General features: G+C 73.2%; 58 protein-coding genes, 1 pseudogene and 1 riboswitch (2 of these 60 cut by a window edge). Of the genes and pseudogenes, 32 read left to right on the forward strand and 27 right to left on the reverse strand.

Annotation, left to right across the window (positions count from 1 at the left end):
* Window positions 1–1,528, reverse strand: the 5' portion of a protein-coding gene (locus AB0D32_RS22470; protein ID WP_357093349.1) for a S8 family serine peptidase. 1,025 nt of this gene lie to the left of the window's left edge; the window shows 1,528 of its 2,553 coding nt (coding positions 1–1,528); the start codon lies at window positions 1,526–1,528; the stop codon falls past the left edge of the window.
* Between the two features lie 78 nt (window positions 1,529–1,606).
* Between AB0D32_RS22470 and AB0D32_RS22475 the strand changes: the two genes are divergently transcribed.
* Both AB0D32_RS22475 and AB0D32_RS22480 read left to right on the forward strand, forming a co-directional pair.
* Window positions 1,607–3,424 (forward strand): glycerol-3-phosphate dehydrogenase/oxidase, encoded by a 1,818-nt coding sequence (locus AB0D32_RS22475; RefSeq protein ID WP_357093511.1) that lies wholly within the window; start codon window positions 1,607–1,609, stop codon window positions 3,422–3,424.
* 113 nt (window positions 3,425–3,537) lie between these two features.
* Entirely contained in the window at window positions 3,538–3,810 is a 273-nt protein-coding gene (locus AB0D32_RS22480; protein WP_357093353.1) for a DUF4031 domain-containing protein, read from the forward strand.
* Window positions 3,811–4,093: 283 nt separating this feature from the next.
* On the opposite strand, the gene AB0D32_RS22485 is transcribed toward AB0D32_RS22480, so the two are convergent.
* Window positions 4,094–4,735 carry a metal-dependent phosphohydrolase gene (locus AB0D32_RS22485; RefSeq protein WP_357093356.1) on the reverse strand — a complete coding sequence of 214 codons (642 nt, stop codon included), beginning with the start codon at window positions 4,733–4,735 and terminating at the stop codon, window positions 4,094–4,096.
* 74 nt (window positions 4,736–4,809) lie between these two features.
* Here AB0D32_RS22485 and AB0D32_RS22490 point away from each other — a divergent pair, with 74 nt between their 5' ends.
* Window positions 4,810–6,066, forward strand: a complete 1,257-nt coding sequence (locus tag AB0D32_RS22490) for an FUSC family protein (protein ID WP_357093514.1) — start codon at window positions 4,810–4,812, stop codon at window positions 6,064–6,066.
* Window positions 6,067–6,259: 193 nt separating this feature from the next.
* Here the strand turns inward: AB0D32_RS22490 and AB0D32_RS22495 are convergent, their stop codons facing one another.
* Window positions 6,260–7,576 carry an aminotransferase class V-fold PLP-dependent enzyme gene (locus AB0D32_RS22495; RefSeq protein ID WP_357093359.1) on the reverse strand — a complete coding sequence of 439 codons (1,317 nt, stop codon included), beginning with the start codon at window positions 7,574–7,576 and terminating at the stop codon, window positions 6,260–6,262.
* 46 nt (window positions 7,577–7,622) lie between these two features.
* Window positions 7,623–7,743: riboswitch (SAM riboswitch) on the reverse strand.
* 22 nt (window positions 7,744–7,765) lie between these two features.
* On the opposite strand from AB0D32_RS22495, the gene AB0D32_RS22500 reads away from it, so the two are divergent.
* Entirely contained in the window at window positions 7,766–9,253 is a 1,488-nt protein-coding gene (locus AB0D32_RS22500; protein WP_357093361.1) for a PrsW family intramembrane metalloprotease, read from the forward strand.
* A 66-nt stretch (window positions 9,254–9,319) separates the two neighbouring features.
* On the opposite strand, the gene AB0D32_RS22505 is transcribed toward AB0D32_RS22500, so the two are convergent.
* Window positions 9,320–9,487, reverse strand: coding sequence for a hypothetical protein (locus AB0D32_RS22505; RefSeq protein ID WP_357093364.1), 168 nt, complete (start codon window positions 9,485–9,487; stop codon window positions 9,320–9,322).
* Window positions 9,488–9,585: 98 nt separating this feature from the next.
* Window positions 9,586–9,924, reverse strand: coding sequence for a co-chaperone GroES (locus tag AB0D32_RS22510; RefSeq protein WP_357093367.1), 339 nt, complete (start codon window positions 9,922–9,924; stop codon window positions 9,586–9,588).
* 158 nt (window positions 9,925–10,082) lie between these two features.
* On the opposite strand from AB0D32_RS22510, the gene AB0D32_RS22515 reads away from it, so the two are divergent.
* A complete protein-coding gene (locus tag AB0D32_RS22515; RefSeq protein WP_357093370.1) occupies window positions 10,083–11,381 on the forward strand; it encodes an AI-2E family transporter in 1,299 nt (432 codons plus the stop codon).
* Between the two features lie 87 nt (window positions 11,382–11,468).
* Here AB0D32_RS22515 and AB0D32_RS22520 read toward each other — a convergent pair whose 3' ends face one another.
* Window positions 11,469–13,517, reverse strand: a complete 2,049-nt coding sequence (locus AB0D32_RS22520; protein ID WP_357093517.1) for an ATP-dependent DNA helicase — start codon at window positions 13,515–13,517, stop codon at window positions 11,469–11,471.
* Between the two features lie 284 nt (window positions 13,518–13,801).
* Between AB0D32_RS22520 and AB0D32_RS22525 the strand changes: the two genes are divergently transcribed.
* Window positions 13,802–14,308: a DUF402 domain-containing protein gene (locus AB0D32_RS22525; protein ID WP_357093373.1), complete on the forward strand. Its 507-nt coding sequence runs from the start codon at window positions 13,802–13,804 to the stop codon at window positions 14,306–14,308.
* An 8-nt stretch (window positions 14,309–14,316) separates the two neighbouring features.
* On the opposite strand, the gene sigJ is transcribed toward AB0D32_RS22525, so the two are convergent.
* Window positions 14,317–15,282 (reverse strand): RNA polymerase sigma factor SigJ, encoded by a 966-nt coding sequence (gene sigJ / locus AB0D32_RS22530; protein WP_357093377.1) that lies wholly within the window; start codon window positions 15,280–15,282, stop codon window positions 14,317–14,319.
* 158 nt (window positions 15,283–15,440) lie between these two features.
* Here sigJ and AB0D32_RS22535 point away from each other — a divergent pair.
* From AB0D32_RS22535 to AB0D32_RS22545, 3 genes and pseudogenes are all read left to right on the forward strand, one after another.
* A pseudogene (locus AB0D32_RS22535) lies at window positions 15,441–15,779 on the forward strand (hypothetical protein); the annotation flags it as partial.
* Between the two features lie 143 nt (window positions 15,780–15,922).
* Window positions 15,923–16,549, forward strand: a complete 627-nt coding sequence (locus tag AB0D32_RS22540) for a DUF47 family protein (protein ID WP_357093379.1) — start codon at window positions 15,923–15,925, stop codon at window positions 16,547–16,549.
* Between the two features lie 4 nt (window positions 16,550–16,553).
* A complete protein-coding gene (locus AB0D32_RS22545; protein WP_357093382.1) occupies window positions 16,554–17,558 on the forward strand; it encodes an inorganic phosphate transporter in 1,005 nt (334 codons plus the stop codon).
* A gap of 68 nt (window positions 17,559–17,626) precedes the next feature.
* On the opposite strand, the gene AB0D32_RS22550 is transcribed toward AB0D32_RS22545, so the two are convergent.
* Window positions 17,627–18,595: a Gfo/Idh/MocA family oxidoreductase gene (locus AB0D32_RS22550; RefSeq protein WP_357093385.1), complete on the reverse strand. Its 969-nt coding sequence runs from the start codon at window positions 18,593–18,595 to the stop codon at window positions 17,627–17,629.
* Window positions 18,596–18,666: 71 nt separating this feature from the next.
* Here AB0D32_RS22550 and AB0D32_RS22555 point away from each other — a divergent pair, with 71 nt between their 5' ends.
* Entirely contained in the window at window positions 18,667–19,500 is an 834-nt protein-coding gene (locus tag AB0D32_RS22555; RefSeq protein WP_357093388.1) for an NUDIX domain-containing protein, read from the forward strand.
* A 1-nt stretch (window position 19,501) separates the two neighbouring features.
* Here the strand turns inward: AB0D32_RS22555 and AB0D32_RS22560 are convergent, their stop codons facing one another.
* A complete protein-coding gene (locus AB0D32_RS22560; protein WP_357093390.1) occupies window positions 19,502–20,458 on the reverse strand; it encodes a YafY family protein in 957 nt (318 codons plus the stop codon).
* A 61-nt stretch (window positions 20,459–20,519) separates the two neighbouring features.
* Here AB0D32_RS22560 and AB0D32_RS22565 point away from each other — a divergent pair, with 61 nt between their 5' ends.
* Window positions 20,520–21,713 (forward strand): epoxide hydrolase family protein, encoded by a 1,194-nt coding sequence (locus tag AB0D32_RS22565; protein WP_357093393.1) that lies wholly within the window; start codon window positions 20,520–20,522, stop codon window positions 21,711–21,713.
* A 4-nt stretch (window positions 21,714–21,717) separates the two neighbouring features.
* On the opposite strand, the gene pstB is transcribed toward AB0D32_RS22565, so the two are convergent.
* The 7 genes from pstB to AB0D32_RS22600 all read right to left on the reverse strand — a co-directional run bounded on the left by pstB (window position 21,718) and on the right by AB0D32_RS22600 (window position 29,183).
* Window positions 21,718–22,494, reverse strand: coding sequence for a phosphate ABC transporter ATP-binding protein PstB (gene pstB, locus AB0D32_RS22570; RefSeq protein WP_210832704.1), 777 nt, complete (start codon window positions 22,492–22,494; stop codon window positions 21,718–21,720).
* Window positions 22,495–22,514: 20 nt separating this feature from the next.
* Entirely contained in the window at window positions 22,515–23,591 is a 1,077-nt protein-coding gene (pstA, locus tag AB0D32_RS22575; protein ID WP_357093396.1) for a phosphate ABC transporter permease PstA, read from the reverse strand.
* 156 nt (window positions 23,592–23,747) lie between these two features.
* Complete coding sequence (gene pstC, locus AB0D32_RS22580; RefSeq protein WP_357093399.1) at window positions 23,748–24,839, reverse strand: phosphate ABC transporter permease subunit PstC; 1,092 nt, start codon at window positions 24,837–24,839, stop codon at window positions 23,748–23,750.
* 52 nt (window positions 24,840–24,891) lie between these two features.
* A complete protein-coding gene (pstS, locus tag AB0D32_RS22585) occupies window positions 24,892–25,995 on the reverse strand; it encodes a phosphate ABC transporter substrate-binding protein PstS (RefSeq protein WP_357093402.1) in 1,104 nt (367 codons plus the stop codon).
* 337 nt (window positions 25,996–26,332) lie between these two features.
* Complete coding sequence (gene mshD / locus AB0D32_RS22590) at window positions 26,333–27,259, reverse strand: mycothiol synthase (RefSeq protein ID WP_357093405.1); 927 nt, start codon at window positions 27,257–27,259, stop codon at window positions 26,333–26,335.
* Between the two features lie 166 nt (window positions 27,260–27,425).
* Window positions 27,426–28,316, reverse strand: a complete 891-nt coding sequence (locus AB0D32_RS22595; RefSeq protein WP_357093520.1) for a polysaccharide deacetylase family protein — start codon at window positions 28,314–28,316, stop codon at window positions 27,426–27,428.
* Window positions 28,317–28,463: 147 nt separating this feature from the next.
* Window positions 28,464–29,183 carry a response regulator transcription factor gene (locus tag AB0D32_RS22600; protein ID WP_357093408.1) on the reverse strand — a complete coding sequence of 240 codons (720 nt, stop codon included), beginning with the start codon at window positions 29,181–29,183 and terminating at the stop codon, window positions 28,464–28,466.
* A gap of 245 nt (window positions 29,184–29,428) precedes the next feature.
* Between AB0D32_RS22600 and AB0D32_RS22605 the strand changes: the two genes are divergently transcribed.
* From AB0D32_RS22605 to AB0D32_RS22630, 6 genes are all read left to right on the forward strand, one after another.
* On the forward strand, window positions 29,429–30,490 hold the full coding sequence (locus AB0D32_RS22605; protein ID WP_357093411.1) for a hypothetical protein: 1,062 nt from the start codon (window positions 29,429–29,431) through the stop codon (window positions 30,488–30,490).
* An 83-nt stretch (window positions 30,491–30,573) separates the two neighbouring features.
* Entirely contained in the window at window positions 30,574–31,359 is a 786-nt protein-coding gene (locus AB0D32_RS22610; protein WP_357093414.1) for a DUF2993 domain-containing protein, read from the forward strand.
* A gap of 80 nt (window positions 31,360–31,439) precedes the next feature.
* Window positions 31,440–31,517 carry an Ms5788A family Cys-rich leader peptide gene (locus AB0D32_RS22615; RefSeq protein WP_311202345.1) on the forward strand — a complete coding sequence of 26 codons (78 nt, stop codon included), beginning with the start codon at window positions 31,440–31,442 and terminating at the stop codon, window positions 31,515–31,517.
* A gap of 203 nt (window positions 31,518–31,720) precedes the next feature.
* Window positions 31,721–32,569, forward strand: a complete 849-nt coding sequence (locus AB0D32_RS22620; RefSeq protein ID WP_357093416.1) for a sulfurtransferase — start codon at window positions 31,721–31,723, stop codon at window positions 32,567–32,569.
* A gap of 3 nt (window positions 32,570–32,572) precedes the next feature.
* Window positions 32,573–32,896 carry a DUF1416 domain-containing protein gene (locus AB0D32_RS22625; RefSeq protein ID WP_132230747.1) on the forward strand — a complete coding sequence of 108 codons (324 nt, stop codon included), beginning with the start codon at window positions 32,573–32,575 and terminating at the stop codon, window positions 32,894–32,896.
* Window positions 32,897–32,983: 87 nt separating this feature from the next.
* Complete coding sequence (locus tag AB0D32_RS22630; protein WP_357093523.1) at window positions 32,984–33,847, forward strand: hypothetical protein; 864 nt, start codon at window positions 32,984–32,986, stop codon at window positions 33,845–33,847.
* Between the two features lie 61 nt (window positions 33,848–33,908).
* Here AB0D32_RS22630 and AB0D32_RS22635 read toward each other — a convergent pair whose 3' ends face one another.
* The 3 genes from AB0D32_RS22635 to AB0D32_RS22645 form a co-directional block, all read right to left on the reverse strand.
* Entirely contained in the window at window positions 33,909–35,966 is a 2,058-nt protein-coding gene (locus AB0D32_RS22635) for a glycogen debranching N-terminal domain-containing protein (RefSeq protein ID WP_357093420.1), read from the reverse strand.
* Complete coding sequence (locus tag AB0D32_RS22640; RefSeq protein WP_357093422.1) at window positions 35,963–36,343, reverse strand: SCP2 sterol-binding domain-containing protein; 381 nt, start codon at window positions 36,341–36,343, stop codon at window positions 35,963–35,965. The genes AB0D32_RS22635 and AB0D32_RS22640 overlap by 4 nt, the downstream gene beginning before the upstream one ends.
* A gap of 99 nt (window positions 36,344–36,442) precedes the next feature.
* Complete coding sequence (locus tag AB0D32_RS22645; RefSeq protein WP_357093425.1) at window positions 36,443–36,805, reverse strand: DsrE family protein; 363 nt, start codon at window positions 36,803–36,805, stop codon at window positions 36,443–36,445.
* Window positions 36,806–36,828: 23 nt separating this feature from the next.
* Here AB0D32_RS22645 and mtfM point away from each other — a divergent pair, with 23 nt between their 5' ends.
* Both mtfM and AB0D32_RS22655 read left to right on the forward strand, forming a co-directional pair.
* Window positions 36,829–36,933 (forward strand): small membrane protein MtfM, encoded by a 105-nt coding sequence (mtfM, locus tag AB0D32_RS22650; RefSeq protein WP_266320062.1) that lies wholly within the window; start codon window positions 36,829–36,831, stop codon window positions 36,931–36,933.
* Window positions 36,930–37,523, forward strand: a complete 594-nt coding sequence (locus AB0D32_RS22655) for an FABP family protein (RefSeq protein ID WP_357093429.1) — start codon at window positions 36,930–36,932, stop codon at window positions 37,521–37,523. The genes mtfM and AB0D32_RS22655 overlap by 4 nt, the downstream gene beginning before the upstream one ends.
* A 113-nt stretch (window positions 37,524–37,636) precedes the next feature.
* On the opposite strand, the gene AB0D32_RS22660 is transcribed toward AB0D32_RS22655, so the two are convergent.
* On the reverse strand, window positions 37,637–38,485 hold the full coding sequence (locus AB0D32_RS22660) for an aminotransferase class IV (protein WP_357093432.1): 849 nt from the start codon (window positions 38,483–38,485) through the stop codon (window positions 37,637–37,639).
* Window positions 38,486–38,551: 66 nt separating this feature from the next.
* Between AB0D32_RS22660 and AB0D32_RS22665 the strand changes: the two genes are divergently transcribed.
* Both AB0D32_RS22665 and AB0D32_RS22670 read left to right on the forward strand, forming a co-directional pair.
* A complete protein-coding gene (locus AB0D32_RS22665) occupies window positions 38,552–38,983 on the forward strand; it encodes a Fur family transcriptional regulator (RefSeq protein ID WP_357093435.1) in 432 nt (143 codons plus the stop codon).
* A complete protein-coding gene (locus tag AB0D32_RS22670; RefSeq protein ID WP_357093438.1) occupies window positions 38,980–40,092 on the forward strand; it encodes a folate-binding protein in 1,113 nt (370 codons plus the stop codon). The genes AB0D32_RS22665 and AB0D32_RS22670 overlap by 4 nt, the downstream gene beginning before the upstream one ends.
* A gap of 52 nt (window positions 40,093–40,144) precedes the next feature.
* Here AB0D32_RS22670 and AB0D32_RS22675 read toward each other — a convergent pair whose 3' ends face one another.
* The gene (locus AB0D32_RS22675) at window positions 40,145–41,407 is read right to left on the reverse strand and encodes a hypothetical protein (RefSeq protein ID WP_357093441.1); all 1,263 of its coding nucleotides are present in this window, start codon (window positions 41,405–41,407) and stop codon (window positions 40,145–40,147) included.
* A complete protein-coding gene (locus tag AB0D32_RS22680) occupies window positions 41,404–42,483 on the reverse strand; it encodes a glycosyltransferase family 2 protein (RefSeq protein WP_357093444.1) in 1,080 nt (359 codons plus the stop codon). Before AB0D32_RS22680 ends, AB0D32_RS22675 begins: the two co-directional genes overlap by 4 nt.
* Before the next feature lie 113 nt (window positions 42,484–42,596).
* Between AB0D32_RS22680 and AB0D32_RS22685 the strand changes: the two genes are divergently transcribed.
* The 3 genes from AB0D32_RS22685 (at window position 42,597) to AB0D32_RS22695 (ending at window position 44,916) form a co-directional block, all read left to right on the forward strand.
* Window positions 42,597–42,968 carry a GtrA family protein gene (locus AB0D32_RS22685; protein ID WP_357093447.1) on the forward strand — a complete coding sequence of 124 codons (372 nt, stop codon included), beginning with the start codon at window positions 42,597–42,599 and terminating at the stop codon, window positions 42,966–42,968.
* 49 nt (window positions 42,969–43,017) lie between these two features.
* Complete coding sequence (locus AB0D32_RS22690) at window positions 43,018–43,860, forward strand: 3-keto-5-aminohexanoate cleavage protein (protein WP_357093449.1); 843 nt, start codon at window positions 43,018–43,020, stop codon at window positions 43,858–43,860.
* 66 nt (window positions 43,861–43,926) lie between these two features.
* Window positions 43,927–44,916, forward strand: a complete 990-nt coding sequence (locus AB0D32_RS22695) for an asparaginase (protein WP_357093452.1) — start codon at window positions 43,927–43,929, stop codon at window positions 44,914–44,916.
* A 26-nt stretch (window positions 44,917–44,942) separates the two neighbouring features.
* Here AB0D32_RS22695 and AB0D32_RS22700 read toward each other — a convergent pair whose 3' ends face one another.
* Window positions 44,943–45,098 (reverse strand): hypothetical protein, encoded by a 156-nt coding sequence (locus AB0D32_RS22700; RefSeq protein WP_357093455.1) that lies wholly within the window; start codon window positions 45,096–45,098, stop codon window positions 44,943–44,945.
* Window positions 45,099–45,215: 117 nt separating this feature from the next.
* Window positions 45,216–46,013, reverse strand: coding sequence for an alpha/beta hydrolase (locus AB0D32_RS22705; RefSeq protein ID WP_357093458.1), 798 nt, complete (start codon window positions 46,011–46,013; stop codon window positions 45,216–45,218).
* A gap of 111 nt (window positions 46,014–46,124) precedes the next feature.
* Between AB0D32_RS22705 and AB0D32_RS22710 the strand changes: the two genes are divergently transcribed.
* The 4 genes from AB0D32_RS22710 to AB0D32_RS22725 all read left to right on the forward strand — a co-directional run bounded on the left by AB0D32_RS22710 (window position 46,125) and on the right by AB0D32_RS22725 (window position 48,801).
* The gene (locus AB0D32_RS22710; RefSeq protein ID WP_357093461.1) at window positions 46,125–46,736 is read left to right on the forward strand and encodes a helix-turn-helix transcriptional regulator; all 612 of its coding nucleotides are present in this window, start codon (window positions 46,125–46,127) and stop codon (window positions 46,734–46,736) included.
* Entirely contained in the window at window positions 46,736–47,533 is a 798-nt protein-coding gene (locus tag AB0D32_RS22715) for a hypothetical protein (RefSeq protein ID WP_357093464.1), read from the forward strand. The genes AB0D32_RS22710 and AB0D32_RS22715 overlap by 1 nt, the downstream gene beginning before the upstream one ends.
* Before the next feature lie 69 nt (window positions 47,534–47,602).
* Window positions 47,603–47,917, forward strand: a complete 315-nt coding sequence (locus tag AB0D32_RS22720; protein ID WP_357093467.1) for a DUF2516 family protein — start codon at window positions 47,603–47,605, stop codon at window positions 47,915–47,917.
* The gene (locus tag AB0D32_RS22725) at window positions 47,914–48,801 is read left to right on the forward strand and encodes an alpha/beta hydrolase (RefSeq protein ID WP_357093470.1); all 888 of its coding nucleotides are present in this window, start codon (window positions 47,914–47,916) and stop codon (window positions 48,799–48,801) included. The genes AB0D32_RS22720 and AB0D32_RS22725 overlap by 4 nt, the downstream gene beginning before the upstream one ends.
* A 102-nt stretch (window positions 48,802–48,903) precedes the next feature.
* Here the strand turns inward: AB0D32_RS22725 and AB0D32_RS22730 are convergent, their stop codons facing one another.
* Window positions 48,904–49,623 (reverse strand): nucleotidyltransferase domain-containing protein, encoded by a 720-nt coding sequence (locus AB0D32_RS22730; protein WP_357093526.1) that lies wholly within the window; start codon window positions 49,621–49,623, stop codon window positions 48,904–48,906.
* Between the two features lie 77 nt (window positions 49,624–49,700).
* On the opposite strand from AB0D32_RS22730, the gene AB0D32_RS22735 reads away from it, so the two are divergent.
* Entirely contained in the window at window positions 49,701–50,615 is a 915-nt protein-coding gene (locus AB0D32_RS22735; protein ID WP_357093472.1) for an SDR family oxidoreductase, read from the forward strand.
* A 39-nt stretch (window positions 50,616–50,654) separates the two neighbouring features.
* On the opposite strand, the gene AB0D32_RS22740 is transcribed toward AB0D32_RS22735, so the two are convergent.
* The gene (locus tag AB0D32_RS22740) at window positions 50,655–51,650 is read right to left on the reverse strand and encodes a YafY family protein (RefSeq protein ID WP_357093475.1); all 996 of its coding nucleotides are present in this window, start codon (window positions 51,648–51,650) and stop codon (window positions 50,655–50,657) included.
* A gap of 167 nt (window positions 51,651–51,817) precedes the next feature.
* Here AB0D32_RS22740 and AB0D32_RS22745 point away from each other — a divergent pair, with 167 nt between their 5' ends.
* Genes AB0D32_RS22745 through AB0D32_RS22755 form a run of 3 tightly spaced genes read left to right on the forward strand, consistent with a single transcriptional unit; the run spans window position 51,818 to window position 54,031 of the window.
* Entirely contained in the window at window positions 51,818–52,354 is a 537-nt protein-coding gene (locus tag AB0D32_RS22745; protein WP_357093478.1) for a hypothetical protein, read from the forward strand.
* Window positions 52,347–53,150, forward strand: coding sequence for a MerR family transcriptional regulator (locus tag AB0D32_RS22750; RefSeq protein WP_357093481.1), 804 nt, complete (start codon window positions 52,347–52,349; stop codon window positions 53,148–53,150). The genes AB0D32_RS22745 and AB0D32_RS22750 overlap by 8 nt, the downstream gene beginning before the upstream one ends.
* A 47-nt stretch (window positions 53,151–53,197) precedes the next feature.
* Complete coding sequence (locus AB0D32_RS22755; RefSeq protein WP_357093484.1) at window positions 53,198–54,031, forward strand: EI24 domain-containing protein; 834 nt, start codon at window positions 53,198–53,200, stop codon at window positions 54,029–54,031.
* Window positions 54,032–54,155: 124 nt separating this feature from the next.
* Here AB0D32_RS22755 and AB0D32_RS22760 read toward each other — a convergent pair whose 3' ends face one another.
* Window positions 54,156–54,555, reverse strand: the end of a protein-coding gene (locus AB0D32_RS22760; protein ID WP_357093486.1) for a GNAT family N-acetyltransferase. Its footprint extends 497 nt past the window's final position; only the last 400 of its 897 coding nucleotides appear in the window; the start codon falls outside the window, past its right edge; it ends in the stop codon at window positions 54,156–54,158.

The raw sequence follows: 54,555 nt of genomic DNA on the forward strand, positions 1-54,555 counted from the left end.
GGGCCACCTCGGGCCGGCGCGACAGCCAGGCCCGCACCGCAGGCCCGCCGCCCACCTCGACCGCGTTCACCAGGTAGTAGGGGGTGTGCTCCAGCCGGAGCCTGCGCAGATCCCGGCGCAGGTCGGCCTGGGTCCGCTCGGCGGTCGCGACCAACCGCCGGTAGACCTCGCCGGCCCGGGCGTCCCGGCCGGCCCGGCCCGTCGCCGCCGGGACGCCACCGAGATCGGCCTGCTCGCGGAGCACCACGAACAGCCGCTCGCCGTGCAGGCCGGGCTGGCCCGCGCCGACGGCCACCACGCCGACCGCGACCAGCAGGGCCACGGCGGTCACCCCGGCGACCCGCCGGCTCGGCCGCCTGCCCCGGGCCAGCAGCACGCCGTACGCCACGGCGAGGACGGCCGCGACGGCGAGCCCGACGGCGGCTGCGGTGGCCACCCAGAACGGCACGTCACGGGTGCCGGCCAGAACGAGGGTGATCTCCTCGGGGTCGGCGAAGGCCAGCGGGCCGAGCACGCCGAGCCCGACCAGCCAGCGCGTCGCAGGCCGGACGCCGGACGCACCTGCCCGCCCGGCCACCCCCGCGGTGCCGAGCCAAGGTGCCGGGACGCCGCCGGGCGGGTGTGCCAGGGCCGTGCCGGACGGGTTTGCCGGGGCGGTGCCGGGCGGTTTCGCCGGGGCGGCGCCGTGGGGGATCGCCGGCGGAGCGGCCGGGCGGCGGGCCGCCGCGTGCAGGGCCGCCAGCGCGAAGCCGGCCGGCGGCAGGGTCAGCAGCAGGGGGAGCTGGGCCCCGGACTGCCCGACCCCGGCGGCGAGCAGCAGCAGCGCGACTCCGGCGACCAGCCCGCCGACCAGCACCAGCCGGGCCGGCCGGGGCGGATCGCCGACGGTGAAGCGGGACCAGAAGGCGTCATCCAGCAGCGCCCCGGCCAGCACCCCCAGAGCGGCGGCCGCGACCCCGGCGAGCACCGTCTCCAGCAGCCCGCCGAGCGCCCCCAGCCACACCCAGGGCAGCAGCAGCGCCAGCCCGCCGGCCACCCCGAGCAGCGTGACGGCCGGCGCGGGGACCCGGGGCGTCGCGCCGGCCGCGCGTCGGGCGAGCGCCCACAGCACGAGGGCGGCCAGGGCGGCCGTGGCGGCCAGCGCGGCGAGGTACGCCTCGTGGTGCACCGGCGGGAGCGCCCGGAGCAGCCCCAGCGCGCCGAGCACGAGCACCGCCGCCAACCAGGCCCGCCCGGTGACGCGCACCGCCGCCGAGCGGGGCAGCAGGGCGAGCATCAGCGTGGGCACGCCGACCAGCAGCACGGTGGCCAGCACCGTCACCGGCCACAGCCAGACCACGCGGTCCAGCCCGGAGGCCAGCATGACCTGGTCGGCCAGCCACCCGCCGAGCTGGCTGACGACGACGAACCCGACGGCCCAGCAGCCGGTCACCACCGCCGCCACCACCGCCCAGGGACTTGACCGTTCCGGCCCGGCCGGGGGCCGTGGGACGGGCTGACCAGCAGGGAACGGGGGTCCGACCTCCATCCCCAGACAGTACGGCGCGGGCGGTGTGTGCCGCCGGGTGGCGGCGACGGCTACGGTGGACGGGTGCGTGACCCCAGCGTGTCCCGAACCACGGCCGGTCAGCTCTCCCCCGAGCGCCGGGCCGCCGACCTGCGCCGCCTGCGGGCCGAACGCTTCGACGTGCTGGTCATCGGCGGTGGCGCGACCGGGGCGGGGGCCGCCCTGGACGCGGCGTCGCGAGGGCTGAAGGTGGCCCTGGTGGAGGCGCGCGACTACGCCGCCGGCACCTCCAGCCGTTCCAGCAAGCTCATCCACGGGGGCCTGCGCTACCTGGAGCAGTTGGAGTTCCACCTGGTGCACGAGGCGCTCACCGAGCGTGGGCTGCTCGCCACCCGGCTCGCCCCGCACCTGGTCCGGCCGGTGCCCATCCTGGTGCCGCTGCCCGACGGGCAGGGTGTCCGCGGCCTGCCCGGCCGGCTGTTCCGGCGCTCCTACTACGGTGTCGGCGTAGCGGCCTACGACGCCTTCGCCGGGGTCTTCGGCGGTGGTCGCGGCATGCCGCTGCACCGGCATCTGACCCGCGAGGGCACCCGCCGGGTCTTCCCCAGCCTGCGGGCCGACGCGGTGGCCGGCGCGATCCGCTACTACGACGGGCAGGTCGACGACGCCCGGCTGGTGGTGACCCTGGCCCGCACGGCGGCCAGCCTCGGCGCGACCGTGGTCACCAGCACCCGGGCGGTCGGGCTGATCCGGCAGGCCCGCGAGGTCACCGGCGTCCGGGTCCGCGACCTGGAGGCGCCCGCCGGCTCCCCGGACGCCGAGTTCGAGGTACGCGCCCGCACCGTCATCGCCGCCACCGGCGTGTGGAGCGACGACATGTCGCGGATGCTGAACGACGTCGGGCTGCGCCCCGGCATCCGCGTCCGGGCCTCCAAGGGGGTGCACCTGGTGGTGCCCCGCTCGGCGATCACCGGTGAGGCCGGGCTGATCCTGCGTACGGCCACGAGCGTGCTCTTCGTCATCCCGTGGGGCGGGCACTGGATCATCGGCACCACCGACACCGACTGGCGGCTCGACCGGTCCCACCCGGCCGCCTCCGCCCGGGACATCGACTATTTGCTCGACCAGGTCAACACGGTGCTCGACCGGCCGCTCACGACGGCCGACATCGAGGGGGTCTACGCCGGGCTGCGCCCGTTGCTGGCCGGCGAGGCCGACTCCACCTCCAAGCTGTCCCGCGAGCACGCCGTCTTCGAGCCGATGCTCGGTCTGCTGCTCGTCGCCGGCGGCAAGTACACGACGTACCGGGTGATGGCCTCCGACGTGGTGGACCGTGCCGCCCACCGGCTCGGTGCCGTACGCCCCTCCCGCACCGCCGACCTGCCGCTGCTCGGCGCCGACGGCTACCCGGCGATGTGGCGGGACCGGGCGGACCTGGCCCGCCGGCACGGGGTGCCGGTCGGGGTGGTCGAGCACCTGCTGGAGCGCTACGGCAGCCTCACCCGCGACCTGCTCGCCATGATCGACGCGGACCCGCTGCTCGCCTCCCCGCTGGCCGGCGCACCCGAATATCTGGCCGCCGAGGTGACGTACGCGGCCCGGGCCGAGGGGGCGCTGCACCTGGAGGACGTGCTCACCCGCCGTACCCGGATCTCCTTCGAGACCGCCCACCGGGGCCTGGAGTCGGCCGGCCACGCGGCCGAGCTGATGGGCGCGGTGCTCGGCTGGGACGAGGCCACCCGGGCCCGCGAGGTGGAGCACTACCGGGCCCGGGTGGAGGCGGAACGCCAGTCCCAGCTGATGCCCGACGACGCCACCGCCGACGCCGCCCGGCTCGGCGCGCCCGACGTGCGGGGCTTCGCGGCGGACCGCGGTGCGGACGACGACCAGGCCGAACTGCCGTCGTCGTCCCGCTGACCGGCCCGGGTCTCCTGCACCCGCCGCCCGACCCCGGTGGTCTCACCCGTGGGTGAGGTAGGGGCCCGGACCGCGCGATCGTCGACCAGTCCTCGGCGGGTAGCTTGGCCGACATGCTCTACCTGGACCGGCCCGCCTGGCCGTGGCGGGGACGCCTCTGGTCCCACCTGATCAGCGACGTGTCCCCCGCCGAGCTGCACGCCTTCGCCGAGGCGCTGGGTGTGCCCCGCCGGGGGTTCGACCGGGACCACTACGACATTCCCGCCGAGCGGTTCGCCGTGGCGGTCTGGCTGGGCGCCCGGGTGGTGCCGAGCCGCGAACTGGTGCGCCTGCTCCGCCAGGCCGGCCTGCGCCGCCCCAAACACCTGACCCACCCCGCCCCCTGACCTGCCCCGCCCCACCGCCGCCACCCACCTGTTCTCGCGATCTTGCGCTTTCCGCCCCCTTCCTGTGGGGATTTGTGGCTTTTGCTGGGACCAAAACTGCAAGATCGCCGCCGGGCCGCCGGGCCGCCGGGCCGCCGGGTGGGGGATGGCTGTCCACCGTGTCCGTCGGAGGCAGTCCTCGCAGCTCCCGGCATCGCCGCGTCCGGCAACTCCGGCACCGCCCAGCTCGACTCAGAGGGCGAGGCAAGGCGAGGGCGAGGGAGAGGGAGGGCGAGAGTGGGGGTTATGGGAGGGGAAGGGTGGAGAGTTCGCGGGTGAGGTTGGCGCGGGCCAGGGGCTCCCAGCGCCTGGCCAGCGGCGGCAGCCGGAACAGTGCGGGCAGGGCGAGCAGGCCGGCGAGGACCCGGGCGCGGCCGGCTCGGAAGGCGGGGTCGGGCACGTGCGCGTACTCCCGGCGGATCGCGGCGGCGTAGCGGTCGTACGCCTCAGGTGGTGATGCCAGGACGGCCAGGTCGGCGTCGCAGAGCAGCGCACCGTCGGCGTCGCCCGGGTCGACGGCGTGCCCGGCGGTGAGCAGCACCAGCCGGCGCACCTCGGCCACGGCGTCGGCCGGCAGGCCCACCCCGGCGAGCAGCGTGCCGGCGAGTGCTGCGCTGTCACGCTCGTTGGCGTCGCCTTCGGCGCGCGGATCGTAGACGGCGTCGTGACACCAGGCCGCGAGGCGCACCAGGTCCGGCCGCCCGGCGGACGGCGCGTGCGCGTCGACCACGTCGAGGACGGCCGCCAGGTGGTCTGCGGTGTGATAGTGCCGGTGCGGCTCACGCCAACGGGCCAGCAGTTCCGCGCCGACCCGGGTCAGTTCCGCCGCGTCGGTCACCCCGGCGCCCCGGGCCGCGGCCCGCCACCGGTCGAAAAGGTCACCCACCCGGCCGAGTCTGCCCCATCGCGCCAGCGCCGGAGGATTCACCCGACGCGGCACGGGTAGTCCCGGCCATGGCCGTGGCCCGGGACCGTCGACCCTCACTGGTGCGACGCGTCATCCTGCGTGACGGGGGTACGGACGTCGACGGGTCCCGGATCGCCGAGACGATGACGCAGCTGCGGCACCGCGGGACGGTGACCCTGCACGACCGCCTGCACCGGCTGCGGATGGCGATGGGCCTCGCCGTGCAGGCCGGCCTCGCCGCCGGGCTGTCCTGGCTGGCGGCGCACGAACTGCTCGGCAACCCGCAACCCGTCTTCGCGCCGATCTCCGCGGTCGGCACCCTCGCCGCCTCGGTCGGCCAGCGGTTCCGCCGTACGGTGGAGCTGATCGTCGGAGTGGGTATCGGGGTCGCCGTCGGCGATTTCCTCATCTACCTACTCGGCACCGGGCCGTGGCAGCTGGGGCTGGTGGTCACCCTGGCGATCGTGCTGACCATCTTCGCGGGCGCCAGCGTGGCCATCGTCATCCAGGCGGCGGCCACGGCGGTGCTGATCGTCACGCTCAGCCCGTCGACCGAGAACCTGGAGATCCCCCGGTTCATCGACGCGTTCGTCGGTGGAGGCATCGCGCTGCTCGTCACCGCGGTCCTGCTGCCGCTCAATCCGCTGCGGGTCATCAACCGGGCCGCCCGGCCAGCCCTGGACCTGCTCGCCGCCCAGCTCGACAGCGCTGCGGACGCCCTGCGGGAGCGGGACCGGGACAAGGCCCAGGAGGCACTGGACCGGCTCCGCAACAACCAGGAGGAGCTGTCCGCCCTGACCGAGGCCATCGAGGGGGCGAAGGAGACCGCCATGCTCTCGCCGGCCCGATGGCACCGGCGGGACGAACTCACCCACTACGCCGAGGCTGCCGAACCGATCGACCGGGCGATGCGCAACGCCGGCACGCTGACCCGGCGCGCGGTCACCCTGATCGAGGACGAGGAGCCCATCCCGGAGACGATGCCGGACGCGGTGGCCCACCTTGCCGAGTCGGTACGCCTGCTCAAGCACGAGTTCGCCGTCGGCGAGGACCCGGAGAAGTCGCGGGAGCGGGCGCTGCGCGCGGTCAGCGAGGCCGGCCGGGCGTACGCCGAGGGGGTCGGCTTCTCCGGCAGCGTGGTGATCGCACAGGTGCGGACCACCGCCAGCGACCTGATGGTGGCCTCCGGCATCACCCAGGAAGAGGCGAACCGCGGGGTACGACAGGCCTTCGGCGACCTGGATCGACCACGCGGCCAGGCAGAGCAGGTCAGCACCCCGACCCCACCCACCGCCCCACCACTGGGCTGACTCACCCGCACCACCCCTCCTGACTCATCACGCCGCTCTCTTGCCCGCGATCTTGCACTTCCGGCCCCCAGAGCGCGCCTTTAGTCCGTTTCGCCGGGGCGGAAAGTGCAAGATCGACGGGCCGGGCGGGCGAGGCGAGAGTTAGGGCGGGCGGAAGGGGGGTGGGGCGGGAGGGGGAAGGGAGGCGCGGGGGTCAGGGCAGGGTGGTCAGGGCGGTCAGTAGGCGGTCGACGTGGGTTGTCGTGCTGCCCAGGCCGATGCTGGCGCGTAGGGCGGTCGGCGGCAGGTCCCGTCGGCCGCTGCGGGCTGCCGCCTCGTCGAGCAGCCGCCGGGCCAGCGGGTGGGCGCAGAAGAGGCCGTCGCGCAGCCCGATGTCGTGCGACGCGGCCAGTTCCGCCGCCACCTCCGCCGAGTCCCGGCCGGCCACCACGAACGACACGATGCCCACCCGGGGTGCACCCGGCCCGAAGGTGCGCAGTTCCACCACGTGTGGCAGGGCCGCGATGCCTTCGCGCAGCCGGGCCAGCAGGGACTGTTCGGCGTCGTGCAGGGCGGCCCGGTCGGCGTCGGCGAGAGCGGCGCAGACCGCGGCCAGGGCGACCGCGCCGAGCAGGTTCGGCGTGCCAGCCTCGTGCCGGGCCGGGCCGGTCGCCCACCGTACGTCGTGGGTGGCCGCCCCGACGTGGCTGGTGGCGCCGCCCCCGACCAGGTACGGCGGTGCCGCGTCGAGCCAGTCCGCCCGCCCGACGAGCGCTCCCGCGCCGAACGGCGCGTACAGCTTGTGGCCGGAGACCGCGAGGTAGTCGACGTCGAGGGCGGCGACGTCCACCGGCACGTGCGGGGCGAGTTGCGCGGCGTCCACCGCGATCCGGGCCCCGTACCGCCGGGCCACCCGGGCCAGTTCGGCCACCGGCCAACGCTCGCCGGTCACGTTGCTCGCGGCGGTCACCGCCACCAGCACGGGCGGGCCCTGGTCGACGCCGGGGCGGGCTGGCCGGGAAGCCTGGCTGCCCGCCGCATCCAGTCTGCGCAGTTCGCCGAGCGCGGCGGCCAGCGCGCGGACCGCCTCGGCGGGCTCCCGAGGCACCGGCAGCCGGACCGAGCCACGCGGCCAGGGCAGCAGGTTGGCGTGGTGCTCCCCGCCGAAGGTGATCACCGTGGTGCCGGCGGGCATGGCCCGGGCCAGCAGGTTCAGTGCGTCGGTGGTGTTACGGGTGAAGATCACGTGGTCGTCGGCGCGAGCTCCGAAGAAGTCACCGACCGTCTGCCGGGCGCGCTCGTAGGCGAGGGTGCAGCGCCGTGACAGCGCCCCGGCGCCGCGGTGCACGCTGGCGTACCAGGGGAGCAGTTCGGTCACCGCGTCGGCCGCCGCCCGCGCGCAGGGCGCGGTGGCGGCGTAGTCCAAGTTGACCTGGCCGGGTACGCCGAGCACGTCGAGCGGCCCGGCCGCGGGCGGCGGCCCGGTCCGCGTCGGCTGTGCTGCGGGCGGGGGTACGAGGGTGACGGTCATGGCCGACCTCCGGGTCCAGGGACCCCGGGTGGGCGCACACGGGCGGGGTCCGCGCTTGCCCGGCACGCGGATCGCGCCGGGCCCGGTCATCACCCGGGGCACCCCACCGCGAACTCGACGAGGGTTGCCGGCCAGCAAACCGGGGCTTGACGCTGGCGCTCGTGACCTGCCCGCAGCATAGCGGGGTGAATGCGACCGGACCAGCCGGCCGGGGATGGCTACGCTGACCGCATGGCCGACACCCCGCCCGGCGCTCCGCTGCCGCCGACCGTGCCCGCCGTCCCGCCGCCGGCCGGGGCCGGGCCTCGGATGCCGTCACGCGGGCTCAACTGGCCTCGGATCCTGGTGCTGGCCGGGGCCGTCGTGTTCATCGCGGCCTGCGCGGTCTACATGGTCTTCAAACTCGGTCTGAATCTCGGCGTCGAGGCGCTGCTGATCGGGCTGGTCGCCGCGATCCTCCCGGTTCCGGTGCTGGTGGGCTGTTTCCTCTGGCTGGACCGCTACGAACCGGAACCCCTGCGGTACCTGATCTTCTGCTTCGCCTGGGGCGCGTTCGTCTCCACCGCCGCCTCGCTGACGGTCAACAACTTCTCCGCCGACCGGTTCGAGGACTGGGGGCTGCCGACCGCGCTGACCGCGGTGCTGGTCGCGCCGTTCATCGAGGAGTTGACCAAGGCCATCGGGCCGCTCCTGCTGTTGATCTTCCGCCGGCGGGAGTTCTCCGGCATCACCGACGCCCTGGTCTACTGCGGGCTCTCCGCGGTCGGCTTCGCCATGGTGGAGAACATCCTCTACCTGGGCGGTTACGGCTACGCCACCGGCGTGGAGCGGTACGGCCCGGCGACCGGCACCCAGCAGGTCATCGCCATCTTCATCGTCCGGATCCTGCTCTTCGGGTTCGCCCACCCCCTGTTCACCTCGATGACCGGGGTGGGGCTGGGCATCGCCGCGCGCGCCGCCAACCGGTGGGTCCGGGTGCTCGCCCCGCTCGCCGGCCTGCTGCTGGCGATGATGCTGCACGGCCTCTGGAACCTGCTCCCGACCCTCACCCAGGCGACCGGGGAAACGTTGATCATGTTGTACGGCTTCATCGGCGTGATGGTGCCGGTCTTCTTCGGCATGGTCGGGCTCGCCGTGTGGCTGAGAGCCTGGGAGGGGCGGCTCACCGAGCGGACCCTGCCGGACTACGTCCGGGCCGGCTGGCTCACCCCGCCGGAGGTGGCGGCGCTGAGCAGCCTGGGACGGCGGCACGCGGCCCGGGTGTGGGCGAAACGGGTGGCCGGCGACGCCGGGCTGAGGGCGATGCGTGGCTACCAGTTCGCGGCGACCCGGCTGGCGCTGCTGCGCGACGGCGCGCTGCGCGGCCTGGACCGGCGCCCGGTGGACCGGGAGCGGACAGCACGGGAGGAACGGGAACTGCTGGACGCGATCACCGCATACCGGTCGTTCTTCGTGGGCAGGGACCCTCAGGTGCCGGCGGGGATCTGGGACGGGCACCGCTACCAACTGCGATTCCCGGACGGCACGAAGCGGCCGGTCGAGGCACCTGACGAGCCCGTCGTGCCGATCCCGGTGGTGCTCGTACCGCCGCCGCCCCCGGCTCACCCGTCCGGCTACGGGCCGCCCGGCTGGTACGGCCAGCGACCGGCGGCGCCGTGGCCGCCCGGCCACCCGTGACGCGTACACCCGGCCACTCCTGACACGACACCGGGGCCGGCCCTCAGCGGGTCGGCCCCGGTGTCGTCACGTCATCAGGCTGGTGAGGAAGTCTCCGAAACCCTGCGCCATCGCCATCAGTCCCGCCCCGATCGCCTTGAACATCTCCGCCGCGCCCTCCGGCCGGAAAGCCATGAAGTAGATCAGGAACGCGACGCCTCCCCAGAGCAGGAGCTTCTTCACGAATTCCGGCATCGTCCCTCCCCAGGGCCGGTGGTGCGGCTGGCTTCCCGGCCGGGAGCGACGCAAACGACACCGACGCCCTCATCGGGGCGGGGACAGGCGGGACGGGATCAGAGGTAGAGGCCGGTGGAGTCGTTCTCCACCCGCTCGGCGGCCACGGCGTGCACGTCGCGCTCGCGCAGCAGCACGTAGCCACGGCCGTGCAACTCGACCTCGGAGCGGTCGTCGGGGTCGAAGAGGACCCGGTCGCCCGAGACGATGGCGCGCACGTTCGGCCCCACCCCCACGGCGGTGGCCCAGGCCAGGCGTTTGCCCACGGCGGCGGTCGCCGGGATCACGATGCCGGCGGTGGAGCGTCGCTCACCCTCGCCCCCCTCCATCCGCACCAGCACGCGGTCGTGCAGCATGCGGATCGGCAGCCCGGAGTCGAGATTCTGGTCGGCGGTCACGCCGGAAACGCTACCGTGTCCCGGTCGGCCAGCCGTGGGCGGTTACGCGCCGGGGGCCGGGGGCAATGTGTGGCGGACCTGCCCTACGGTGGCATCGTCGGACGTATCCTGTCCGCTCACCTGCGGGGGCGGGCCGATTCTCTTGCCAGGAGGTGCGCTTGAGCCGCTTCGAGCGGATACGCGGACGGCTCCGTCGCGCGTACGAGTCGGGTCGGGAGTCGGCGCGCGTTCGCCGTACGGGCCCGGCCGACGATCCCGTGCCGGCCGGCGTGGCCTCGCCGACGTCTCCCGGGCCGGCGGCGGCGCCGTCCGCGACCGTGGTCGGCGCGGCCCCGCCCGCGGCCATGCACAACTCCACCTCCAGCCGGGACGACGCGGACGTGCCGCACGCGTTGCGGATCGGCGCCGCCTGGTCCTGGCGGCTGATCGTGATCGGTGTCGTCGCCTGGGCGCTGCTGAAGATCGTCGGCACCGTCAAGATCGTGGTCATCCCGCTGGCCGTCGCGTTGCTGCTCTCGGCGCTGCTCGCGCCTGCGGTCGGCTGGCTGCTGCGGGTTCGTTTCCCGCGGTCCCTGGCGACGGCGGTGGTGCTGGTCGGCGGCCTGGCCGCGGTGATCGGCACGCTGACCCTGGTGGTGAACGAGTTCATCCAGGGCGTGCCGGAGCTGAGCAAGAAGTCCTCGGAGGGCGTCCGGCAGATCCAGGACTGGCTGAAGACCGGCCCGCTGCACCTCTCGGACGGCCAACTCGACAACTACATCGAGGAGGGCCAGAAGTGGATCAACAACAACACCGAGAAGTTCACCAGCGGCGCCCTCTCCACGGCCGCCACGCTGGCTGAGGTGTTGACCGGCACGCTGCTGGTGCTCTTCGCCACCTTCTTCTTCCTGCGGGACGGCAACAAGATCTGGCGCTTCCTGGTCCGGCTGCTGCCGGTGGCCGCCCGCTGGAAGGTCGACGACGCCGGGCGGGCGTCCTGGGCGACCCTGGTCGCCTACGTCCGGGCCACCGTGCTGGTCGCCTTCATCGACGCGGTCGGCATCGGCGTCTTCCTGGTCATCTTCGACATCCCGTTCGCCTTCCCGCTCGCCGCGCTGGTCTTCCTCGGGGCGTTCATCCCCATCGTCGGGGCGACCCTGTCGGGCGTCGTCGCGGTCCTCGTCGCGCTGGTCGACAGCGGCCTGGTGACGGCGCTGATCATCCTCGGCGTGGTGATCGGGGTGCAGCAGGTGGAGGGTCACCTCCTCCAGCCGCTGATCATGGGCCGGGCGGTGGCCATCCACCCGCTCGCGGTGATCATCGGAATCGCGGCCGGTGTCGTCCTCGCCGGGATCACCGGCGCGCTGGTCTCCGTGCCGCTGATCGCCGTGCTCAACACGGCCGTGCGCCGGCTCGCCGCCCGCACCGTCCCGGACACCCCGCCCGACGCCGTCGTCGTCGCCTCCCAGGCACCCTGACCCGTCCCACCGCGGCCACGATCCGCACAGCCGCACAGTGAGGGTGGCCTCCCGAACCCGGGGGGCCACCCTCACGACGTGTGGGGGTCAGGGCTTGGCGAGGCGTTCGAGTGCGCCGCGGGCGACCTCCGGCTTGGTGGTGTACCAGAACGGCGGCAGCGACCGGCGCAGGAACGGCCCGTAGCCCCGGGCGGTCTCCAGCCGCGAGTCGAGCACCGCCACCACGCCCTTGTCGCCCGTCGAGCGGATCAGCCGGCCCACCCCCTGGGCCAGCCGGATCGCGGCGATCGGCACGCTGACCGCGGCGAAACCCGACCCGCCGCCGGCGTCCACCGCCGCCGCCCGCGCCGCCGCCAGCGGCTCGTCCGGCCGGGGAAAGGGCAGCCGGTCGATGACCACCAGCTGGCAGGCGTCGCCCGGCACGTCGACCCCCTGCCAGAGCGACATAACCCCGAACAGACAGCTGGACTTCTCCTCCCGGAACCGGCGTACCAGCAGCGGCAGCGCCTCCTCGCCCTGGAGCAGGACCGGCAGGTCGGTCCGTGCGCGCAACAGCTCCGCCGCCTGCTGCGCGGCCCGTCGGGAGGAGAAGAGGCCGAGCGTACGCCCGCCGAGCGCGGTCACCAGCGCGAGCAGTTCCTCGCCGGCCGCGTCGGGCAGCCCGGAGACGCTGGGCCGGGGCAGGTGCGCGGCGACGTACAGGATGCCCTGCCGCCCGTAGTCGAACGGCGAGCCGACGTCGAGGGAGCGCCACCCCGGCCCCGAGGTCGCCGGCACCCCCGGCGTGCCGGTGCCCCCGGTGGGGCCGCCGCTCTCCGCCGGGCCGCCGCGCCCGGCCGACGTGTCGGTGCCGCCCCGCCCTTCGCCGGGGCGCCCCGAGGCGGCCCGGGCGGCCAGCGCGGCGGCGGCCGGTGACGGCGGGTCGGCCGGGGGCGCCTCCAGGCCCAGCGCCCGGGCCACCGTGTCGAACCGGCCGCCCAGCGTCAGCGTCGCCGAGGTGGCGACCACCGTGCGCTCGTCGTACAGATGGGTGGCGAGCGTGCCGGCGACCGAGAGGGGCGCGACCACCAGGGCCCGACGGCCGGTGTTGTCGTTCTTCTCCACCCACGCGACGTCGTGGTCGGCTTCCTCCAGCAGGCGCTGCGCGGTGGCGGAGAGCTCGTCGAGCACCGCCTTGGCCTGCTGCTTGCGCACCGGGTCCGGGTCGTCGGACTTGATGTCGCCGATCGCGTCGAGCGCCCCCCGGGTGGCCGCGTCGAGCAGGGTGCACGCCTCGCGCAGCGCGGACGGCAGCCCCGAGGTGATCCGCCCCGCGGGAGCCTCGGTCAGCCCGGCTGCCAGGGCGGCGCCGGCCGCGCTGAGCGAGTCGGCGGTGTCCGGCCGCAACAGCGGACGGGCCCGCTTCGCGGAACGCTCGATCAGCTCCGGCACCAGCTCGGCCTGGGCGGCGGAGGAGACCCGGTCGGCCAGCTCGTGCGCCTCGTCGACGATGAGCAGCTTGTGCGGCGGCACGATGTGCCGGCCGGCGAGCATGTCCACCGCGAGCAGGCTGTGGTTGGTGACCACGATGTCGGCCTCCCGGGCGCGGGCCCGGGACGCCTCGGCGAAACACTCCGCGCCGAACGGGCAGCGGGACGCGCCCACGCACTCCCGGGCCGGCATGGAGACCAGCCGCCAGGCCTGGTCGTCCACGCCGGGGTCCAGCTCGTCCCGGTCGCCTGTGTCGGTCTTCTCCGCCCAGTCACGCAGCCGCTGGATCTGCTTGCCGAGCCGTCCCGCCTCGCCGAGCCACCGCGTCCCGCCACCGGGGTGTGCCGCCGGGGCGTCGAAGAGGGTGTCCTCCGGCTCGTCCTCCGTGGAGTTGTCCAGCCGGGCCAGGCAGAGGTAGTGGTGCCGCCCCTTCAGCACCGCGAAGGTGGGCCGTCGGCCGAGCACCGGCTCCACGGCGTCGGCGAGCCGGGGCAGGTCGTGGTCGACCAGCTGGGACTGCAACGCCAGGGTGGCCGTGGAGACCACCACCGGGCCGTCCACGGTCAGCGCGGGCGTCAGGTAGGCCAGCGACTTGCCGGTGCCCGTGCCGGCCTGCACGAGCAGGTGCTCCCGCGTCTGCACGCACTCCTCGATGGCGGTCGCCATCTGCTGCTGGCCGGGACGCGCCGCCCCGCCCGGCACCGCGCCGACCGCGGCGGCGAGCAGCTCCACGCCGCTCGGCCGGGCGCCCCGCCGGCGGCCTCCGGTGCGGGGCGAGGGGGCGGCGGAACCGGTGGCGAGGCGCGGAGTCACCGTGCGACGGTACCCGCCTTCCCCGACACGGGCCGCGCCGCTCCGGGCGTGGCGTCGTCACGGTACGGTCTCCCACCGACCGCGCCCGGTTACTTCCGTGCGGCGAGGGATGGGCGGTATCGGTTAGGGTGCGACTCATGCCGAGCGACGTGGTCCGCGTGATCTACCGCAAGTACGACGGCAGCGCCCACCGTGACTACCCCGCCCGCCGCCTCGCCGAGGACGACCTGGGCATCTGGCTCGGTGTCACCGAGGGCACGAAGTCCGTCTACCACGGCCGGCCGTCGGTGGAGCAGATCCCGTTCGTCCTCCTGGTGCCGCACCACGCCTGGTGGACGGGCATGTTCAACCCGCCGCCGCGGACCAGCGAGGTCTACTGCGACATCGCCAGCCCGGCCCGCTGGGAGAACGACGACACGGTCCACCTCATCGACCTCGACCTCGACGTGGTGCGCCGCCGGGCCACGGGCGCGGTGGAGTTGCGCGACGAGGACGAGTTCGCCGAGCACCGGGCGCGCTTCGGCTACCCGGACGACGTGGTGACGCAGGCCGAGTCGGCTGCCCGGTGGCTTCTCGACGCTCTGGGCGACGGCGTCGAACCGTTCGCCACCTCGTACCGGAAGTGGCTGGCCCTGGTGGTCTGACCGGGGCGTCACCAGCGCGGCGGCCAGCGGTCCTCGGCCCCCAGCGGTGGCAGGTCGCCCAGCTTCTCCGGGTTGAGCTGCTGGAAGACCCCGGTCACCCGGCCGCCGTCCACCGTGAGGGCGGCGACCACCCGCAGCGGCCGGCCGTCGGAGTGCAGGGTCTCCAGGTGCAGGCCCTCCACGCCGTCGACCAGCACCGGACGGGCGCGCAGCTTGCCGCCGTAGCGGCCGGCCCGGCCGAACAGGCCCAGGACGAAGCGGGCCACCGCGTCGGCCCCGAGCACCGGACGGCGGGCCGCCGGGAAGTGACCGCCGCTGTCGCCGAGGAGGACCACGTCCGGGGCGAGCACCCGCACCAGCGCGGCCAGCTCGCCCGACTCGACGGCGGCCACGAAGGCGGCGAGCACCTGCCGCTGCTCGGCCGCGTCGGCGGTGTGCCGGGGAGCGTCGGGCGCGTGCACCGCCCGGCGGGCCCGGGAGGCGAGCTGGCGGGCGGCGGCGTCGGTCGTGCCGAGCACCTCGGCGATCCGGGAGAACGGCACGGCGAAGACGTCGTGCAGCACGAAGGCGACCCGTTGCTCCGGTGCGAGCCGCTCCAGCACCACCATCAGGGCCGTGCCGACCTGGTCGGCGCGGACCGCCCGTTCGGCCGGGTCGGGCGCGAAGCCGTCGGTGCGCGGGCCCTGTTCGAGCGGCGTCACCACGGGCTCCGGCAACCACTGGCCGGGGTACGCCTCCCGCCGTACCCGCGCCGAGCGGAGCACGTCCAGGCAGATCCGGGCACACGCGGTGGTGAGCCAGGCGCCGAGGTGCCGGATCTCGGCGCGGGCCGCCGGGTCGGCGAGCGCGGCGGCGTAGCGCAGCCAGGTCTCCTGCACGGCGTCCTCGGCCTCGCTGCGGCTGCCGAGCATCCGGTACGCCACCGCCAACAGCCGCCCCCGCTCGGCCTCGAACTCGGTCACCAGATCCCGCACCGTCGCTCCTCCCGCCACCCGCCCAGGCCCGCATTCTGCCGCGCCCGTACAGCTTGGCCCACCCCGTCGACGGGCGGGTGGGGCGGAGGTGGGTGATGATCCGAGGATGCGAGCGACTGATGAACCGGACGTGCGCGGCGCTCCCGCCGCCCGGGTACGTCAAGGTGATGCTGCACATCTCGTACGCCGAGCAGGGCCGGCGGCTGCTGGAGCGGCTGGACGAGCCGCGCAAGCACTGGAAGTACGATCCCACGGACGTCGACGCCCGCGCCCGCTGGGACGACTACCAGGCCGCGTACGCCGAGGCCCTGGGCCGGTGCGGCACGGACGCCGCGCCCTGGTACGTGGTGCCGGCGGACCGCAAGTGGTACCGCGACCGGGCCGTCGCGCACCTGCTACGGGAGACGTTCGACACTCTCGATCTCGGGTATCCGCCTGCCGGTTTCGACGTCCGGCACGAACGGGAGCGGCTGTTGGGATCCGAGGGAACGTCGTAGATGAACGGCAGGTGAACGACCGGTGAATGTGGCCTGACCTGGGGGAGGCCCGCGAATTCCCGGTTCCGCCGTTTTCTAGCATTCCCAGGCGGGCACCCTCCGGGCGACCGCCACCCTTCCACCGACACGACGAGGTCCGTGCTGTGAAGTTTTCCTTTCGCCCGAACGAGGGCGCCTTCTACGAGCTCTTCACCAGGGCCGCGCAGAACCTGGTGAAGGGCACCGCGCTGCTCAACGAGCTGGCCCTGCCCGGGGTGGAGGTGCAGTCAGTCAGCGAGCGGCTCACCGAGGTGGAGCACGACAGCGACCAGATCACGCACGAGCTGTACAAGAAGATCAACTCTACCTTCATCACGCCGTTCGACCGGGAGGACATCTACCGGCTCGGATCGCTGCTCGACGACGTGATGGACCACCTCGAGGCGGTCGGCAACCTGCTGTACCTCTACGGCCTGACCAAGCTGCCGTCGCTGCCGAGGGAGATGCACGAACTCGTCAACGTCCTGGACGCCCAGGCGAAGCTGACCGCCGACGCGATGCCGCGCCTGAAGTCGATGAAGGACCTCGAGGACTACTGGATCGAGTGCAACCGCCTGGAGAACGACGGCGACCAGGTGTACCGGATGTTGCTGGTCCGCCTCTTCTCCGGCGAGTACGACGCACTGACCGTGCTGAAGATGAAGGAGGTCGCCGACGAGCTGGAGGCCGCCTGCGACGCCTTCGAGCACGTGGCCAACACCGTCGAGACCATCGCGGTCAAGGAGTCCTGATCCTGTGAGTCCGGAACTCATCGCCGTGCTGGCGGTGATCGCGGTGGCGCTGGCGTTCGACTACACCAACGGCTTCCACGACGCCGCCAACGCGATCGCGACCAGCATCTCCACCCGGGCGCTCACACCCCGGGTGGCCCTGGCCATGGCGGCGGTCGGCAACTTCATCGGCGCCCACTTCGGCGCCGAGGTGGCCAAGACCGTCGGTAGCGGCCTGGTGCAACTACCCACCGGCACGGCGAGTCTCGGCATCGTCTTCGCCGGCGTGATCGGCGCGATCGTCTGGAACCTGGTCACCTGGTACTTCGGCCTGCCGTCGTCCTCGTCGCACGCGCTGATCGGCGGCCTGGTCGGCGCGACCGTCGCGGCGTCCGGCACGGTGCTCTGGGCCGGCATCGGGGAGAGCGTGATCATCCCCATGGTGCTCTCGCCGATGGTCGGCTTCCTGCTCGGCTACATCGTCATGATCGCCGTGCAGTGGATCTTCCGGAAGGGGCACCCGGGCAAGCTCAACCGCGGCTTCCGCTGGGCGCAGACCGCGTCCGCCGCCGCCATGTCGGTCGGCCACGGCATGCAGGACGCCGCCAAGACCATCGGCATCGTGGTGCTCGCCCTCTACGTCGGCGGCTACCAGGACGACCCGAGCTTCATCCCGGAGTGGGCGTTCTGGACCTCGGCCGCCGTGCTGGCCGCCGGCACGTACGCCGGTGGGTGGCGGATCATCCGGACGCTGGGCCGGAAGATCATCGACCTGAAGCCGCCGGAGGGCTTCGCGGCCGAGACCGTGGCCAGCGGGGTGCTCTACTTCAACGCGCTCGTCCTCGGCGCGCCGATCTCGACGACCCACACGATCACCTCGGCGATCATGGGCGTCGGCGCCACCAAGCGGCTCTCCGCCGTCCGGTGGGGCGTGGCCGGCAACATCGTCGGCGCGTGGATCCTCACCTTCCCGGCCGCCGGCTCGATCGGCGCCCTGATGTACTTCCTGGTCCGCCCGCTGTTCAGCTGAGATGTGAGGAGGGCCCCCTGCCGACGCGATGCGTCGACAGGGGGCCGTTCCGGGCCTTGCGCCCGCCGTCAGGAGTAGTCGACGCCGATCTGGGCGCGGATCCCGTCGAGGAGCGCCATGACCTCCAGCGTGGCGGCATGGGGCACCAGAGGGCTCTCCGACAGGCCCTCGGCGAGGCAGCGCTGGACCTCGGCGGCCTCGTACTGGTAGCCGCCGCCGACCAGCTCCTCGGTGATCGTCTCCGGCTCGGCGCCGGCCCGGTGCAGGGTCACCGAGCCGGGGCGGAAGAACGGCTCGGGCAGGTCGATCCGGCCGGTGGTGCCGGTGACCGAGGCGACCAGCGGGGTGGCCCCGACCATGCCGCAACTGAGGGTGGCGATCGCGCCCGAGTCGTACCCGAGGACGATCGCGGTGTTCTCGTCCACACCCTCCGGGCTCAGCTTCGCCCAGGCCCGGACGTGGTCGGGCGTGCCGAGCAGCAGGTGGGCCAGGCTGAGCGGGTAGACGCCGAGGTCCAGCAGGGCACCGCCGCCGAGGGTGCGGGCCCGCAGCCGGTGCTCCGGCGGGAACGGCCCGGCCGCCCCGAAGTCGGCCCGGACGCTGGTCACCGTGCCGATCGCGCCGTCCGCGACCAGCTCACAGAGCCGGCGTACGAGGGGGTTCGTCCGCATCCACATGGCCTCCATCAGGAAGACGCCGGCCGCGCGGGCGGCGTCGACCAGTTCGACACTGGTCGCCAGGTCGAGGGTGAACGGCTTCTCCAGCAGCACCGCCCGGCCGGCCGCGAGGCAGGTCATGGCCGCCGCGTGGTGCGCGGCGTGCGGGGTGGCGACGTAGACGACGTCCAACTCGTCGTCCGCGGCGAGTTCCGCCCAGGAGGCGTACGCCCGTGGCACGCCGTGCCGGGCCGCGAACCGCTGCGCGCTCTCGGCGGTCCGCGAGCCGACCGCCGCGAGTTCGGCCCCCGGCACCAGCCGTAGGTCCTCGGCGAAACGGGCGGCGATGTGGCCGGTGGCCAGGATGCCCCAACGAGTCATGCCGGCCACGCTAGCGAAGATCACCGGACGGGGGAGCGGGCGATCCATCCGGCGGGAACTAGGCTCGGCGCATGACGATCGACGCCGACGGCTTCCCCGCACCCCCGGCGCTCGTGGAGCACGCCCGCCGGTTCCACGCCGAGGGCGGCCTCCCTGCGGCGCCCCGGGTCGCGGCCACCGTGCTGCTGCTCCGCCCCGCCGGCGACGCCTTCGAGGTGTACCTGATCCGCCGGGTCGCCGCGATGACCTTCGGCGGGATGTACGCCTTCCCGGGCGGCGGCGTCGATCCCTCGGACTCCCAGGCGCACCTGGACTGGGCCGGCCCGACGCCGGCCGGGTGGGGCGAGCGGCTGGGGCTGACCCCGCAGGCCGCCCAGGCGGTCGTCTGCGCCGCGGCCCGGGAGGTGTTCGAGGAGGCTGGCGTCCTGCTCGCCGGCCCGGACGCTGGGACCGTGGTGGGCGACGTGAGCGGCGACGACTGGGAGTCCGACCGGGTGGCGCTGGAGCAGCGCCGGGGCGGCTTCGCGGACCTGCTCGCCCGGCGCGGGCTCACCCTCCGGTCCGACCTGCTGCTGCCGTGGAGCCGGTGGATCACGCCCGAGTTCGAGCCGCGCCGCTTCGACACGTACTTCTTCGCGGCCCTCCTGCCCGAGGGGCAGCGGACCCAGGACGTTTCCGGCGAGGCCGACCACACGCTGTGGGTCCGCCCGGCGGACGCCCTCGCCCGGGTGGCGGCGGGCGAGCTGACCATGCTCCCGCCGACCCTGGTCACCCTCGGGCAGGTGGCCGATGCCGGTGACCTGGCGGGTGTCGTCCGCGCGTCGGCCGACCGGGACGCCGCCACCCCGATCACCCCCCGGCTGGAGTTCACCGACGACTCCGCGGCCCGTTTCGTCCTCGGCTGACTCACGCACCCGCTCGCAGGTAGCGCTCGGCGAGGGTGCGCAGGAGGTCGGCGAGCTCCGGTGGATCCTGGACGGTGAAGTCGGCGTCGAGCAGGCCCAGCCACACCGCGACCGTCTCCAGCCGGTCGGCGCCGGTGTGCAGCAGGCAGCTGTGGGCGTCGACCGGTTCGACGGTGCCGACGGCCGGGTTGATCCGTTCGGTGACCACCTCGGCCGGCGCGTGCACCAGCACCCGGGCACGGTGTCGCCAGGCTGCCGAGGAGACGCCGTGCCGGACCCGGTCCACCACGTCCTCGGGTAGCTCCCGGGCGGGGAAGCGGGGCCCGGCGGGGGTACGCGGGGTGATCCGGTCCACCCGGAACGTCCGCCAGTCGTCCCGCTGCGGGTCGAAGGCCACCAGATACCAGCGGCGCCCCCAGTTGACCAGCCGGTACGGCTCGACGTCCCGCCGGTCGGCGACGCCGTCGTGCCGGACGTAGTCGAAGCGCAGCCGTTCCCGGTCCCGGCAGGCCGCGCTTATCGTGCCGAGCGTCTCCGCGTCCACGGTCGGGGCGGGCGCGTCGTGCGGCACCCGCACGGTGTGGGTGTGCAGCGCGTTGACGCGGCGGCGCAGCCGGTGGGGGAGGACCTGTTCCAACTTCGCGAGCGCGCGCAGCGAGGTTTCCTCGATGCCGGCGACGCTCCCCCCGGCGGCGGTACGCAGCCCGACGGCCACCGCCACCGCCTCCTCGTCGTCGAGTAGCAGTGGCGGCAGCGCGGCGCCCGCCCCGAGCCGGTAACCGCCGACCGCGCCCCGAGTCCCGTGCACCGGGTAGCCCAGGGTGCGCAGCCGCTCCACGTCGTTGCGGACCGTACGGGTGCTCACGGACAGCCGCTCGGCCAGCTCCGTGCCGGTCCACTCGCGCGGGGTCTGCAACAGCGACAGCAGGCGCAGCAGTCGTGCCGAGGTCTCCAACATCGCCTTATTGTGCCCGGTCAATAGGAACAAACTTGTCCTAATTGATCCCTACGGTAAGAGCATGGCTGACAACACCGCGATCGTCCCGTTCCGCATCGACGTACCGCAGGCCGACCTCGACGACCTCGCCGACCGGCTGGCCCGCACCCGTTGGGCCGAGGAACTGCCGGCCGACCCCACGGCCAGCCCCGGAGGACCGGTCCCGCCCGGCTGGGAGTACGGCGTCCCGGTCAGCTACGTCGAGCGCCTCGTCACGCACTGGCGCACGGCGTACGACTGGCGGGACTGGGAGGCGAAGCTCAACGCGTACCCGCAGTTCACCACCGAGATCGACGGGCAGAACGTGCACTTTCTGCACGTCCGGTCGCCCGAGCCGGACGCCACGCCGCTGATCCTCACGCACGGTTGGCCGACCACGGTCGTCGAGTGGCTGGACGTGATCGGGCCGCTCACCGACCCCCGGGCCCACGGCGGCGACCCGGCGCACGCGTTCCACCTGGTCATCCCATCGGTTCCCGGCTTCGGCTTCTCCGGCCCGACCCGGGAGCGGGGCTGGAACCGGTTCCGGGTGGCCCGGGCCTGGGCGGAGCTGATGCGCCGCCTCGGGTACGACCGGTACGGCGCGGCCGGGAACGACCTCGGCGCGTTCGTCGCCCCGGAGGTGGGCCGGGCCGACCCGGAGCACGTGATCGGCGTGCACGTCACCCAGATCTTCTCGCTGCCGTCCGCAGACGCCGACGAGCTGGCCGGCCTCTCCGAGGAGGAGCGGGGCAAGGTGGCGTTCGCCGACTGGTTCGTGCACCGGCGCGGTGGCTACGACCGGCTCCACTCGACCGAGCCGCAGAACGTCGCGCACGCGCTGGCCGACTCGCCGGCCGGCCTGCTCGGCTGGATGGCCCAGCTGATGGGCGAGCAGCTCGACCCCGAGTACGTCCTCACCAACGCGACCATCTACTGGCTGACCAACACCGCCGCCTCCTCGGCCCGGTTCTACTACGAGGACGCCGAGGTGGTCCCACCCGTCCAGAAAGTCAACGGTCGCGGCACCACGCCCCTGGCGCCGACCACCGTGCCGCTGGGGCTGGCCAACTTCCCGTGGGACTTCCAGTCCATCCGCACGCTCGCCGAGCGGGACCACAAGAACATCGTCTCCTGGCAGACGTACGACCGCGGTGGCCACTTCGCCGCCCACGAGGTGCCCGACCTGCTGGTGGACGACCTGCGCCGGTTCTTCGCGACGCTGCCCCGATCCTGACGGCTCAGCCGAAGCGGCCGGTGATGTAGTCCTCGGTCTTCTTCACGCCGGGGTTGCTGAAGATCTTCTGCGTGTTGTCGTACTCGATGAGACGGCCCGGGTCGCCGGTCTTCTCGATGGAGAAGAAGGCGGTACGGTCCGAGACGCGGGCGGCCTGCTGCATGTTGTGCGTGACGATGATGATCGTGAACTTGTCCTTGAGCTGGAACATCAGGTCCTCGATGGCCAGCGTGGAGATCGGGTCGAGCGCCGAGCAGGGCTCGTCCATCAGCACCACCTGCGGCTCGACGGCGATGGTCCGGGCGATGCAGAGCCGCTGCTGCTGACCGCCGGAGAGGCCCGCGCCGGGCTTGCCGAGCCGGTCCTTCACCTCGTCCCAGAGGTTGGCCGAGCGGAGCGCCCGCTCAGCCGCCTCGTCCAGGATCGACTTCCTGCGGACCCCGTTGAGCCGCAGCCCGGCCACCACGTTCTCGAAGATGCTCATGGTGGGGAACGGGTTCGGCCGCTGGAAGACCATGCCGATCATGCGCCGGACGGCGGTGACGTCCACGTCCCGGTCGTAGATGTCCTGGTCGTCGATGGTGAGACTGCCCTCGACCCGGGCCCCCGGAAGCACCTCGTGCATCCGGTTGATCGACCGCAGGAAGGTGGACTTGCCGCAGCCGGACGGGCCGATCAGGGCCGTCACCGTCTTCGGCTCGACCGTCAGGTTGATGTTCTCGATCGCCTTGAAGGCGCCGTAGTAGGCGGTGACGTTCGAGGCTTCGATGCGCTTGGCCATGGTGGTGGTACCTCCGGGGTTCATCGGCCGAGCCGATTGCGACGGGCCAGCAGCTTCGCCGCGACGGTCAGGATCAGCACGAGGGCGACCAGGGTGAGTGCCGCGGTCCACGCCCGCGCCGGCGCGTACCGGGACGCGTCACCGGCCTGCTGGTAGACGAAGAGGGCCAGCGACGACTGGTTGTTCTCGAACGGGTTGAAGTTGATCGCCGCGCCGCCGCCGGCCACCAGCAGCACCGGGGCGGTTTCGCCGGCCGCGCGGGCGATGGCGAGCATGACGCCGGTGACGATGCCCGGCAGGGCGGTCGGCAGCACGACCCGCAGGATGGTCTTCCACTTCGGCACGCCGAGGGCGTACGCCCCCTCGCGCAGCGGCGCCGGGACGAGGCGCAGCATCTCCTCGGTGGAGCGGACCACGGTGGGCAGCATCAGCACGCTCAGCGCGAGCGCGGCGGCGAAGCCGGAGAAGCTCGGCCGCCCGTCGTTGAACCACGGCGAGACGATGAGCACCCAGAACGCCAGCACGAACAGGCCGGCGACGATCGACGGGATGCCCGTCATCACGTCCACGAAGAAGCGGATCGCGGACGCGAACCGGCCCCGGCCGTACTCGACGATGTAGATCGCGCAGAGGATGCCGAGCGGGACGGTGATCAGGGCGGCGATGCCGACCTGCTGGAGCGTGCCGACGATCGCGTGGTACGCGCCACCGTTGGGGTCCCGCGCGCCGATGTTGTTCATCGAGGTGAGGAAGAAGTCGGCGTCCAGGCGCTCGGCGCCCTTGCTGACCAGCGTCCAGACCACCGAGGCCAGAGGCAGGACGGCCAGCACGAACGCGGAGTGGATCAGCGCGCTCCAGGTGCGGTTGCGGGCCGACCTGCGCCCCTCGACCCGGTTCGCGGCGGCGAACAGGCCGGCCAGGTAGAGCAGCGCGCCGACCACCACGACCAGCACCGGGCCACCGGTGCCGGTGCCGTACACGAGGGCGGCGGCGACCAGCAGGGCGGCTGCCGCGATGGCGGGCGCGGCGTACCTGGGCAGGCGCCGGGCCTTCAGGGTGGGCGGCTGGGTGCGCCGCGCGGTGGCAGTGGTGCTCATGTCGCCACTCCGCTTCGCTCCGTGGCGCCATGAGGCACCGATGCACTGCGACGATGATTCGCTCGCTGACGCTCGCTCATGTCGCCACTCCGCTTCGCTCCGTGGCGCCATGAGGCACCGATGCACTGCGACGATGATTCGCTCGCTGACGCTCGCTCATGCGGCCGACTCCGTGAACTCGCGGCGGCGGTGGATGATCGCCCGCGCCGTGATGTTGACGATCAGCGTGATGGCGAAGAGCACGAGGCCAGAGGCGATCAGCGCGCCCCGCCCGGTGTCGTTCGCCTCGCCGAACGTGTTGGCGATGTTGGCGGCGATGGTGTTGCCGCCGCTCTCGATGAGGTTGAACGAGATGTTGAAGGTGATGCCGAGGGTCATCGCCAGGGCGATCGTCTCGCCGAGCGCCCGGCCCAGGCCGAGCATCGTCGCGGCGACGATGCCGGGGCGGCCGTACGGCAGCACCGCGGTGCGGATCATCTCCCAGCGGGTGGCGCCGAGGGCGAGGGCGGCCTCCTCGTTGGCGGTCGGCGTCTGGAGGAACACCTCGCGGGAGAGCGAGGTGATGATCGGCAGCACCATGATCGCCAGGACCAGCGCGCCCAGCATGATGGACTTCCCGAAGGGGCCGTCGCCGCCGAAGATCGGAATCCAGCCGAAGTACGTGTTCAGCCAGGCGGAGAAGTCCCGCACCGGGTTGATGAAGACGTCGCGGCCCCAGAGGCCGAAGACCACGCTGGGCACGGCGGCCAGCAGGTCGATCAGGAAGCCCAGCGTGGTGCCGAGCCGGCGCGGCGCGTAGTGGGACAGGTAGAGCGCGATGCCCAGGGCCACCGGCACCGCGATGAGCAAGGCCAGCGCGGAGCTGAGCACGGTGCCGAAGGCGAGCGCCCCGATGCCGAACTTCGGTTCCGCGTCGTTCGGGAACCAGCCCTCGAAGCTCCAGAAGCTCTCGGTGTTGGCCCGTAGCGCCGGCACGGCCTTGGCGACCAGGAAGATCGCGATCGCCGCGATGATGGCCAGGACGGCGGCGCCGGCGCCCAGGGTGAGGCCGCGGAAGGCCCGTTCGGCGCCGAACGTCCGGGCCCGGGGCAGCGCGCCGCCGCCGCCCAACCCGGCTCCGCCCGGGATACGGGTGCTGACTGGTGCGTCGGCCGGACGCGCCGAGGCACCGGCGGGCCGGTCGTGACCATCGGTCACGCGCGTCCCGCCGGTGCCGGCGTGGGCCGAGCGGTGAGGGGTTTCACCCATCTGCTCGCTCGCTTCGAGTTGAGGTGGCGGTGGCGGTGTCGGGGTGGCCGGCTCAGGCGAGGTTCTTGACCGCGGCCTCGACCTTGGTGCGGACCGACTCGGGCAGCGGGGCGTAGCCCAGCTCGGTCAGGTCGGCCTGGCCCGCGGTGCTGGCGGCGTGGCCGAGGAAGCCCTTCACCAGCGGCAGCTTGTCGGCGGCGAGGCCCTTGGTGCAGACGATCTCGTAGGTCACCAGGACGATCGGGTACGCCCCGGCCTCCTTGGTGTTGTAGTCGATCTTCATCTTGAGGTCGTCGCCCTGGCCGACCACCTCGGCGCCGGCGATGGTCTTGCCGGCCGACTCGGCGGTCAGCTCGGCGAACTCGCCCGCTCCGTTGCCGATCTTGGCGGTCTTCAGGCCGCCGTTCTCGGCGTACGACCACTCGACGTAGCCGATGGTGCCGTCCTGGCCCTTGATGGCGCTGGCCATGCCGTCGGACTTGGCCGCTCCGGTGCCGCCCGGGGCCTTCCACTCCTTGGCCTTGCCGAAGGTCCAGTCGGAGGCGGCGGTCTTGGTGAGGAAGTCGGTGAAGTTGTCGGTGGTGCCGGAGGAGTCCGAGCGGTGCACCGCGTTGATGGTGGTCGACGGCAGCTTGGCGTCCGGGTTGTCGGCCTTGATCGCCGGGTCGTCCCACCTGGTCACCTTGCCGGCGAAGATCTTCGCCAGGGTGGCCGGCTTGAGCTGGAGGTCGTCCACGCCGTTGACGTTGTACGCGATGGCGACCGGGCCGATCACCATCGGCAGGTTGATCGCGGCGCCACCGACGCACTTGGCGTTGGCCTGCGGCTGCTCCTCCTCCTTGAGGGCGGAGTCCGAGCCGGCGAAGTCGGCGGTGCCGGCGATGAAGGCCTGGATGCCGGCGCCCGAGCCGGACGGCTCGTAGTTGATCTTGGCGCCGGAGCACTTCTGCTGGTAGGCCTTGATCCACTCGTCCATGGCGTTCTTCTGCGCCGACGAGCCCTGGGCGTTCAGCGTGCCGGTGGCGCAGTCGGCGGCGGCCGGCCCGGAGGCGGAGGCGCTGCTCGCGGGCTCGTTGTTGTCCGAGCCGCATGCGCTGAGAGCGAGCGTCGCGGTAAGAGCGAGGCAGGCGAGGGTGCCGTGCCGCTGGAGCTTCACCTGAGGGGTTTCCCTTCACGTCTGACTTCGCACCCGGATTGGGGGCCGGGGTACCGGCGCTGACCGGCTGATCCAAAAGCTAGGAGCGCCAGGTAGCCGGTTCGTCGGTCAGAAGTGAACGGGGAGTGAACAGGTGCGGCAGTGCAGATGACCGCTCGCTGAGGGTGAGTTGTCCGTTAAGTGAACTCGGATGCCCCTGTCGGAAGTATGGGGACCTTCCTGCCGGCGCGCCCGGGCCGCCACGGCCGGGCCGCCCTGACACCACGGTCCGGGCCGCCCTGACGCCACGGCCCGGGCCGCCACGGCCCGGGCCGCCGCGACCCGGGCCGTGCCGCCGTCAGGCCGACTGGTAGTTGACGTGCGCCGACCAGCGGGCGAAGCCGAGCCGCTCGTAGAGCGCCACCGCGGCCGTGTTCGACTCGTCGACGTAGAGCATGACCCGGTCCAGGCCCCGCCGGTCCCGCAGGTATGCCAGGCCGGCCGCCGTCAGCACCCGGCCCAGCCCGCCGCGGTGCGCCGACGGGTCCACGCCGAGGACGTAGACCTCGCCGATCCGGGCCGACCCGGGTCGTTCGTGGACCTTCGTCCAGTGGAAGCCGAGCAGCCGGCCGGTGGAGCCGTCCACGGCGAGCAGGAAGCCCTCCGGGTCGAACCACGGCTCGTCGAGGCGTACCCGCAGGTCGGCGGGGGACCAGCGGCCCTGTTCCGGGTGCTCGGCGAAGGCCTTCGCGTTGAGCGCCAGCCACTCGTCGTCGTCGGTGCCCGGCCGAAACGCGCGCAGCGTCACCCCGTCCGGCAGACCGGGGTCGGGGATCGGGGCGGTCAGCGGCCGGCGCAGCTGCCAGAGCACCCGGGCCCGGCGCAGGCCCAGGTCGACGGCGAGCGCGGCGGCCGAGGGGTGGTCGCCGTGCGCCCAGACCCGCAGCGGGCCGTCGGCCGCCGCCAGGACGCCCCGGGCCAGCGCCCGTCCGGTCCCGCGCCGCCGGTACGCCGGGTGCACCACCAGTTCCACCCCGACCCCCGTGGCCGCCTCGGTGGTGTCCAGGTGTGCGTACCCGGCCAGCGTGCCGTCGTCCGCCCGGGCGGTCAGGTGCACCGAGAGCGCGTCCGGGTCGCGGAGCCGCAGCAGGACGTGCTCGTCGAACGGGTCAGCCCCGTCCGCGTCGCCGGCGGCCCGGGCGAGGGCCGTCACGTCGGCGATCTCCGTGGGGCTGAGACGGTCGACCCGGGTCACCCGGCCGCTGCTCGGTTCGGGGTTGCTCATCCCGTCACCGTAGTCCGTTCGGCCCCCGCCCCACGGCCCCGTCGCGCTCGGACCGGTCGCCGTGACGCGGCCGTCGCCGGCCGGCGGGACCACGCCCCGTGAGCGCTTTCCGGCGACGTCGGTCGCTGTCGGCGGCCCCGGCTCGCCGCGCTGTCGACACGCCGGCTCACGTCCCCCCGCTCGGCAGCGCCTCCACCTTGAACCGGCTGGTCAGGGCCGGCAGGATGCGGTGCAGCGCGTCCACCGTGCCCTGTCGGTCGCCGCCGGCGTCGTGCAGCAGCACGACCGAACCGGGTACGACGCCCGAGACGACCGTGGCCGCGATCCGGCTGGCTCCCGGCACCTCCCAGTCCGCCGGGTCCACGGTCCAGTGCAGCGCGGTCATGCCGAGTTCCTGGGACACCGACACGATCCGGCCCGTCCAGGCACCACCGGGTTGCCGGTAGTACGCGATCGGCGCGTCGGGCACCGCCGCCCGGATCGCCTCGCTGGTGCGCAGCAGGTCCGACCGGATGGCGGCCGCCGATCTGCTGCCGAGGGCGACGTCGTGGCTCCAACTGTGGTTGCACAGGGTGTGCCCCTCGGCGGCGATGGCCCGGATCAGGTCCGGGTGGGCCTGCGCGTTCTCGCCGACCACGCAGAAGGTGGCGCGTACCTGGTGCTCGCGGAGCAGGGCGAGCACCTGCGGGGTGTACTGCGGATCCGGCCCGTCGTCGAAGGTCAGCGCGACCAGCGAGGTGCCGCTGGTGGTCTGTGCGCCGAACGGCCCGTCGGACGGGCCGCCGGGCGACGGCGTGCCACTCGGGCTGGCCCCGCCGTCCTGCCCGGTCTCCGCCGGACCGGTGCTCGGACCGCCCGTCGGCGTGTGCCGCGCGGTGCCGTCGGCCGGCGGCTGGTCGGTGTAGTGCGGGCCGGTGGCGCTGGTGGTCACGTTGGACCGGGACGCAGACCGGTCGGGGACCAGGCTGCGCCCGAGGGCGTACGCGGTGCCGAGCAGCGCGACGACGACCAGCACGACGAGACCGACGGTGCGTGCGGCCGAGGGGTCCCGGATCAGGGGACCCGTCCGTGTCGATTCGCTGCCGCCCCCGTGGTCGATGCGCACGCCGCCGCCCCCTTTTTGTCGCAAACCCGGCAGTCAGAATAGAACCGGCGAGCTGCGCAGAACGGGCATAAGCGAAAGGGTCCCCGAAGGAGTGGGGAGTCAGACCGGCAGGGGCGCGCGCTCGCTCTCCGGCAGCGACCGGGAGGGCGGTACGACGAACTTGTAACCCACCTGCCGCACCGTGCCGATCATCGACTCGTACTCGGAGCCGAGCTTGGCGCGCAGCCGTCGGACGTGCACGTCGACGGTGCGGGTGCCGCCGAAGTAGTCGTAGCCCCAGACCTCGCGCAGGAGCTGGTCCCTGGTGAACACCCGGCCCGGGTGCTGGGCCAGGAACTTCAACAGCTCGAACTCCTTGTAGGTGAGATCGAGCGGCCGGCCCTTGAGCTTCGCGGCGTAGGTGTCGGGGTCGATCGTCAGCTCCCCGGCGCGGATCGAGCCGCCGGCCCCGGCGGTGGCGTTGCTCAGCCGCCCGACGGCGAGCCGCAGTCGGGCCTCCACCTCGGCCGGGCCGGCAGAGGCGAGGATGACGTCGTCGACGCCCCAGTCGGCGTTGAGCGCGATCAGGCCGGCCTCGGTGACCACCGCGACCAGCGGCACCCCGAGCCCGGTGGCGTGCAGCATCCGGCAGGTCGCCCGGGCCTCGCTCAGCTCGGAGCGGGCATCGACCAGCACCGCGTCCGGACTGGGGCCGGCGACCAGGGTGCGGACGTCGCGGGGTGCGGTGCGGACCGAGTGCGGCAGCAGGTCGAGTGCCGGCAACACTGCGGATGGTTCGCCTGCGCGCGCGGTCACCAGCAGCAGGATCTCCACGATCACCTCCGTCCCGGCGGCCGTCGGCCGCGCGCGACCAGCGCACTCCGCGGCGGGGTGTGACGCTGATGAACTTGCGTGGGTCCCGGCGTCGCTGACGGGCGGGTAACGGCCTGAGCCTAACCGATCGCCCCGGCCGCACCTCCGCGCTCTTTCCTGTTTGTCCGACTTGCCCATGACTGCGCTCCAGGTTTTAACGTTGCCGAAACCGTGATCCCCGCGTCGGCTCGCGGGTCTGGCACGATCGGGGCGTGTTTCCCTCCAGCTCGCCCGAGACCGGTCGCGACCAGTGGCCCGACGGGCCCAGTCCCGGGCCCTCCGGCCCGTCCCGTGGCCAGCCGCCAGCGCCGCGCACCGGGCCTGCTCCCGACGACGACGGCGAGCGCCGGGAGCGTGGTGGACCGCGCCGCGCCCGGCGGGACGGCTCGCCGGCCCGCCGTCCCGACGACGAGCTGGACGACGAGCCGGACGACGAACTGGTGGAGCCGGTCGAGGTGCGCCGCTCGCTCGCGCTGACCGTCGCCGGGTTCGCCGTCCTGCTCGGGGTGGGTCTGGTGCTCGGGGCGCAGACCTCCGGCCCGGGGCACCGGCTGCCCTTCGCGTTCATCATCTTCGGCGTGCAACTGCTCTTCGTGCTGGCCTGGACGATGGCCATCCGTCCGCCCGCGCTGCTGCTGGTCGCCCTGGTCAGCGTCGCCGCCGCGGTGGCGGCCGACGTCGCGGCCGTGCAGACGGACATCGCCGGCCTGGCGCCGCTGGGCTACGTCGCGGCGGGCGGCTTCGCCCTCGGCGTGCTCAGCCAACTCGTCCGGCGGGTCGACCGGGTGCGGGTGACCGACTCGCTCGGCAGCACCCTGCTGATCGTGGTCGGCGTCGTCGCCTTCGCCACCCTGATCGTGCTCAGCCGGATCCCGGCGGGCACCCAGGCCATCACGGTCTGCCTCACCGCCAGCGCGGTCGCGATCACCGTCGCCCGGCTGACCGACGCGGTGGCGCCGTGGCCGCGGCTCGCCCCCCAGGTGCCCCGGGGCGCGGCCGGCGTGGTCGCCGGCGCGATGGTCGGCACGCTGGTCAGCGCCGCACTCGGCAGCTACCTGGTGACGCCCTTCACCCCGACCCGGGCCGCGATCATCGGGCTGGTCGCGGCGGTCGCCGCCGTGCTGGCCGACCTCGCCGTCAACTACGCCGAGGCGGGCCGGCTGATGGCGGGGGAGCCACCGACCATGTGGGTGGCCCGGCACCTGCAGGGGCCGCTCGGCGGCTTCGCCCTGGCCGCACCGGCCGCGTACGCCATGTGCAAGCTCGTTCTCTGACCCGGAGATTGAGGCTTTCCCCGTTCGGGTACCACCGGTTGGCCGCTTCGCGGCATCCTCGGCACTGACGAGAAGGAGGCGGCGTGCAGGACGAGACGTACGACGTGCGGCCCCGGCGACGTGGGCGCAAGGTGCTCATCACCCTCGTCGTGCTGCTGCTGGTCCTGGGTGGCCTGATCGTGGTGGCCGACCGGGTCGCGGTCGGGGTGGCGGAGCGCGCCATCGCCGACCAGGTCCGGCAGGAGATCGCCAAGCAGGGGGCGCAGTCCTCGGCACCGGAGGTGGAGGTGGGCGGCATCCCGTTCCTCACCCAGGTGCTCGACGGCCGTTACGAGCGCATCTCCATCGCGCTGCGCGACGTGCAGGGCTCGGTGCGGGGTGACGCGGTCGCGCTGCCGAAGCTCGACGTCGACGCCCGGAACGTGCGGGCCTCGCTGGACACCATCCGCTCGGGCCAGGGCGACGTGGTCGCCGAGACGGTCGACGGGACGGGCACCATCAGCTACGACAGCCTCGCCAAGCTGCTCGACCGGCCGGGGCTGGCCCTCGGCGAGCAGAACGGGCGGCTCGCCGTCACCGCGCCGGTCGACATCCTCGGCCAGCGGCTCACCGTGACCGGCACCGCCGACATCACGGTCGGCAAGGAGGGGCAGGTGGCGCTGCGCTTCAACGACCTGACCGCCGAGGGACTGCCGAACCTGCCGCTGGCCCGGACGCTGTTGAACAACTACGCCCGCAGCATCTCCGTCGACGTGCCCCTGCCCGAGCTGCCGTTCCAGCTCGCCGTCCGGGAGGTCCGACCGCTGCCCGAGGGGCTGGCCGTCACCGCGGACGCCAGGAACGTGCCGATCAACTCCACCGCCGGCTGACGCGGGTGCCGACCGGCGGCGTCCCGGATGCTGGGTCGGCCTGGTGGCGTACCCGCGCCCGGCTGGTAGGCTCCCTGCTCATGGGGACGCTCCTCACCAAACGGCGCGCGGTCGACCTGTGCCGCGTGGCCACCTGTCTGTGTCGCCCCGTCATCTGACGGCGGGGCTGTCCTCGGCCGCCTAGCGGCCATCCGCACGCAGGGGATCTTTCTTCTCCCGTGCTCTCTTTCAACGCCCGGCAGCGGCGCCGTCGCACGAACACGTGATCCGTCCATACGGTGGATCCTGCGCGTGGTGCGATCGTCATGACCTTCGATGCCTCGTGCTGGTTCACCATTCATCCTCACCAGGGAGTGATCTGATGAGTCGCGACACCGCACTCGTCTCGGCCGACTGGGCCGAGAAGAACCTCGACGCCCCGGGCGTCGTCTTCGTCGAGGTCGACGAGGACACCTCGGCCTACGACACCGGCCACATCGCCGGTGCGATCAAGCTGGACTGGAAGACCGACCTCCAGGACCAGGTGCGTCGGGACTTCGTCAACAAGAGCCAGTTCGAGGCGCTGCTCTCCGAGCGGGGCATCAGCAACGACGACACCGTCATCCTCTACGGCGGCAACAACAACTGGTTCGCCGCGTACGCGTACTGGTACTTCAAGCTCTACGGCCACGGCGACGTGAAGCTGCTCGACGGCGGTCGCAAGAAGTGGGAGCTCGACGCCCGTCCGCTGGTCACGGACGCGGTGACCCGCCCCGCGACGCAGTACGTGGCGCAGGAGCCGGACACCTCGATCCGGGCCTTCCGCGACGAGGTGGTGGCCGCCATCGGCACCAAGAACCTCGTCGACGTGCGCAGCCCCGACGAGTTCGCCGGCCGGCTGCTCGCCCCCGCCCACCTGCCGCAGGAGCAGGCGCAGCGGGCCGGGCACATCCCCACGGCGATCAGCGTGCCGTGGTCCAAGGCGGCCAACGAGGACGGCACCTTCAAGTCCGACGACGAGCTGCGCAGGATCTACGCCGACGCCGGCCTGGACGACAGCCGCGAGACCATCGCGTACTGCCGGATCGGCGAGCGCTCCTCGCACTCCTGGTTCGTGCTCCAGGAGCTGCTCGGCCACCGCAACGTGAAGAACTACGACGGATCCTGGACCGAGTACGGCTCGCTGGTCGGCGTGCCGGTGGCGCTCGGCGACGAGCCCGGGGAGGCCTGAGCCATGACTGCACCCACCGCTGCCGGCTGCGCAGCTCCCGACCAGGCCGCCCCGCTTCCCGCGAGCCTGGACCTGGAGAAGGAGACCGTGATCACCGGTGTCGTCCGCTCCGACGCGGGCGAGGCCGTTCCGGGCGCGTACGTCCGGCTGCTCGACTCGACCGGTGAGTTCACCGCCGAGGTGGTGACCTCGCCGGCCGGCCAGTTCCGGTTCTTCGCCGCGCCGGGGGCCTGGACCCTGCGGGCGCTCTCCCGGCACGGCAACGGCGACACCGCCGTGACCGCCGCCCGGGGCATCAACGAGGTGGCCGTCACGGTCGCCTCCTGACCCACGCTCTGATCGGTCCGTGGCCCGTCCCCTGCACAGGTGGCGGGCCACGACCATGTCCGGGCGTGGCTGGACGGGCGTGACACGATGGCCCCCGTGAACGGCGTGGAAGCGGCGGGGCAGGCCCCGCCTACCGGTCCCGACCAGCCGGCGACCTCCCGGCGGTGGTGGCGCTGGCTGCTCGCCGCCAGCGTGGCGTGGGCGGTGCTGTTGGGGGCGTTGACCTGGATCTCGGTGCGGGACGACCCGCCGACGGTCCGCGAGCAGCGCAGCCTGTCCGAGGCCGGTCCGGTCATCGACCGCGCGGTCGGCGAACTGGTCGCGGCGGCCGGCGACACCGCCGTGCTGACCCCGCCCGAGGTGGATCGGGGCTGCCGGGTCACCCCGTTCGCCGACGGCGCCGACCTGTCGCGCGGCGTGGACGTCTTCGTCGCGGCGGGCGGGGAACGGGCGCTGCTGGAGCAGGTCGCCGACCGGCTGCCGGCGGGCTGGCGGGCCGGGGTCCGGGTCACCTCGGACGGCCCCCGGCTGCGCGCCGACGCGGGCGAGTTCGTGACCGTCTCCGGCGGGGTCGAGGGGGACGGCCGGGTCCGGCTGACCGCCGACACCGGCTGCCGGCCGGTCGGCGACGGCTACGCCGTACCCGCGATCGGTGCTGCCGGCGCGGAGGCCGACGCCCTCGCGGAGGCGCTGCGGGCCCTTGGCGGGCCGGCCGCTCCGGCCGCCGAGCCGGTCGCCGCGCCCTGCCCCGGCGGCGGCACCGCCCGCACGGTCCGCTCCGCCGGCTTCCCGGCCCCGACGTCCCCGGCCGCCGCCCTGGCCCCCGTCGCCCGTGTCCCGGTGCTGGACGACCCGCAGGCGTACGCCTACCGTCGCGGCCCGGTCACCGTCGTCGCCGACCTCTCGGGCGACCTGGTCGTCCTCTCCGCGAGCACCGGCTGCGCGGCCTGACCCGTGGGCCGGTGACCGGGCGGGACGGGCGTGTCCGCGGCCCCGTTGCCTGAGCCGTCGCTCAGCGTCTACGCGGGTGGTCGTGCGGGGTGCGGCTGCGGCCGAGGGCGTCGACGTGGCCCCAGCGGCCGGGGATGTCGAGCAGTTCGACCCGCCCCATCCCCTCGGGCACGGCGGGATCGATGATCAGGTGTTCGTTCTGCGGCTCCAGGCCCAGCATCACCCGGAGCAGCAGCAGCGGCGTGCCCGCCGACCAGGCCTGCGGGCTGCACGCGGTGGGATACTCCACCGGATACTCGGTGAGGCCCCGCTCGTAGCCGGCGAAGGCCTCCGGCAGCCGCCCGCCGAAGAACCGGGACGCGTTCACCATCGCGTCGCAGATCTGCCCGGCCTCCCTGCGGAACCCGTACCGCCACAGCCCCCAGGCGATGATCGAGTTGTCGAACGGCCAGACCGTCCCGACGTGGTAGCCGACCGGGTTGTACCGCCCCTGGTCGTCGGCGAGGGTCCGCACCCCCCAGCCGGAGAAGAGCCGCGGGCCCACCAGGTGCTCGGCGATCCGTCCGGCCCGTGACTCGTCCACGATGCCGCTCCAGAGCAGGTGCCCGATGTTCGAGCTGAGCGCGTCGACCTGCTGCCCCTCGGCGTCGAGCGCGAGCGCGTAGTACTCCCGTTCCGGGATCCAGAAGTCCCGGTTGAACCGGATCTTCAGCTCGGCGGCCTCCCGTTCCAGCCGGTCGGCGTACGTGGGGTCGCCCCAGATCGTCCGGGCCAGCCGGGCGCCACGGATCTTCGCGTCGTAGGCGTAGCCCTGGAGTTCGCAGGTGGCGCGCGGGAAGCCGGGCAGCCGGCCGTCGCGGTAGGAGATCCCGTCCCAGGAGTCCTTCCAGCACTGGTTCTGCAGCCCGGTCTCCGGGTTCCGGGTCTGGTAGGAGAGATATCCGGTGCCGAGCAGGTCCCCGTACGTGTCGATCCAGTCGAGCGCGGCACGGGTGTGGGCCTCCAGCCGTAGGACCAGGTGGGCGTCGCCGGTCCACCGCTCGTACTCGTCGAGCAGGATGACGAAGAGCGGGGTGGAGTCGGCCGACCCGTAGTACGGCGAGTGGGGCTGCTCCTCGAAGCCCGCCGTCTCGCCGTAGCGCAGCTCGTGCAGGATCTTGCCCGGCTCCTCGTCCCGGAAGTCGTCGATCCGGTGCCCCTGTAGGCCGGCCAGGATCATCAGCGTCGGCGGGACCAGTTCCGGCAGGAAGGGCATCAGCTGGAGTGAGGTGATGAGGCTGTCCCGGCCGAAGAGGGTCATGAACCACGGCAGCCCGGCCGCCAACAGCCGTACGCCGAGGGTGATCGACTCGTAGCGCAGCGCCGCCAGGTCGTTGAGGCTCTGCCGGTACGCCCCGGCCAGCGGCTCGCAGTCGCAGCCGAGCTTCGGCGCCCGGGCGATCAGTTCGTCCTGCTCGGCCCGGATCGCGTCCGGGCCGCGGCTGCTTCCGTGCAGCGGCAGGCTGGCCCGGATGTCCTCGCCCCTGGCCCCGTAGATGAGGGTGGCCACGTGCAGCTGGGTGGTCCACTCGCCGTGCGGGGCGACCCGCACCCGGAAGGTCATGCTGGAGACCTCGATGTGTGCGGGCGCGCTGGTGCTGATCACCGTCTCGCGGTGGAACCCCTCCCGGCGGTAGGTGAGACGGAGCTCGTTGTCGCCGACGGTGGCGGTGGTGTGGCCGTGCTTCTGCTGCACGTCCTTGATCTCGAACAGGTCCGCGAAGTCGGCGGCGATGTCGAGGTGGACGACGAACTCGGTCTCCGCCCCGGAGTGGTTGAGCAGGGTCAGTTCCTCCACCAGGCTGTTGCTGATGGCCCGACTGCGGATCACCGAGACCTTCGCGTCCAGGTAGTGGGTCGGCTCGCCCGGGACGAGGAAGAACCGGGTGCGGAAGGACTCGGCGTCGTCGACGGAGAGGGCGTGCAACCGTTCGCCGTCGAGGGTCAACAGCCAGGTGGAGAGGAACCGGGTGTCGAACGAGAAGAACCCGGTCGGGAAGTCGAGCGACGGTTCGATGTCGCCGCGCCGGTCGCTGACCAGGAAGGTGTTGCCGTCGAGGATGCTGACCAGGTCCTTCACCGCAGCCGCCCGGCCTCTGCGCGGGCGACCTCGCGGGGGTCGCGGGTGCCGGGCGGGTCGGGGAAGAACCGCCGGAACAGCAGGAAGAGCACGACGTCGCCGCTGAAGCTGCTCTCGTTGCGCAGCACCGACGAGATCGCCTGGGCCCGGCCGGTGACGAGCCTGTCGAACAGGTCCTCGCTGGTGTACCAGATCGCGTCGGCCGGCCCCCGGTCGCGGCTCACGTCGATCGCGCCCGGGCTGAGGTGGACCAGCCAGTGCGTCGTCTGGTTGTTGTGCGAGAGGTCGATCTGCATCGTCCCGCTGACAGGGCTGCGCAGCACCCCCGGGGCGCGTGCCGGCAGTGATTCGAAGAACCGCTCCGTGGCCTCGGTCACATCCGAATCGTAGGCATTCGCCCCGAGCCGCCGGGTCGGTTCGGGCTCCTCAGGCTCGCGGAGAGGCCGCGCCGACTGTGGACGGCCGGCGGGCGCCGGTCAGTAGACCAGGGCCTGGGCACCCTCGGCCATCGACTCCTCGACGAAGACCGCGGCGCCGGCGATGCGGACCCCGGGCAGCACGTCGTCCGGCCCGATGTCCCGCCGGGCGGCGCACTGGGTGCAGGCGGTCACCGTGCCGGTGGTGAGGATCACATGCAGCAGTTCGGCCAGCGGGGCCGAGTGGGGCAGCTCGAACTCCTGCGCCCGACCCGGCAGCGCGAACCAGGTCGACTCCCCGGTCAGCCAGAGGGACACGTGCACCCCGGCGGCGGCCGCGGTGGCGGCGACGGTGAACGCCTGTGCGCACCGCTCCGGGGCGTCCGCGCCGGCGGTGGCCTTGACGATGAGAGTGCGCGCCATGGGGCCAGCATAGGATGGTCACGATGGTTACCGAGATCGGGTTCGTCAGCCTGCTGGTCGCCGGCCTGGGCGCGCTCGCCGGTGGCCTGGTCTACCTGGCCGTACGCATATCGAGAGGCAACTGGTGAGCGACGACAATCCGATGCAGCCGCCGCCGTGGCTGAACGCGCCGCCGGTCGACCCGTACCCCTTCGAAGAGAGCCACGACCTGCGCGTCGGCCCTAAGCTGCACCCCGCGCTGGACGGCCTGCTGCCGTACGTCGGGGTGTGGCGCGGCCGGGGGCGGGGTGGCTTTCCCACCATCGAGGACTTCGACTTCGCGCAGGAGATCCGGATCAGCCACGACGGGCGGCCGTTCCTGTTCTACGAGTCGCGCGCCTGGCTCCTCGACGAGCAGAGCCAGCCCGTCCGCCCGGCGGGTCGTGAGGTCGGCTGGTGGCGGCCGGTGATGGACGGCGACCAGGCCACCGACGAGCTGGAGGCGCTGCTGACCGTGCCCACCGGGGTGATGGAGCTGCACATCGGCAGGCGCAAGGGCACCCAGATCGAGTTCGTCACCGACGCGGTGGTCCGCACGTCGACCGCCAAGGAGGTCACCGCAGGGCACCGCCTCTTCGGCATCGTCGAGGGCGCACTGCTCTACGCGCAGGAGATGGCCGCCGTGGGCCACCCCCTCTCTCCCCACCTCTCCGCCCGCCTCACCCGGGTGGCGGGCTGATCGACCCGGTCCGGTCTGCCCGCCCGCCTGACCCGGCGGCGGGCTGACCGCCCCTGCCTGACCACCCCTGTGCGGACGCTGTCGAGCTGCCCCGTCCATGGGACCGGGGCCGGTCAGGGGCGGGGGAAGCCCAGCAGGGACTGGAGGGCGGGCGTGCGCGGCGAGCGGCGCAGCGGGACGGCGTCCAGGGTGCGAATCTCGGCGAGGCCGCGGACGGACGAGCTGAGCCAGACGCCGTCGGCGGCACGCAGTTCGGCCGGGGTGACCAGGCGCTCCTGGGCGCGCAGGCCGAGTTCGTGGGCGTGGGCGAGGAGCCAGGCGGCGGTCACGCCCGGCAGGATGCCGGTCTCGGCGGCGGGCACCGTGCAGAGGGCGTCGCCGCTCAGCCAGACGAGATTGGCCGTGGGCCCCTCCAGCGCGTACCCGTCGCAGGAGACCCAGAGCGCGTCGTCCACGCCGGCACGGGCGGCCCACCGGCGGGCGGCGGTGCTCACCGCGTACGACGTGGACTTGATCCCGGCCGGCAGCCAGTCGAGTTCGGCGCGGGCTCGCGCCGCGACGCCGAGCGGCAGGGTCGCCACGGTGATCCCGTTCCGGCGGGCCGACCGGGCCGCCGCCGGCACCTCGCCCAGCGTGGCGTAGGCGCTGGGCGGGCCGCCGCCCTCCGGGCCCCGGGTGCAGACCAGCCGCAGCGCCCCCTCCACCTCGGCGGGCCAGCCGGCGCTGACGGCGTCCAGCAGTTCGACCAGCACGTCGGCGGCGGGCAGCGGCAGGTCGACGGTCGCCGCCGCCCGGGCCAGCCGGGCCAGGTGCGCGTCGCGCAGCCACGGCCGCCCGGCTCGCAGGTGCATCGTCTCGAAGAGCCCGTCGCCGTGCAGTACGCCCCGGTCGTCGCCACGCAGCATCGGCGCTCCAGGGGGCACCAGCCCGCGCCCCGGCACGGCGATCCTCGACGCCACCATGACCGCCGAGCCTAGCGGCGGACCGGTCGAGGCGACGGCGGGTGCGGCGGGGCGAACTATGATCGGATGGTGTCCGAATCCTCCCTCGCGGAAATTCTCCGCGCCCGTGGGCTGCGGCTGACGGCGCAACGGCAGCTGATCCTCCAGGCCGTCCTGGATCTGGGGCACGCCACCCCGGAACAGGTGCACACGGCCGTCCGGGAGGTGGCCGCGGGGGTGAACATCACCACCATCTACCGCACGCTGGAGCTGCTGGAACGGCTCGGCCTGGTCACCCACACCCACCTCTCGCACGGCTCGCCGACCTACCACGCGGCCGGCGAGGACCAGCACGTCCACCTGGTCTGCCGGGACTGCGGCGCGATCGACGAGATCGATCCGGAGCTGCTGCGCCCGCTGGCCGACCAGGTGGCGAGCCAACGCGGGTTCCGGGTGGACATCGGCCACGTCTCGTTCTTCGGCGTCTGCGTCCGCTGCGAGAACGGGGACCGGAAATGATCGACATCGCGGGAGCGGTGAGCGTCGAGAGCATCGACGAGGCCAGCCGGGACCAGCCCGAGCCGGCACACGCGGCGGCCGGTGTGCGGCCGGTGGCGGCGCACTACGGCGACCCGATGCGTGAGCAGCGCACCCTCGACACGGCGGTGGGCCTGGTCGACCGCTCGCACCGGGGCGTCGTGGCGGTGCCGGGCGAGGAGCGGATCGGCTGGCTGCACACCCTCACCAGCCAGCACCTGGCGCAGCTCGGCGCAGGCCAGGGCACCGAGCTGCTGGTGCTCTCCCCGCACGGGCACGTCGAGCAGCACGCCATGGTCGCCGAGGACGGCGTCACCACCTGGCTCGACACCGAGCCGGGCGCCACCGGGGGGCTGCTGGCGTACCTGGAGCGGATGCGGTTCTTCAGCAAGGTCGAGCCACGTGATGTGACCCCCGAGCACGCGCTCCTCTCCCTGGTCGGGCCGGAGGCGCCCGCCGCGGTGGAGACGCTCGGCGTGACCGGGCTGGCGGCCCCCGACGTGGTCGCGGTGCCGGGTCCGAAGTTCCGCTCCGGCGAGCTGCCGCCACGACCGACCGCGCTGTACGACGTGCGCCCGCTGCCCGTGGGCGGCTGGGCCCGCCGGGGCCCGCTCGGCGTGGACCTGCTGGTGCCCCGGGCCGCGATGGAGCAGGTGGTCACGCAGTTGCGGGGCAACGGGGTGCCGGTCGCCGGGCTGTGGGCGTACGAGGCGGTGCGGGTGGCCGCCCGGCGGGCCCGGGTCGGGGTGGACACCGACCACCGGACGATCCCGGCCGAGGTGGACCTGATCGCCCCGGCCGTGCACCTCGACAAGGGCTGCTACCGGGGCCAGGAGACCGTGGCCCGGGTGCACAACCTGGGCCGGCCGCCACGTCGGCTCGTACTGCTGCACCTCGACGGGGTGACCACCGACCAGCCGCCGGTGGCCGGCACGCCGGTGACCCTCGACGGCCGGGCGATCGGCTTCGTCGGCACCGCCGTGCACCACCACGAGCTGGGCCAGGTCGCCCTGGCCGTGGTGAAGCGCAACGTCGCCGACGACGCCCGCCTCCTGGTGGGGGAGACCGCCGCCGCCATCGATCCGGCCTGACCGAGCGACCGCCGGGCGGGACGGACCGACGGGCGGTCCGTCCCGGGGCGGGTCAGGCCGGCGCCGGGCGCCCGGCCAACTGGTCCGGCTGAGCCTCGGGCTCGTCCAGGCCGGGCTCCGGCTCCGCCGAGGTGGCGGACGGACGCACCAGCAGGTGGTAGAGCAGCCCGGCTGCGGCGAGGATGAGGATCGGGTACATCGGGACGTAGTAGCGGAACGAACTCGGCTTGCTGTTCAACGTCGCGATCAGGATCGACGGACCGAGCGATCCGATCAGCATGCCCGTTCGTACCGACAGCGGCCGGGCGAGGCAGGCGATCATGCCGGCGGCCCAGAGCCCGAGCATCGCCGCGTCCCGGACGAAGTACTGGGCCGCGTCCGTCAGGGTCAGCTTCCAGAAGATCTGCGGGAAGTGGGCGAAGGCGGTCCTGGCGTCCGGCTCGCCGTTCACCCGCACGTACCAGTCGACCACGTCGTACGGGGCCCACCACTGGAGGAACAGGGTCGCCGCCAGGCCCACCGGCAGCAGCACCGCCACCGGCAGGTGCCACGGATTGCCCCGCACCCGCCGGTGCCGCAGCATCCACCAGAGCCAGCCCCCGCAGACCGCCGACACCAGCACCGGGGCCGACTGCCGGCAGAAAGCCACCAGGACGACCAGGACGGAGCAGGCGACCGCCTCCTTGAGCCCGAACCGGCGCCGGCCGTCCAGCGGCAGCATGAGCAGCACCCCCACCATGAAGGCGAGCGTGGGGGACTCGGTGTACAGGCCGGTGCCGAACTCCTGGAACGCGAAGGTCAGGACGAAGACGCTGGTCACGGCAAGCGCGATCCCGGTGGTGAACAGCCGGGAGAGCAGCCGCATCAGGCCCCAGATCACGAAGATCGCCGACAGGGCCGGCACCACGTACATGCCGTGCCCGCCGATCAGCATGACGAACGGCACGGACATGGCCGGGTACACCACCCGCGGGTAGATCAGCGGGGAGATGACCGGGTCCTCGAAGCCGTACCGCAGCCGGCCGATGTCGGGGTCGTTGAAGTACTCGCCGGTGAGCCGAAGGGACTCCTCCAGGCTGTGGCCGGCGTACTGGTAGGTCATCGCCGTGTAGTAGAGCGCGTCGCCCGTCCACGGCTTGCCGTAGCGGTGCCAGTAGAGGAAGCCGATCACGAACAGCCCGTACACCACCAGCCAGTGACCTCCGGGTACCGGCCCGGCCAGCCGGCGCAGCAGCCGGGTGCCCCGGCGCCGCGCGCTGCCCTGGCCCGGATCCGTGGACCGGACGGTGGAACGGTCGGACGTGGAGGTGGTCACGAGTTGCTCCGGCTGGATGAGTCGGCGACGCTTCGGGAATCGGGTCCGTCGACGGGCTGGCGGGGGGCGGCGTACCCGGACCCGGGCTGTTCGCGGTGCGGGGTGTCGCGGCCGGTCTGGCTCGGGGATATCGGCGCCGCGGGCCGGTCGGGACTCTCCTGGATGTCGAGCATGAGGGCGTTGATGAGGAAGTGCACCCCGGTCAGGAACGGCAGGGCCGACAGCAGCACGCTTCCCGTGCTGGCGGCCGGCGGGCCGAGCGTCTCCACCAGCACCCAGGCGCCGGCGAGCGTGCCGAAGCCGATGAGCATCGTCCCGGCCAGGAGCAGCAGGGCGATCGGGGAGAACGAGAAGACCACGTACTTGAGCAGGATCCGCCGGAACAGGCCACGGGTCAGCTGGCGCAGCAGCGACGGGATGACCTTGCGCATCCGCATCGTCGACAGTTCCTCGCCGTACACGGCGGGAATGGGTACGTCGCAGGCCGGCACCCGCAGGATGTTGAGGTTGATCAGCAGGTCGTTCTCGAAGGAGTAGTCCTTCGAGACGCGGTTCAGGTCGAGCCGTTCCAGGGCGGTCCGGTGAATCGCCGTGTAACCGTTCTGCGGATCGAACAGATGCCAGTAGCCGGACGCCAGCTTGGTCATGAAGGACAGCACGATGTTGCCGAAGATCCGGTAGGGCGGCATGCCCCGGTAGGAATCCCCGGAATAGAACCGGTTCGCCTTGGTGAACAGCGCGGTGGAGTCCACGATCGGGGCCAGCAGAGCCGGCAGGTAGGCCGGATCCATCTGCGCGTCGCCCGCCATCACCACCGAGACGTCGCAGCCCAGCCGCAGTGCCTCCCGGTGGCCGTCGCAGATCGCGCCGCCCACGCCCGTGTTCACCTCGTGCCGGATGAGCGTGAGGCGTGTGTCGCCGGTCTCGCGGGCACGCTCCGAGGTGGCGTCGCTGCTGCAGTCGTCGATGACGACGATATGATCGACGAACTCAGGGGTGACCCGGATCGTCTGCGCGATCAACTTTTCCTCGTTGTACGCGGGCACGACGACACAGACCTTCAGACCCTGATACATCGGGCTCCTCCCGTACTCCCGGATGCACATGGTGATGGCAGGATGTCGCGGGATCCCGCGACCGGAGGAAGGTATCAGCTATCAGTTCGCGAGTGGGAGTAGGCGCTCGGGCCGTGTGGTCCCACAGCGCCAGCCGTTTTCTGCTGGTCGGCGCGTTGAGCTATCTTTTCGATCTTGGTGTGCTGGTCGTGTTGCACGGGCTGCTCGGGGTTCCCCTCGCGGTGGCGACAACGCTCGCGTTCGGCTCGACGCTGTTGCTCAACTTCGGCCTGAACCGGGCGTTCGCCTTCCGCAGCACCGGTCTGGCCGGCCCGGCGTTCGTCCGCTATCTGGCGCTGGTCGTGGTGAACTACGTCCTGACGCTGCTGATGGTGACCGGGTTCGCCGCGCTCGGCGTCTCCTACGTGGTGGCGAAGACCGGCGCGACGGCCGTCAACGCGGTGCTCAACTACGTCGCGTACCGCTGGTGGGTGTTCCGGGCCTGACCGCGTCGGGTGTGCTGCCCGCCCGGCCGCCGGGACTAGGATCGCCGGCATGACGACAGGGACGTTGATCACGGTTGCCCCCACCGGCGCGGAGTCGGCCAAGGCCGAGGTGCCGGCGCTGCCGGTGACCCTCGACGAGCTGCTGCTGACCGCCAAGGAGTGCGAGGCGCTCGGCGCCGCCGTGATCCACGTCCACATCCGCGACGACGAGGCGAAGCCCAGCCTGGACCAGGGGCGGTTGCGGGAGACCGTGGCGGCGCTGCGGGAGAGCACCGACCTGATCGTGCAGCTCTCCTCCGGGGGCGCGGTGACCGATCCGGAGGCCGACCGGCTCGCCGTGCTCGACGCCGGGCCGGACATGGCCTCCTGCACGATGGGCACGCTCAACTTCGGCGACGACGTCTTCCTCAACCGTTGGGAGTTCATCGTCGACCTGCACACCCGCATGCAGGAACGCGGCATCGTGCCCGAGTACGAGATCTTCGACCTCGGCCACCTGACCGCCCTGCAACGGCTGCTCGGCAAGTACGGCCTGCCGGCCGGCGGGCACGTGCACGTCGACTTCGTGATGGGCGTGCCGGGCGGCATGCCGGGCACCACCACGGCGCTGGTCGCCGCCCACCAGGCGCTGCGCGACCTGCCCGAGGGCACCACCTTCTCGGCCACCGGCGTCGGCCGCAGCACGATCCCGGTCATGCTGGCCTCGCTCTCGGCCGGCGGGCACCTGCGGGTCGGCATGGAGGACACGGTGACCTACGCCAAGGGCCGTCCCGTCGAGTCCAACATGCAGCTCGTCGCCCGGGCGGTCGGCTTCGCCCAGCTCGCCCAGCGGCCGCCGCTGAGCACCGCCGAGGCGCGCGGCCTGCTCGGCGTGCCGGTCGCCACCCGGTAAGCGGCGACCCGGGCCGGCGCTGCTGTACACCGGGGCGTCCACGGCCTGCTCACCCGCCTGCCGGGCATGGCCGGTGCTGCCGGTACCGTCCACGCTGTGGGAAAGACGTACGAGGGCGGCGCGCCGCTCGCCGAGGTGGTCCGGTCGGGGTTCGTCGAGGGCGTGCACCGGGGTTCGGTGGTGGTGCTCGACGCCGCCGGTGCGACGGTGGCCGGCGCCGGGGACGTGACCTCCCCGGTCTTCCCGCGCTCGTCCAACAAGCCGATGCAGGCGATCGGGATGCTCCGCGCCGGGCTGGTGCTGACCGATTCCGCAGACGTGGCGCTGGTCTCGGCCAGCCACGCCGGGGAGGACTTCCACCTGACCCGGGTCGGCGCGCTGCTGGCCCGCGCCGGGCTGGACGAGTCGGCCCTGCACTGCCCGCCGGACCTGCCCGTGAGTGACGAGGCCCGGGCCGCCGTGCTGCGAGCCGGCGGCGGGCCCACCCGTACGCAGATGAACTGCTCCGGCAAGCACAGCGGGATGCTGCTGACCTGCCTGGCCGCCGGCTGGCCGCTCGACGGGTACTGGCGTCCGGAGCACCCGTTGCAGCAGCGGCTGCGGGACGCGGTGGAGGAGTTCACCGGCGAGCGGGCCGAGGCGGTCGGGGTGGACGGCTGCGGCGCCCCGGTGCTCGCCGCCTCGCTGACCGGCCTGGCCGGGGCGTACCTCCGGCTGGTCTCGGCGGAGCCCGGCACCGTGACGCGGACGGTGGCCGACGCGATGCGCGCCCATCCGGACCTGGTCGGTGGCACGCGGGCCGACGACAGCCGGCTCATGCGCGGGGTTCCCGGGCTGCTCGCCAAGATCGGCGCCGAGGGGGTCGTGGCCGCGGCGGTGCCCGGGGTCGGGGCGGTCGCCCTCAAGATCGACGACGGCGCGGGCCGGGCCCGGATGCCGGTGCTGGTCTCCGCCCTGCGCCGGCTCGGGGCGGACGCCCCGGTGCTTGCCGAGTACGCCGAGCTGCCGATCTTCGGCGGCGGCCTCCCGGTCGGCGCGGTCCGCCCCCTCTGGTAAGCGCCCGTCCCTCACCAGGCGTACGTTCAGCCCGCGACTCGCTCGGCGAGGCCCACCGGAGCGGTCCCGTCGCCCAGCGCGGCGAGGTGTGCGCTGGCCTGGCCCGGGGCGGGAGCCAGCGCAGCCCGACCCCGGTTTTCCGCGTTGATCATGAGGTTGGCGGTAGTCGTGGAGATCCACATCGCCGCTAACCTCATGATCGCCCGGAGCCCGGTGCCCGGAGCCCGGTGCCCGGTGCCCGGTGCCCGGTGCCCGGAGCCCGGAGCCGGGAGCCTGCCTGATCGTGGTGGAGTCAGGGGTCAGGGGAGGAAGTCGAGCAGGGCGGCGTTGACGGGGGCGGGTCGCTCCAGCGGCAGCAGGTGCCCGGCGTCCGGCACGTCGGGCAGGCGGATCGCGTGGGGGGCCTCGGCCGCGATCCGGTCGGCGAGGCGGCTGATGTCGGGTACGTCCGCGGTGCCCGCGCCGACCAGGACGGGCATCCGCAGCTCGTCGAGACGTCCGATCGCCGGCGGGTCGAGTTCGGCGACGTCGACCGCGCTGAGCGCCAGCTCGGCGGCGAGCGCCCGCTGGTCCATCTCGTCGGCGAAGGCGAGCAGCCCGGGGTCGACGTCTGCCGGCTCGCGGCCCGGGCCGACCACCCAGAACCGCACCTCACCGGCGGCGCTGGCGGCGAAGTCCTCCGGGTCGACCTCGCCCACGAGGCTGTCCCAGAGGTCGTTCGCCTCCTCCGACCACTCGTGGCCAGAGGCGGCGGTGCCGAAGAGGGCGAGCGCGGTCACCCGCTCCGGGTGGGCCAGCGCGGTGTCGATCGCCACGGCGCCGCCGAACGAGCAGCCGATCAGGGCGGCCCGGGGGATGCCGAGCGCGTCGAGCAGCCCGGCCACGTCGTCGTGGTGCGCGAACGGGGTCGTCGGTAGCTCGGAGTCTCCGTAGCCGCGCAGGTCGAGGGCGATCACCCGGTGCCGCGCGGCCAGCGGGCCGACCTGCTCCCGCCACATCCGGCGGTCGGCGATGCCGGCGTGCAGCAGGACGACGGGCGTGCCGCTGCCGGTGTCGTCGTACGCGAGCAGGGCGCCGTTTACCTCGATCTTGGTCACGGCGGAAAGGTACGCAAGGGGCGACCGGGGACGCAAGCGCGAAATGAGACGTCGCTAACTCCGGCTAGCACTTTGCTTGCAGGAGCTAGCATCGCGCGTTAGCGTCGAGTCATGGCCACTGGTAAGGACCTTCCCGACGTCGGCGGATTCATTCGCGATCTGCGCCGCAACGCGAAGATCTCGCTCCGGCAGCTCGCCGAGCAGGCGGGTGTCAGCAACCCGTACCTCAGTCAGATCGAGCGCGGCCTGCGCAAGCCGAGCGCGGAGGTGCTCCAGCAGCTCGCCAGCGCGCTGCGGGTCTCCACCCCGGCGATGTACCTGCGGGCCGGGCTGCTCGACGACAAGGAGGGCCAGGGCGTGCTCGCGGCCATCTCCGTCGACCCCGACCTGACGATGGCGCAGAAGCAGTCGCTCACCCAGATCTACGAGACGTTCCGCCGGGAGAACGCGCGGCTCGCCGAGGCGACCGCGGCGGCCACCGGCGCGACGCCCGCAACCGGGGCCGACGCCACCCCTCACGCAGGCGCACCGGAGCCCGCGGAGGCGAAGCCCGTCGAGACGGCGGCCGACCTGGCCAATCTCGCCGCCACGGGCCCCACCACGCCGGAGGGCACCCCGATCGAGGCCGTTCTGGAGTCGGTCGCCGTCACCGAGGCCGGCCCTGCCCCCGCTCCGACCGAAACCGCGAAGAAGGCCGCCGACGCGGCCGAAGAGGAGAAGTGATGACCCCGAAGACCAGCCGCATCCCGGCCCCGATCTACGCCGCCGCCGGCGCCGGCGAGCTCGCCCTCCAGCAGCTGCGCAAGCTCCCGGCCGCGGTGACCGACCTCGGCACCAAGGTCGTCGCCGACCTGGGCGGCAAGGCTGTCGTCACCGGCGTCGAGCTGCGCCAGAAGGCCAACGACACGCTGCGTACGGCGAACCTGACCGCCGGCAGCCTGCGCGAGAAGGCCGTCCCGACCGAGGGGGACCTGAAGCGCCTCCGCGAGGCCGCCGACCTGAACAAGCTCCGCGAGGTCGCGGATCTGGACAAGCTGCGTGAGGTCGCCGACCTGGACAAGCTGCGTGCGGTGGCGATCCGCAACGCCGCCGTGGTGGTCGCCGGTGCCCACGCCGCGCAGGAGCGGGCGCAGGCCGCGTACGTCGCGCTGGTCGCCCGGGGCGAGCGGGTCGTCGGGGCCGGCGTCCTGGAGGCCGCCGAGACCGTGAACGCCGACATCGAGGCCACCGAGGCCGAGCCGGCCGAGGCCGCCACGAAGCCGGCTGCCACGCAGCCCGTCGCCACGAAGCCGGCTGCCACGAAGCCGGCTGCCACGAAGCCGACCGTCGCGAAGCCGGCACCGGCCGCCGTCGAGACGCCGACCCCGGCCGACGTGGCCGAGGTGCTGGAGGCCAAGCCGGCCGCCGCGAAGAAGACGACCCGGGCTCCCCGGGCCACCAAGGCCGCTGCCAAGCCGGCCGCCACCCCGTCGGCGAAGCTGCCCCGGGCCACCAAGCGGACCCGCCCGGCCGCCGAGTAGTTCGCTGCTCCGTGACCCCGGATGCGTCCTGTCGGACGTATCCGGGGTCACCGGCATAAGCTTGCCGACATGGCCTACGCCGCGCCGCTCTTCGCCTTCGATGTTCGCTACGTGATCGAGCTGATCCTGCTCGTCTTCGCGTTGATCGTGCAGGGCATCGCCCTGGTGCACGCCATCACCCAGCGTTCCGACGCCTTCTCGGCGATCGGCACGCTGCCCAAGGGCGGCTGGATCGCCATCCTCGCCGTCTGTCTTGTGCTGACCCTGCTCGGCTTCGGCCCGATCAGTCTCTTCGGACTCATCGGCATCGCCGCCGGCCTGATCTACCTGCTCGACGTGCGGGTGGGGCTGCGCGACCTGAGCGACGGCAAAGGGTTCTGGTGAGGGGTTTCCGCTGGCCGCCCCCGCCGGACGGCGGCCCCCGCACCTGGGGTCCGGGCCCGGGTGCCCCACGTACCGGCCGACCTGCCCTGCCGGAGCCGGACACCGAGCTGGTGGCCACGCCGCACGGCGTACATCTTGAGCAGCTCGTCACCGGCACGGGCGACCCGGTCACGGTGTTCGCCCACGGGCTGGGCAACGGCATCGCCACCACCCGGCCCTTCGGCAGCGGGGTGACGGGCCGCAAGCTGTTCTTCCAGTTCCGTGGGCACGGCCGCTCCGACGCGCCGCCCGGTGCGTGGAGCTACCTGGACCTGGCCCGTGACCTGCGCGCGGTCGCCGACCTCGGCGGTGCCACCCGGGCCTTCGGCGCCAGCCTCGGCGCAGGCGCGCTCTGCCGGCTGCTCGCCGAGAGCCCCGGGCGCTTCGAGCGACTCGTCTTCTTCCTGCCCGCAGCGCTCGACCGGCCACGCGGCGAGGTCGCCCGGGCCCGGCTCACCGCCCTGTTCGACGCCGTGGAGAGCGGCGACACCTCCGCCGTGGCCGACGTGGTCCAGGCCGAGCTGCCGCCCGCCGTACGCAACACCCCGGCCGGCTGGGCCTACCTGCGCCAGCGGCTCGACCAGCTCCTGCGTGACGGGCTCGCCCCGGGCCTGGCGAGCCTGCCCGAGCAGGCGCCGCTGCGCGACGCCGGGGCGCTGGCCGCGGTCACCGCGCCGGCCCTGGTGATCGGCTGCGCCGGTGACGACCTGCACCCGGTCGAGGTCGCCGAGCAGCTCGCGGCCGCGCTGCCCCGGGCCACCCTGCACGTGTACGACCGGCCCGGCGTCCTCTGGACCGAACGCGCCGACCTGCGCAGCCGGATATCCGCCTTCCTCAACGAGTAACGTGCCCTGACAGCGGGCGAGGCCAGGATGGACTTCAACCTGCCCGAGGTGCCTCCCGCCGTCGACGCTCGCGGAACGCGTGAGAAGCCGTCAGGCACATTCCTACCAGGACTGGCCGGGGGCGGGGCCCGGGTCGGGGGTCGGGGTGGGGAGATGGGCGGCTCGGAGGGCGAGCAGCCAGCGTTCCACGGTCGGTTCGTCAGGGTGGTCGGGCAGGGGCGTGCGGACGCGGTCGAAGTACCGTTCCGCTTCGGCGAGAAGCGTGCGCGCCTCGTCCAGGTCGCCACCGGCCACCCGCTCGCCGAACCTTCGGAACCACTCCGGGTCGGCGAGCCGGATCTCCAGTACGCCGGTGGCGTAGAGCAGCCGGCCCTGGTGCACCAGGCGGGCCAGGTGCCGGGCGTGCTTGGCCGTCCGCCGCCGGGTGTCGGCGGAGAACGTGCCGTCGCTTCGGGACTCCAGCTTGCGAAACTGCTGGCCGGCATACCCGAGATAGGCGTCGCGTACGCGGGGTGCGCTGAGGAACGCCGAGCGGATGGCGATCAGCCGGTCGCCGAACTCCGTCCGGGTCTCGTAGCAGTCGTCCGGCAGCCAGGCCAGTTCGGTGGCGGTCGGGTTGCCGCTCAACGCGAGGCGGCACCACTTCGCCGCCTCGTGCAGGGTGATGTCCGGGTCGGTGGTCACCACCGACTCGCGGGGCGGGCGCAGGCCGTGGAACGCGACGGTGGGCGCGACGAAGACGCCGATCCGGTCGACGTCGGAGCCAGGCCCGGCCAGCCCGTACGCGACGGAGCCGACGATCCCGGAGAGCAGCAGGTGCATGTCGGCGAGCATGCCGGACGGCACGGCTTTCCGAAACCGGACTTCGGTTGTCAGGTATCGCTGACAGGCTTTCCGGCATGACGAAACCGCTGACAGAGAAGATCGCGCTCGTGGCCGGGGCGACGCGGGGCGCCGGCCGGCAGATCGCGGTCCAGCTCGGTGCCGCCGGCGCCACGGTCTACGCCACCGGCCGCAGCAGCCGGGCCGGCCGTTCCGAACTGGACCGGCCGGAGACCATCGAGGAGACCGCCGAACTGGTGACCGCCGCCGGCGGCACCGGCATCGCGGTCCGGGTCGACCATCTCGTCTCCGAGCAGGTCCGCGACCTGGTCGCCCGGATCGACGCCGAGCAGGGCCGCCTCGACGTGCTGGTCAACGACATCTGGGGCGGCGACCCCCTGACCACCTGGGAGAAGCCGGTCTGGGAACAGCCGTTGGAGGCCGGCTTCCGCAGCCTGCGCCTGGCGATCGACACGCACATCATCACCAGCCACCACGCCCTGCCGCTGCTGATCCGCCGCCCCGGCGGCCTGGTGGTGGAGGTCGGCGACGGCACGCGGGAACACAACGACGCCAACTACCGGCTCTCGGTCTTCTACGACCTGGCCAAGGTCTCGGTGAACCGGCTGGCCTTCAGTTGGGCGCACGAGCTGAAGCCGCACGGCTGCACCGCTGTCGCGCTCACCCCGGGCTGGCTGCGGTCCGAGGCGATGCTGGAGCACTACGGGGTCACCGAGGAGAACTGGCGCGACGGCGCCGCCAAGGAACCGCACTTCGTCATGTCGGAGACGCCGGCCCTGGTCGGGCGCGCGGTGGCGGCCCTCGCCGCCGACCCGGACCGGGCCCGCTGGAACGGCGCGTCGCTCGACAGCGGCGGGCTGGCCCAGGTGTACGGCTTCACCGACCTGGACGGCACCCGGCCGCACTGGGCGCGCTACTACACGGAGGTGGTGGAGCCCGGCCGGCCGGCCGACGAAACCGGCTACCGCTGACCGGGCCGTCAACAGGGCTGACGGGGGCGTCGACATCGGCTACCGCTGACCCGGCTCGGGACCCGGCCCGGCATAGCGGCGGGCCATCCGCTCGGCCGCCTCGGCCAGCCGCGCCCGCAACTCGGGCGGGTCGAGCACCTCCGCCTCGGGGCCGAGCCCGAGCAACTGTTCGTACGCGACGTCGACGGACTCGACGGGCAGCCGGGTCACCACCCAGCCCTGCCCGTCGGGCCCGTCGGCGGCGGCGACCGCCTCGTCGTACGCGAAGGGGGCGTCCGCCAGGTGCCGGAGCCGGCGCAGGCCGGCGGGGCTGAGCCGGACGGTGGCCCGCTCCCGCAGCATGCCCCGCTGGAACGCCTCGGCCTGCTCCCGCCAGTGACCGGCCAGGTCGAAGCCCTCGTCCCGGTCGAAGGTCTCCCCGCTCACCCCGACACCGGTGACCCGGTCCACCCGGTAGGTGCGCACGTCGTCGCCGACCCGTCCGACCAGGTACCAGACGCCGTTCTTGAGCACCAGCCCGTACGGCCGCAGGGTGCGCGCCACCTCGCGGTCGCCGCGCCGGTAGCGCAGCTCGACCACCCGGTCCCGCCAGACCGCGCCGGCCAGTTCGGTCAGCCACGGCGGCGGCCCCACCTCCCGGAACCAGCCCGGCACGTCCAGGTGGAACCGCTGCCCGGTGCGGGCCGGGGCGTCGCGCAGCGCGGGCGGCAGCGCGGCCAGCACCTTCAGCTCGGCCGATGCCACCGCGTCGGCGAGCCCCATGTCACCGGCCGGCCCGGGCAGCCCGGCCAGAAAGAGCGCCTCCGCCTCGTCCCTGGTCAGCCCGGTGAGCCGGGTCCGGTAGCCGCCGACCAGCCGGTAGCCGCCGGCGCGGCCCCGGTCGGCGTAGACCGGCACCCCGGCGGCGGAGAGCGCCAGCACGTCGCGGTAGACGGTCCGCTCGGAGACCTCCAGCTCCCGCGCCAGCTCCGCCGCGGTCATCGTCTCCCGGGCCTGGAGCAGCAGCACCAACGAGATCAACCTGGCCGCGCGCACCCGTCCATCCTGCCGTGCCCGCTCGACCGTCCCCAGCCGGCGGTCCGCCTCCGCCGGCGTCACGCCCACCGGGTGTACCCCGGCCACGACGTTGGTCGCTGCCAGCGGTAGGACCGTCAGGGTTGCGGCTTGACCCTCACGCTGCGGGAGGCCGCAGGGTGGGGTGCATGAGTGACTACTACGACGCTTTTGAGATGAGTCCCGTGCCCGATCCCGGCCCGGACGCGGTGGCGCCGGAGCCGTTCCGGGGCATCTATGCGATGCCCGCGTTCGTGACGATCCCCACGAGCGACCTGGCGGCGTCGGTGGACTTCTGGATTCGTGGGCTCGGGTTCTTCGAGCTGTTCAGCATCCCCGGCACGCTCGTGCATCTGCGCCGGTGGGCGTTCCAGGACGTGCTCCTCCGCTCGACGGAGAGCGTTCCGGCGCAGCCACCAGCGATGAGCTTCAGCTTCTCGGGCGTGCTCAGCCAGATCGATCCCCTCGTCGAGGCATGTCGTGCGTTGCGCCCGAACTCGGTCGACGGCCCGCGGGACACTCCCTGGAACACCCGCGACGTGGAGGTGATCACTCCCGAGAACGCACGGATCGTCTTCACCGCGGCGAAGCCCTTCGACCCGGCCAGCCAGGAGGCGCGGAACCTTGAAGCCATCGGGATCACCCCACCGGGCGCCGGTCGCGGCGACAATGAGGAGCATGCCTGATGCCACCGACGCCGATGGCCTGACCGTCGGCCAGGTCTCGACGCGTCTGGGCGTGACGGTCCGCGCGCTGCACCACTGGGACGACATCGGTCTGGCGCGACCGTCGCTGCGCACGGCTGCCGGATACCGGCTCTACACCGCTGGCGATCTGGAACGCCTGCACCGCATCGTCGTCTACCGGGAGATCGGCCTCGGCCTGGACAGCATCCGGGCCATCCTGGACGACTCGACCGCGGACGTGCCCGGCGCACTACGCGCGCAGCGCACCCAGGTTGCCCAACGGATCGACCGCCTCCAGCAACTCAGCGTCGGCCTGGATCGCATGATCGACGCCCACGAGCGCGGCCTGCTGCTGACCGTCGAGCAGCAGGCCGCGATCTTCGGCTCCCAGTGGGACCCGGACCGGCACGCCCAGGCCCGTCACCGCTACGGAGACACGACGCAATGGCAGCAGTACGCCGAACGCTCAGCGTCTCGCAGTCCCGAGGAATGGCAGGCCGTCGCCGACACCGTTGCCGACCTCGACCGTGCCCTCGGCGACGCGATGGACGCCGGGGTCACCCCCGGCAGCCCGGAGGCGAATCGACTCGTCGAGCGGCACCGCGAGGTCTTCTCCTCGTACTTTCCCCTCACCAGGCAGATGCAGGTCTGTCTCGGCCGCAGGTACGAGGCCGATCCGGCATTCGCCGCCCACTACGACGGCATCCGCGCCGGCCTCACCACGTGGTTCCGTCAGAGCATCGACGCCAGCGCACGCGCCCACGCCATCGACCCCGACACCGCCACCTGGCAGTAGAGCGGCTGCGATCGCCCCCATCACCGATGCAACTAGGCTCTGCGGTCGTGAACGCACCCCGCATCGCCGCGCCCGTGACCGGTGCCGCCAGCCGGTTCTTCGGCGGAGTCGGCCTGCTCCTGCGCGGCCTCGGCCTCTACGTCCGCAGCCCCGGGCTGATGCTGCTCGGCGTCGTACCGGCGCTGATCTCGGGTGCGCTCTTCGTGGCCGCGTTCGCCACCCTGGCGTACTTCGTCGACGACCTGGCCGCGCTGGTCACGCCTTTCGCCGACGACTGGTCGGCCACCTGGCGCAGCCTCGTGCGGGTGATCGCCGGGCTGGCCTTCCTCGGCCTCGGCGGCCTGCTCGCGGTGGTCAGCTTCACGGCCGTCACCCTGGTCATCGGCGATCCGTTCTACGAGAAGATCTCCGAACGCGTCGAGGAACGCCTCGGCGGCACGCCGAACGCCGTCGACGTGCCGTTCTGGCCGTCGCTGAGGCGGAGCCTCGCCGACTCGGTGCGGCTGGTGGGCCTGTCGCTGCTCTTCGGCATCCCGCTCTTCGCCGCCGGGTTCATCCCGGTGGTCGGCCAGACCGTGGTGCCGGTGATCGGGGCGGCGGTCGGCGGCTGGCTGCTCGCCATGGAGCTGGTCGGGGCGCCCTTCTACCGGCGCGGGATGCGGCTGCCGGAGCGGCGGTCGCTCCTCAAGGCGGACCGGCCCACCACGCTCGGCTTCGGGGTGGCGGTCTTCGTCTGCTTCCTGATCCCGCTCGGCGCGGTGTTCATCATGCCTGCCGCCGTCGCCGGGGCGACCCTGCTGGCCCGCCGGTCGCTCGGCCAGCCCATCACGGAGGATCGCGCCGGGGTCCCGCCGGTGGAGGCGGGCCCCCACGTCGGCTGAGCGGACGGGCCGGGCGGGCGGCCCCGGCACCGGGCGGACAGCCCCGGCACCGGGCGGGCTGCCCCGGCACCGCGTCGCGGCGCAGTCCGCCGCCGTGCGCACGACCCGCCGGTCAGCGGAGCCGTCAGGGCAGCTCGCGCAGGCAGGACCAGCTAGACCCGACCGGGCGGTAGCCGAGCCGTGCGTTGACCGCCAGCATCGGCGCGTTCGCCTCGTCGTTCGACGTGTAGGCGACGCGTATCCCGCCGGCTGCGGCCCGGTGCAGCGCCGCCGTCTTGACCAGGCGGGCCAGCCCGCGTCCCCGGTGCGCCGGCACCGTGCCGGTGTAGTCCGACCACATCCGGTCGCCGTCCCGCTTGACGAGGCTGAGGGCCACCAGCTCGCCGCCGGCCTCGGCCACCGTGCTGGCCGCGCGGTCCAGGCCCAGGTTGTCCCAGACCTCGGAGTACCAGTTCTCGTAGCTGATCGAGTCGACGGGCACGTCCTCCGGCTCGTCGGCCGCCGCCGCCAGGTTGACCAGGTAA

This window comes from Micromonospora sp. NPDC048170 (assembly GCF_040652795.1).
In the GTDB taxonomy this organism is placed as follows: domain Bacteria; phylum Actinomycetota; class Actinomycetes; order Mycobacteriales; family Micromonosporaceae; genus Micromonospora.

What these genes read in the sequence shown, in the direction of transcription:
- AB0D32_RS22480 (WP_357093353.1), top strand. Translation starts at nt 3,538, where the DNA reads ATGCTCTACCTGGACCGGCCCGCCTGGCCGTGGCGGGGACGCCTCTGG.
- AB0D32_RS22495 (WP_357093359.1), bottom strand. Translation starts at nt 7,576, where the DNA reads ATGACCGTCACCCTCGTACCCCCGCCCGCAGCACAGCCGACGCGGACC.
- AB0D32_RS22500 (WP_357093361.1), top strand. Translation starts at nt 7,766, where the DNA reads ATGCGACCGGACCAGCCGGCCGGGGATGGCTACGCTGACCGCATGGCC.
- AB0D32_RS22505 (WP_357093364.1), bottom strand. Translation starts at nt 9,487, where the DNA reads ATGCCGGAATTCGTGAAGAAGCTCCTGCTCTGGGGAGGCGTCGCGTTC.
- AB0D32_RS22520 (WP_357093517.1), bottom strand. Translation starts at nt 13,517, where the DNA reads ATGGCGACCGCCATCGAGGAGTGCGTGCAGACGCGGGAGCACCTGCTC.
- AB0D32_RS22525 (WP_357093373.1), top strand. Translation starts at nt 13,802, where the DNA reads ATGCCGAGCGACGTGGTCCGCGTGATCTACCGCAAGTACGACGGCAGC.
- AB0D32_RS22550 (WP_357093385.1), bottom strand. Translation starts at nt 18,595, where the DNA reads ATGACTCGTTGGGGCATCCTGGCCACCGGCCACATCGCCGCCCGTTTC.
- AB0D32_RS22555 (WP_357093388.1), top strand. Translation starts at nt 18,667, where the DNA reads ATGACGATCGACGCCGACGGCTTCCCCGCACCCCCGGCGCTCGTGGAG.
- AB0D32_RS22560 (WP_357093390.1), bottom strand. Translation starts at nt 20,458, where the DNA reads ATGTTGGAGACCTCGGCACGACTGCTGCGCCTGCTGTCGCTGTTGCAG.
- AB0D32_RS22565 (WP_357093393.1), top strand. Translation starts at nt 20,520, where the DNA reads ATGGCTGACAACACCGCGATCGTCCCGTTCCGCATCGACGTACCGCAG.
- pstB (WP_210832704.1), bottom strand. Translation starts at nt 22,494, where the DNA reads ATGGCCAAGCGCATCGAAGCCTCGAACGTCACCGCCTACTACGGCGCC.
- pstA (WP_357093396.1), bottom strand. Translation starts at nt 23,591, where the DNA reads ATGAGCACCACTGCCACCGCGCGGCGCACCCAGCCGCCCACCCTGAAG.
- pstC (WP_357093399.1), bottom strand. Translation starts at nt 24,839, where the DNA reads ATGGGTGAAACCCCTCACCGCTCGGCCCACGCCGGCACCGGCGGGACG.
- mshD (WP_357093405.1), bottom strand. Translation starts at nt 27,259, where the DNA reads ATGAGCAACCCCGAACCGAGCAGCGGCCGGGTGACCCGGGTCGACCGT.
- AB0D32_RS22615 (WP_311202345.1), top strand. Translation starts at nt 31,440, where the DNA reads ATGGGGACGCTCCTCACCAAACGGCGCGCGGTCGACCTGTGCCGCGTG.
- AB0D32_RS22620 (WP_357093416.1), top strand. Translation starts at nt 31,721, where the DNA reads ATGAGTCGCGACACCGCACTCGTCTCGGCCGACTGGGCCGAGAAGAAC.
- AB0D32_RS22625 (WP_132230747.1), top strand. Translation starts at nt 32,573, where the DNA reads ATGACTGCACCCACCGCTGCCGGCTGCGCAGCTCCCGACCAGGCCGCC.
- AB0D32_RS22630 (WP_357093523.1), top strand. Translation starts at nt 32,984, where the DNA reads ATGGCCCCCGTGAACGGCGTGGAAGCGGCGGGGCAGGCCCCGCCTACC.
- AB0D32_RS22645 (WP_357093425.1), bottom strand. Translation starts at nt 36,805, where the DNA reads ATGGCGCGCACTCTCATCGTCAAGGCCACCGCCGGCGCGGACGCCCCG.
- mtfM (WP_266320062.1), top strand. Translation starts at nt 36,829, where the DNA reads ATGGTTACCGAGATCGGGTTCGTCAGCCTGCTGGTCGCCGGCCTGGGC.
- AB0D32_RS22660 (WP_357093432.1), bottom strand. Translation starts at nt 38,485, where the DNA reads ATGGTGGCGTCGAGGATCGCCGTGCCGGGGCGCGGGCTGGTGCCCCCT.
- AB0D32_RS22665 (WP_357093435.1), top strand. Translation starts at nt 38,552, where the DNA reads ATGGTGTCCGAATCCTCCCTCGCGGAAATTCTCCGCGCCCGTGGGCTG.
- AB0D32_RS22670 (WP_357093438.1), top strand. Translation starts at nt 38,980, where the DNA reads ATGATCGACATCGCGGGAGCGGTGAGCGTCGAGAGCATCGACGAGGCC.
- AB0D32_RS22680 (WP_357093444.1), bottom strand. Translation starts at nt 42,483, where the DNA reads ATGTATCAGGGTCTGAAGGTCTGTGTCGTCGTGCCCGCGTACAACGAG.
- AB0D32_RS22690 (WP_357093449.1), top strand. Translation starts at nt 43,018, where the DNA reads ATGACGACAGGGACGTTGATCACGGTTGCCCCCACCGGCGCGGAGTCG.
- AB0D32_RS22695 (WP_357093452.1), top strand. Translation starts at nt 43,927, where the DNA reads ATGGCCGGTGCTGCCGGTACCGTCCACGCTGTGGGAAAGACGTACGAG.
- AB0D32_RS22700 (WP_357093455.1), bottom strand. Translation starts at nt 45,098, where the DNA reads ATGTGGATCTCCACGACTACCGCCAACCTCATGATCAACGCGGAAAAC.
- AB0D32_RS22710 (WP_357093461.1), top strand. Translation starts at nt 46,125, where the DNA reads ATGGCCACTGGTAAGGACCTTCCCGACGTCGGCGGATTCATTCGCGAT.
- AB0D32_RS22715 (WP_357093464.1), top strand. Translation starts at nt 46,736, where the DNA reads ATGACCCCGAAGACCAGCCGCATCCCGGCCCCGATCTACGCCGCCGCC.
- AB0D32_RS22720 (WP_357093467.1), top strand. Translation starts at nt 47,603, where the DNA reads ATGGCCTACGCCGCGCCGCTCTTCGCCTTCGATGTTCGCTACGTGATC.
- AB0D32_RS22730 (WP_357093526.1), bottom strand. Translation starts at nt 49,623, where the DNA reads ATGCACCTGCTGCTCTCCGGGATCGTCGGCTCCGTCGCGTACGGGCTG.
- AB0D32_RS22735 (WP_357093472.1), top strand. Translation starts at nt 49,701, where the DNA reads ATGACGAAACCGCTGACAGAGAAGATCGCGCTCGTGGCCGGGGCGACG.
- AB0D32_RS22745 (WP_357093478.1), top strand. Translation starts at nt 51,818, where the DNA reads ATGAGTGACTACTACGACGCTTTTGAGATGAGTCCCGTGCCCGATCCC.
- AB0D32_RS22750 (WP_357093481.1), top strand. Translation starts at nt 52,347, where the DNA reads ATGCCTGATGCCACCGACGCCGATGGCCTGACCGTCGGCCAGGTCTCG.